Consider the following 55,614-nt stretch of genomic DNA (forward strand, 5'->3'; position numbering starts at 1 on the left):
ACCAGCGCCAAGGCCGCTCCGAAGAAGCCCGCCGCCAAGCGCACCACCAGCGCCAAGGCTGCCCCGAAGAAGCCCGCCGCCAAGCGCACCACCAGCGCCAAGGCTGCCCCGAAGAAGCCCGCCGCCAAGCGCACCACCAGCGCCAAGGCTGCCCCGAAGGCGAAGCAGTCGACCACTGCTGCCGAGAACGGTGGCAGCGCGAAGAGCATCGCCGCCGTCGAGGGCGGCGTTCGCGTGTGGTTTGAGCGGCTGTCTGATTTCCAGGTGCCGAGCTGGGAACTGCCTTCATTCGAGCTACCGAGCCTTGATCTGCCCACTATTGAGTTGCCCGAGGTGGAACTACCCAGCCGGGATGATGTCCGGGTAAAGGTTGTGCAGGTGCTAGACGATATCCAGGACGCAGTCATGGCCGCGCCGAACCGGGCGCAAGAGATTGTGGTTGATCTGCGCGAATCGGTGACCAAGTCGGTCGTATTGATTCGTGAGGCCGCGGGTATCTGATCCGTTCGGTTGCGGCGCTTCGCAGCAGTGCTGCGCTGCTGCCGGTGACCAGGGAGTCGATGCTGACAACCGGTGCGCCGACGCTGTCGTTGAGTTCGATTAGTGACGTCGAGGATTGATGTCAGTGGCAATGTCGGCTGTCCCGCGGCGTTGCCATCAGGTAGGTTCGCATCGGAGGTAGGTCGTCGTGCTGTTGTCAGGTCTGCAAAATCTCGTTGACTGGGTGCTCTTTGGGCTGTTTGCGATTATCAAGATCTGGGCCTTCGTTGACTGCCTACGGCAGTCCGAGCGTGCATTCCCAGCAGTGGGACGCCAGTCGAAGCTGTTGTGGCTCATTTTGACCGGGATCGCAGCGTTGACGGGCCTGGCAGTCGGCCCGCTTAACCTCATTGGGATCGCCGGCCTCGTTGTCGCGCTGGTCTATCTCTTCGACGTGAAGGTGAAAGTCGGCGAGATCAGTCGCTAATACGGTGCGACTTCCCCACTGACCATCCCGGTCGGCGAGCCGGTATGGCTCTGTTAGCCCAAAGTGCTCGGCTAACCCAGCAGCACGTCGTCAGCGTCCACGATTGCGTAGGCATATCCCTGTTCTGCTAGGAATCGCTGTCGCTTGGCGGCGAACTCGGCGTCAACGGTTTCCCGGGTCACGATCGAGTAGAAGTGAGCGGTACGGCCGTCTGATTTGGGTCGCAGCACTCGACCTAGCCGTTGCGCCTCCTCCTGGCGGGAGCCGAAAGTTCCGGAAATCTGAATGGCGACGGTGGCTTCCGGTAGGTCCACCGAAAAGTTTGCGACCTTCGACACCACCAGTACTTGGATTTCACCTTCGCGGAACTCGCCAAACATTCGCTCGCGCTCCTTGACTGGAGTCTTGCCGGTGACCAACGGAACCTCGAGATCGCTGGAAATCTGTTCTAGTTGATCCAAGTACTGTCCGATGATTAAGACCTGCTCGCCTGCGTGGCGGTCTAATAGCGCTCGGACTACCCGAATCTTTTCCGGGGCATGAGCGGCTAGTCGGTAGCGATCCTCGAACTCAGCAGTGGCATAAAGAGTTCGATCGTGCTCTGACAGCGAGACGCGCACCTCGGTGCAATCTGCGGGCGCAATCCAGCCCTGGGCCTCGATTTCCCGCCAGGGCGCGTCGTATCGCTTGGGTCCGATCAGGCTGAAGACGTCCTTTTCGCGGCCGTCCTCCCTAATCAGCGTGGCAGTGAGGCCGAGTCGACGTCGAGCCTGAATGTCTGCGGTGAATCGGAACACCGGCGCCGGCAGTAGGTGGACTTCGTCGTAGACGATCAGACCCCAGTCGCGAGCATCAAAGAGATCCAAGTGCTGGTATTCGCCGCCGCGGCGGGTAGTCAGTACCTGGTAGGTGGCGATCGTGACTGGGCGAATTTCCTTGCGGGCGCCGGAGTATTCGCCGATCTCCTCATCAGTCAGCGAGGTGCGGCGAAGCAACTCGGCCTTCCATTGCCGTGCGGCCACGGTGTTGGTCACCAGAATCAAGGTGGTGGCGCTGAGCTCCGCCATAGCGGCCGCACCGACGATGGTCTTACCGGAGCCACAGGGCAGCACTACAACGCCGGAGCCACCGGCAAGGAAGCCGGCTACCGCTTGGCTCTGGTAGTCCCGCAAATCCCATTCTTGGTCGTCCAAAGCGATCTCGTGACGTTCGCCGTCGACGTATCCCGCCAAATCCTCCGCTGGCCAGCCCAATGTGATCAGGACCTGCTTTAGGCGACCCCGCTCGCTGGGATGAATACGAACGGTTTCGTCGTCCAGTCGGTCACGGACCAGCGGCTGCATCTTCTTGCTGCGCAACACCTCGGTCAAGATCGCGGGTTCAGTTGTGGAGAGTACGAGACCGTGAGTTGGATGATTTTGCAGCGTCATCCGGCCGTAGCGGGCCATAGTCTCCGCGACGTCCACAAGCAAGCCGTTGGCAACTGGGAATCGGCTGTAGCGAATCAGTACGTCGACAACCTGCTCCGCGTCGTAGCTGGCGGCACCGGCGTTCCAGAGCCCGAGATCAGTGATCCGATAGGTGTGGATGTGCTCTGGGGATCGCTCTAGTTCCGCGAACGGGGCGATGTCGTTGCGGCACTGCTCAAACTGCTCGTGGTCAACCTCGAGGAGCAGAGTCTTGTCGCTTTGGACTATCAGCGGGCCATCGGTCATCGAACCATTGTCCCTCATTGGCGCGCGAGCGACCTTTCGGTACCGATTTGGTCGAGGTGCTAGCCACCGTGCGTGCTGGCGGCCGTGACACGGGCGAAGGGCACCACGCGGATCTCACTGCTAGTGAGATCGAACGCGCACACTTCACCGTCGGAGACTGCCAGCGGCTCAACTAGGTGTGTCTGCGGTGTGCCGTCGTCGTCGCTAAACCGGAGCCACAGCTGCTCGTGGGACAACGAAGCGCGGTTGAACAACGCGCGCAGATCGGCGGCGGGTAATGGCTGCAGATCGTTGGGCGGGTGAAGTTCCGGATGATGTCGCTGCTCGACCCGACGCAGTGAACTCACGATCCGGTGGGGATCTGGCATTGACCCGCTGCTCCCTGAGGCTGCCCGGGCGGGGGCCGCCAACGGAGCGCTGCTGCCAGTGTCCTCGAGTACTTCGTGACCAAGTTGTTTGATCAAGCGGACTAACTCGGCTGCCGGCACCTGAGATCCCAGTACTCCGGGCGCGAGGAGTTGCAGACCACATTCCGCCAAGGCTGGATCTTGGACCAATGAGGCCGCGACTTTCTCATCACAACGCACGACCGCGGCCAGTGAAACAACCGAGATGGCGGCACGTTGCCGATCGGTATCCGTGAGGAGGACTTCCAGTGCCTGCGGAATCGGGGTCTTGGATAATCCAGCGAGCCACTCCAAAACCTCCTGGGCAGTTTCTCCTTCGCCGATGGCTCGCCGCACCGATTCGGGAGTAAAGCGGACCACCGCGCCCGCCCCGCTAGATTCGGTTTCTGCTAATCCCGCCAGTCGGCGCTCTACCGCTCGTGGCAGCGGACCTAGGGCAGTAGCCGTGAGATCCGCCTGCAAAATCAAGTCGGGAGATAGTGCAGGGAGGGCGGATCCGATCAGTGGCGCTAGCGCAACCGGATCGGCAGCAACCAGTAGTTGCTGAGTCGCTGCACTAGCTCCGGCAACGGTCACTAGGCCAAGCATGCGGGCTTCGCTGAGGACAGCTGCTAGCTCGGTGGCCGCGATCGGATGACGAGGCCGGGACCACGCTAGCCATTCCAGAGTGTGTTGCGGGGCTACCGCTACAGCCGCGCGCAGTACCTGCCGGCGTTGCGTCTCCGCTGCTGGATCCGGTCGCAGACTCAAAACAGCGGCTGGGTCAGAACTCGGAGTCTGCGGCAACGACAGCCAAGCCACCACTAGCGCCGCCCAGCGCTGCTCGCGGGGGAGTGTGCCAGCATCCTGGAAAGAGGTTGTCGGCAGTAGCTGACGTGAGCCGTCGTCATCTAGCCAGCCCAGTTCCCAACATAACGAGACGACGAGCGCGAGGTCGCCCGCTGCGAGATCAGTGGCGATAAGTGCCTCCTGCCAATCACGACTGCGCAAGGCGCCGTTGGCCTGTCGGGTGAGGGGTTGTCGAGTCGTGAGATCTACGAGACGGTCCACGGCTCGAAGGAGCTGGTCAGCCACATGGCCGGTATCACGTTCGGCATCCGCAACCGCGTCTCCGGAATCCTCCTCGGCGAAGGTGGGTGGATGCAAGGGTGGCTCTTGGATCAGCAATCCGTTCCGAACTGCCAGCGCCACGGTACGGGACAGCACGAGTTCTCCGGTGTCGTCGGCGGCAAGTAGCTTTCTTTCAGTTAGCCAGTCGATCACCGCTTGGTCGAGTGGTCTGTCTGGATGCAGCGGTCGCACCTGCCAAGCCAGCTGTTGGATCTTCTCCGCCACCTCGGCTGGCGCCGCGGCTAGTTCGTTCAGTAACCATTGCGGCTCTGCTGCAATCCGGGAAATGCCGCTAGCGTGGCCTCGATCCCGTGGCTCGAGGCCGCAGGGTGTTCTGCCGACAATCTCGCGCACGGCTGAGGGCACGCGCAGGTCTGCGGTACTGCCCCAGAGCAGCGCCCGCTGTATGAGGGCCGTCACGATGATGTCCAGTTGGGAATCAGCTGCTACTTGATCGAGACCCGCGCTGAGGTCGGTGATATCAAAGCGGCCGGCTCCTGCTAGCGCACAGGCTGCTTCGAGAACTGCCAATTCGCCGGCAGTAGTGTCGGCCATTGCCTGCAGCGCGCTTGCTGCGGTATTAGCTCGCATCGCGAGGTCGGCGAAGGACTTCGGAATGGGTTGAAGCAGATCAGGCCGCGACTGCAGCAGGGTGGCGATGCTTGCGTCACTGCGCCGACGTAGGTCGTCGGCCAAACTGCGCGGTACGGACATGCCTTGACGATATTCCCCTCGCCGCGACGACGCAGCAAGGTGTCCGGCCCTGAACGTTCAGGGAACGACGAAGGGCCCACTCCCCAGCGGGAGCGGGCCCTTCGTTCGTAGGGTGTCGGGACTAAAAGTCCATGCCACCCATGCCGCCCATGCCACCGGGATCGCCGGCAGGCATAGCAGGAGCGGGCTCAGGCTTGTCCGCAACTACCGCTTCGGTAGTCAGGAACAGGCCGGCAATAGATGCTGCATTCTGCAGTGCGGAACGCGTGACCTTCGCCGGATCGATGATCCCAGCGTCGATCAAGTCCACGTACTCGCCGTTCGCGGCGTTGAGACCGTAGCCGGGCTCAAGGTTGCGGACTCGTTCGACGACCACGCCGCCCTCAAGACCGGCGTTGGTGGCGATCTGCTTCAACGGTGATTCGGAAGCGGTGTTGACGAGCGCGGCGCCAGTGGCCTCATCGCCATCTAGCTCCAGCTTCTCGAACACAGCGGCCGCGGCCTGCAGCAGCGCGACGCCACCACCCGGCACAATGCCTTCTTCGACGGCAGCTTTCGCGTTGCGGACTGCGTCCTCAATGCGGTGCTTGCGCTCCTTGAGTTCAACCTCAGTTGCAGCGCCGGCCTTGATGACGGCAACGCCACCGGCCAGCTTGGCCAGCCGCTCTTGCAGCTTCTCGCGGTCATAGTCGGAGTCGCTGTTGTCGATCTCGGCCCGAATCTGATTGACCCGACCGGCGATCTGCTCAGCGTCACCGGAGCCCTCGACGATGGTGGTTTCATCCTTGGTGACGACCACCTTGCGAGCACGACCCAGCATGCTGATGTCCGCGCTCTCTAACTTCAGGCCGATCTCCTCGGAGATCACCTGACCACCGGTGAGGATCGCAATGTCCTGCAGCATGGCCTTGCGGCGATCGCCGAAGCCCGGTGCCTTCACCGCGACCGACTTAAAGGTGCCGCGCACCTTGTTGACGATCAGCGTGGCGAGGGCTTCACCTTCGACATCTTCGGCGATGATGGCCAGCGACTTGCCGGTCTGCATGACCTTCTCCAGCAGTGGGAGTAGGTCCTTCACCGAAGAGATCTTGGAGTTGGCGATGAGGATGTACGGATCCTCAAGCTCGGTCTCCATGCGCTCTGGATCGGTGACGAAGTACATCGACGTGAAGCCCTTGTCGAAGCGCATACCTTCGGTGAGCTCCAGTTCGAGCCCGAAGGTGTTGCTCTCCTCGACGGTGATGACGCCTTCCTTGCCGACCTTGTCCATCGCCTCGGCGATGATCTGGCCAACCTCGTTGTCGCCAGCTGAGATGCTGGCGGTCGCGGCGATCTGCTCCTTGGTTTCAACCTCTTTAGCCATGTCCAACAGCTGGGCGGAGACGGCTTCAACAGCCTTCTCGATGCCACGCTTCAGGCCCATCGGGTTAGCTCCGGCGGCCACGTTGCGCAAGCCCTCGCGGACTAGCGACTGTGCGAGCACCGTTGCGGTAGTGGTTCCGTCGCCAGCGACATCATCAGTCTTCTTGGCGACCTCTTTGACGAGCTCAGCGCCGATCTTCTCGTACGGCTCCTCGAGCTCAATTTCCTTGGCGATTGACACGCCATCATTGGTGATCGTGGGAGCGCCCCACTTCTTCTCCAGGACAACGTTGCGACCCTTAGGTCCCAAAGTGACCCGGACGGCATCGGCAAGGGTGTTCATTCCCCGCTCGAGTGACCGGCGCGCTTCCTCGTCGAACGCGATCATTTTCGACATCTGGTGCGTTCCTCCGAAAGAACTATATGAACGGATCCGGCTTGCCGCCCGCGACAGGCGACCCGCTAGACGCCCTTCCTTCCAGGCGCCTCACGAATCTACGACAATCCGGTTAGGTGGCACTCGCGGTGTGCGAGTGCTAACACCATGATTAGCACTGTACCCCAGTGAGTGCAAGCCCCTATCAACGGCACAAGCCAACGGTCGGTCATCCTTCGCTCGCCGCTGAATTCGCGCCATGAACGACCGCGGCTCGGACAGTCAACAGATCGATCGGAAAAGAGCGATTCCGGTGCGCCGAAGGTCGGACACGCGTCCGCTGCACTGAGCAGGGTGGTTGATGGCCCAATTATGGCGCTCAGCAGTACAGCTCCGGTTGCGGTCTTCCCCGAGTCGCCCCCCCAAGGACGGTCGCTACCGGCTCGCGTCAATCGCGTGGGCGTCCTTCGCGCACTCGCCCCACCAACTGCGTTCTGGCGTGACAGAATCAAAGTAGGTGATGTAACCGGGCGCTGCGTCGTCGGAGCGGAGGACATGATGAGTAGGCACCAAGGGAAGCGTGAAGATCCCGCCGATGACGTCGTGCAGGAGCTCTACAACGAAATCTCGGCCGACCTGGGCACTGATGGCCCAGTGGAGACCTTCGGGCACCCAGAAGAAAACGTCGTCGGGCGACTAGTGGAGGAAGGCGAGGGTGCTCACCCCGACGTCACCGCCGAGGCGTTGGCGACCGATAGTCACGACACCAGTGACCTATCCGCCGAAGAAGCGGCGATTCACCTAATACAGGAAGACTAGAAACTTCCGCCAGGCAGATCTGCCACCAGTGGGCTGGACTCAGCGGGCCGGTTCAGCAACCACCAGCGACGGCTGGGATTACCGCGATGGCCGCGGTCTCAGTCAGTGGCGTGGCTAGACCGCCGGCGAAGCGCACGTCCTCGTCATCCACGTAGACGTTGACGAAGCGGCGCAGTTCACCGGAATCATCCAGGATGCGGGCGGTGATGCCTGGGGCTGCTGCTTCCAGCGAATCAAGAGCGCTGGAAAGCGTTGCACCGGCATCAGCGAGGGTCAACTCTCCCGCTCCGTCGGTGTAGGTACGCAGGATGGTCGGTATGCGAACGGTTACGGCCATAGTTTTCTCCAATGGTTGTCCGGGCCAAGAGTCGGCCCGGGTGTTGGTTGGTTGTGTTTGTTGCTTGCTGGTCTAGTTCAGGGCTTCTCGTACTTCGGTGACGCGGGGTTCGATCACGGCGGTGGGACCGACGGAGTCAGCCACCGCGTCTAAGGTCTTGAGGCCGTCACCGGTGTTGAGAAGTACCGTCTCAGCGTCGGATGACGCGGCGCCGGACGCTAGCAGGCTCTGGAAGGTAGCCAGCGTGACCCCGCCAGCGGTCTCGGCAAAGATTCCTTCGGTTTCGGCTAACAACTTGATAGCGGAAACAATCGCTGGATCGCTCACGCTTCCAATCGCCCCACCAGTACGGCGTACGGCGTCGAGCGCATACGGGCCATCGGCAGGGTTGCCAATTGCCAGACTCTTGGCAATCGTGTTGGGTTTCACCGGTCGCACGACCTGTTCGCCTTCGCTAAAGGCCGTGGCCACGGGGTTGCAGCCATTCGCTTGGGCTCCGAAGACGCAATAGCGAGATTGTTCGATGAGACCCAATTTCGTGAGTTCCCGCCACGACTTGTCGACCTTGGTCAGTAGCGATCCGGAAGCCACCGGAATGACGACCTGGTCCGGGGTCCGCCAGCCCAGTTGCTCGGCGATCTCGTATCCCAGTGTCTTGGAGCCTTCGGCGTAGTAGGGCCGCAAGTTGACGTTCACGAACCCCCAGTTAGCGGTCACCGGATCGCCGATGAGTTCGCTACAGAGCCGGTTGACGTCGTCGTAGTTACCCTCAACCGCCAGTAGCTTGCCGCCGTAGGTGGCGGTAGTGACCGTCTTCCCCGCCTCCAGGTTGGCGGGAATCAGTACTACCGAGTCCTGTCCGGCACGAGCCGCAGCGGCTGCCACCGCATTGGCCAGGTTGCCGGTTGAAGCGCACGCCAACGTAGTAAAGCCCAGCCGGCGTGCGGCGGACTGCGCCACCGCAACCACACGGTCCTTGAATGAGTGCGTCGGGTTACCGCTGTCGTCCTTGACCCACAGCGGGGCGGTCATGCCTAGTCGATCAGCCAGATTGTCGGCTCTCACTAGCTTTGTCATGCCTGGAGCCAGGTTTGCTTCGTCCTTGGCGTTGGGCGCTACCGGCAGCAATTGCGAATATCGCCACAGCGACTGCGGACCGGCCGCAATCGATTCTCGCGTGATTCCAGCGAAGTCGTACGAGACTTCTAGCGGGCCGAAACACTCGATGCAGGCGTAAGCCGCTCCCAATGGGTATTGCGCCGCACATTCGCGACAGGTAAGCGAGGTGGCCTGCCCGAAACTGGGGGCAGCGGATACCTCGGTAGTAGGTGCAGTGGAGATAGTTGTCATGAAGACCCCTCATCTTTCCCGGGTGGGACGGATTTGGCACCAATCGCTAGGACGGTTGCCGGGGCTTCATCGGGCCGTTTCCCTCTGCCCCTCTGGATGAGACTGTTTAGTTGTGGTGGGGCGGTGCGCATCAGCGCTACGCCTGCCTGACACTGTACTAGTAGTGCAGTTAATTATGAAGGGCTGCCATCGCTGGAAGGGTTGTCACATGCAGGCTGAAGCGCGTGAGTGGTTTGCCGCTCGCACGTCGGCTGCTGCTGATTGGCCGCTAACTGATCTCCTTGCTGCCAAGGGAGATCAAAAGGTCGATGTCATTCTTCCCGCGCAAGATGAGGCCGCGACAGTTGGCAAGATCGTCGCGGAGGTGCGAGCGCAGTTGATGCAACCTACCTGCGGGCTGGTCGACACCCTCGTCGTTGTGGACTCGGGAAGTGTCGACGAGACGGCCGAGGTGGCAGCCGCAGCTGGGGCGCGAGTAGCCAGTATTCACGAGGTACTCCCCGACATCCCTGCACGGGACGGCAAGGGTGAGGCCATGTGGCGGGGGCTAGCAGCAACCTCGGGAGACCTAGTGGTCTTTGTCGATGCTGATCTGCGGTCCTTCACTGCGGAATACGTGATGGGATTACTTGGGCCGCTGCTGCTGGTCGATGACGTGCAACTAGTCAAGGCGGTCTACGATCGGCCGCTGATCACTGAGCAGACTCGAATAGCAGCGGGTGGTGGTCGAGTGACCGAGATCATGGCTCGGCCGTTGATCAATGCATTGTGGCCGGAATTGGCCGGAGTTGCTCAGCCGCTGTCTGGTGAGTACGCAGCTCGGCGCACATTACTGGAATCGCTGACTTTCCCGTGTGGCTACGGCGTGGAGATAGGGGTGCTGGTCGATACCTACGAGCGGTACGGGTTGGCGGGAATTGCTCAGGTAGACCTTGGCCAGCGGCAGCACGAGCATCAAGATGCCAGCCAACTATCGCGCATGTCTGCGCAGGTACTGCACGCGGCACTCACCAGAATCGATGCTGCGGGCAAGGTCTACGCCGCACCCGAGCAGGTCACGCTGCCGTCATTTAGCCATGACGAAGCCGGATTCGGTCTCTCTGTGAACAACGTTCAGACTAGTGAGCGGCCACCATTGCGCTCGTTGGGTGCCTACCGAGATCGAACTCGGTAGTTGGGTCGATACTACCCGACGAGCAAGAGCGCTTGCGACTAGCTGCGATGACCCGCAGACCGAGCTTCTTGCCGCGCCTGCCGGAGCCGCCGGAGCCGCCGCACCAGTACTGGATCAGCGTTCAACGCCGCTTCGGTGTCGATGAGTCGGTTGAGTGTTTGGTAGTACCGAGTGGCACTGAAATCGAACTGTTCGCGGATGGCATCTTCTTTCGCGCCCCCGAAACGCCACCAGCCTCGCTCGAAGTCCAGAATCCGGAGTTCCAGTTCGCTGAGTTCGGCTCCACTACCAGCCCCGACGATTTCGGAACCCATGACTGCCGTAGTGGTGCTCATCAGTCTTCCCCATCTCTCCAGAGATTCGTCTGGCGTCTTCGCGGTTGCCTTAATGGCGGTTGCGAGTTTCGCTCGATCTCGAGGCGTACCCCGCCACCAGCGAGATATCTACATACTAAGGGGCGGCTCCGACATCGTCGTTAGCGCGACACCCGCCGATAGAAAATCAGGCAGTCGGTGATTATCGCCTTGCCTGTTCGGGGAACGGGGAACGGGGAACGGGGAACGGGGAACGGGGAACGGGGAACGGGGAACGGGGAACGGGGAACGGGGAACGGGGATATCCGAAGATTAGGATTTCGGGTCGCGTCCAGAGACCCGCCGAGCGAAGAGGTAACCCCAGCCGTTGGTAGACCAGTGCAGCCCCATGGGGGGCAGCAGTGAGCCGGTTCCGATCCGTAGCAGCGAGAAGATGAACCCGCCGATGGCGGTGGTGATGACTGATCCCACGATGGCGATGATGCGGGCCCGGTTGCCACCCACTTCACCGATGCGCTGGTTCCGCAGATGGAGGTCCAGCGAGGGCAGGATGTGCCACAAACCAAAGAGCAGCGCTGACAACACCGTGGCCCAGCCGACGCCATAGCGGCGGGCCAGCATCGCCCAGAGCACCGCCCGAAAGGCAATCTCCTCAAACAACACAGTTCCGAATGGCAGTTCGACGAGTGCCTGCCAGAACAAGCGTGGCAACGACAGTCCCGCAATGTTGTTGTCCCGGAAAGCCTCGCGAGTGCGCCGCCAGATTGATCCGATCGCGTAGACCGCGAAAACGATCGCCATCAGGCCAGCGCCCCAAATGGCACCGGAGATCCATGTATTGGGCGCGAGACCAAGATCTCCCCAGGTGCAACCGTCCAACAGTCCCAGCGCGAGTACGACTACGGACCCGCCCAGCGTCCAGAACAGGTAATAGCTCTGAATGGCTTTGTTTGCAGCGACGTTGATCATCAACATCAGCACGACGACCGCAATGACCGGCCAGATGGGCAGCCCGGTTTCGATCTGGGGCAGTTGAACACCCCAAGAGGTCAGCCACTCGTCGAGCACAGAACCTCCTAAGGACAGGGGGCGGATGTCACCGCCCGTAGACGTGGTGAGTTGTGGGTTCCCGATCTTGAGCTGTGGCTACTCGCCGCCGACGCGAGCGTTGACCAGTTCCTCAGTGCAGGTGTCGATCTGATCTCGTTCCGCCTCGGAGAGGTTGGGGTTACCAGCAATCTCGAGAGCGACCTCACTGAGTTCTTGACTGCGTTGGACGAGTTCCTCCGCCTTACCGGCGTCGTTTGGATTGTCGAGAAAATCCCGGTATTCCTGTACGGATTCACTAACCTGCTGGCAATACTCATCAGCAGATGTACTCGCACCACTGGTGCCGTCACCAGTGTCGATCTCGCCCTCGGCCTCCGGGGCGAAGGTTGGCGTTGAGTCAGCCGAATCGGTTGACTCCGCGGAGTCGCTGCTGGAACAGCCAGAAAGCGCCATGATGATTACCAGGCCAGCGGCCGAGGCAAGTTGAAAGCGATTCTTCAGCGTCATTGCGCACTCCAAATGAGTGGTTTGTCGTGGACAGTTGTCCTGAGCATAGTTGCCAATAGCTTCGATGGGTTCGCCGACCGGAAAACCTGCTCTGAGAAGGTGTGGACATGGCAGTGGATTGGCAGCGATATCTAACGCGGTATCACCACGATCACCCCGGAATTACTGAGCGAGTGCTAGCGCGGAGTAGCAATGGGGCCAATCGCAATCCGTATCAATGGTTGATCGAGGCACTGCCAGTCGCGCCCACCACCGTGGTGGATTTGGGGGCCGGAAGCATGCCGCTGCGCCCAACGCTGCCTGTGACAACTCGCTACCTCGGCATTGATCGCAGTCCGGCCGAGTTGCAACGTGGTCGCAGCATCGGGCGACGGGTGGCTGTTGCGGCAGACATGAGTCACTTGCCGGTCGGGTCGGGAGCGGTAGACGTGGTGGTGTCCTCCATGGCGCTGATGTTGGCAGAACGGCTGGACCTGGTGATGGCCGAGATCGCGCGGGTGCTGCGCCCAAGTGGAGTACTGGCAATGATGCTGCCCACGCCCTGGCCACTACGAATCTCAGATATCGAACCTCTAGTGCGGCTCAGTATTCCGTTACGCGGACCTGGCGCGATGCCGCAGGTAGTGTCGGTCAGCCGGATTCGCCGTGAGTTGGCGGAAGCGGGACTAGTGGTGACGGATGTTGCCCGGGAAAGGTTTGGTTTCCGATTGCTGCAGCCCGCCGATGCGGCCTTGGCGGTGTCAGCGCTGTATACCCCTGGCCGCAGCCAGGCCGCCAAGGATCGAGCGGTAGCTAGTCTGTGCAGACTGCGGATAGGGACCGAACTACCGGTTCCGCTACTACGGGTCGTCGCGCAACGCCGGTGATGCCGACTTGGTCGCGGTGGCGTGCTGCTAGGTAGTTGCCGAAAGTTCTGCGGCGCCGAAGGAGACGCTGAACCGATCGCACCAGATGGACACGCTGCTGAGTTGATCGAGGTCCACTTTTGTCGGGATCTTGTAGTTCTGATTGCCGATGTTGCCCTTGAGTGGTCCGAGGTCGACATGTTCATCGTCATCGAATACGAACCAGCCGTCGGTGCCAGGGACGACTGGGGCAGCCGCTAGCCACACCTTTAGATCCGGGCCATTGCTCGTTTCAAAATTCTCCAACCGCAGGACCCGATCACCGTCGGGGAGTTCCACAACCTTGGCCGTGCCGGTGGTCTGGTGTTCGTGGCTAATGAACTTGCCCTTCGCAACAACTTTTGGTGCTGGCTCGGGTTCGGGGGCTGCGCTACTCGTAGGATTCGGAGAAGTGGTTTGCGACGTGGGTGCAGCCTCATCAACTACGTCATCTACGAAGAGTTTCCAGGGCTGAAACAGCCACGCACCCGCCGCGAGACCAGCGATAAGGAAGATGACGATTGGTGCGATGACTATCGGCCGGAGCCAAGTGTCGCGCCAACTGTAGTTCTGGTTGGCAGTTTCAGTGGTTCCGATATCGCCAGGATCCTGCTCGTCCACGATTTCCTCCATCACCACTTCCACGGTACCCGTCGAAGTAGTTGCGGTGAAGACAACGTCAGGCGACGTGTAGGGAAACTGCGTGCGAGGATTTGGTGGCGTTGGGTTCGGTCACTACCTGAGCACTGTTTCTTCGTTGATCGTTCGTCCGCAGTTCACCTTTTCAGATGTTGGTGTTGGGTTGGCTTCTCCTACGCTCTCGGTATCGATCAAGAGATCTGATTTACACATTTGGAGGTAAGGGTGAAGATCACCCCATTTGCTCGGGCGACTGTCCTAGCAGCAGCCGGAATCCTGGCACTCTCAGCATGTTCAGAGAGCGGCTCAACGGACGCTGATGGCGGCTCGACACTAGATATTGATTGTGCCAGCGGCACGCTAAGCTCCGAGGGCTCGTCGGCCCAGGGCAACGCAATGACCGAGTGGATTAAGCAGTACCAACTGGCTTGCCCCGACGCCACGGTCAACTACAACCCCACTGGCTCGGGTGCTGGCATTCAGCAGTTCCTTGCTGGTCAGGTGGCGTTTGCTGGCTCTGACTCGGCTTTGGACGCTGAAGACAGCGAAGTTGCTGATGCGAAAGAGCGCTGCGAAGGTAACGACGCATGGAACCTACCGATGGTGGTTGGACCAGTTGCCGTTGCATACAACGTCGAGGGTCTCGACAAGTTGGTGCTGAATTCCGAGGTAACCGCGGATATCTTCTCCGGAAAGATCAAGAAGTGGAACGATCCAGCTATTGCCGATCTCAACGCGGGAGCCTCGCTACCTGACGCCCCGATCACGGTGTTCTACCGTTCCGATGAGTCAGGTACCACGCAAAACTTTGCTCAGTACCTGAATGCGGCGGCACCGAAGGCTTGGCCGGATGAACCCAGCAAGAGCTGGACCGGGACCGGCGAGGGCAAGGAAAAGTCCGCTGGTGTGCAAACCGCCACGGTTCAGAACAACAACTCCATTACCTACGTGGAGTGGTCCTACGCTCGCGACGGCGGTCTGGGTATCGCCGAAATCGATAACGGCTCTGGTCCGGTCGTGCTCTCCGGCGAGAGCGCTGGCAAGACACTCGACGCTAGCGAGGTCGTAGGTTCTGGCAACGATATCGAGATGGAGATTGACTACAGCACCTCCGAACCGGGCGCATACCCGATCGTGCTGGTGACCTACGAGATCGCCTGCTCTGCCGGATTGAGCGAAGAGGATTCCAAGCGGGTTAAGGCCTTCTTGACCTACACCGCATCCGACGATGGTCAGAGTGTGTTGGACGCACTGGGCTACGCTGCCCTGCCGCCCACGGTCGCCGATAAGGTGCGCACCGCAGTGGCTGCCTTGCAGTAGGTTCGTTGTCCCGGACGGGATCGCCCCACCGCGATCCCGTCCGGGACATCACTGTTGTGAGCGGCAAAGTAACAACAGTCACAAAATATTGTTCGGCTTGCTGAACCACCAGCCCTATCGGGTTTAGGCTCGCTCTAGCAGCGCCTAGCCCCCTTTTACAAACAACCACGAGGACCAATGAGCACGACGACTGACCAAGACCCGGACGACGTTCTGCTCAGGCAGACCGGTCGTACTGGAGACCGAGTCATTGGGTTCTTGGCGAGCGGCTCGGGAATCCTGGTCATCGCTACCGTCGTTGCGGTAGGTGTCTTCCTGTTATGGCAGGCAATTCCCTCGATTCTGGCGGATCAGGTTCCCTTCTTGACCTCGCGGGAATGGAATGTCCAAAATCCAGATGATCTTCGTTTTGGCATCCTGGACCTAGCCTGGACCACGATCCTCAGTTCGGTTATGGCCATGGTGATCGCGGTACCTATCGCCATTGGCATTGCCATCTTCATTACGCAGTACGCACCGCGACAAATCGCCAAGCCGATAGCTTCCCTGGTCGATCTGCTTGCTGCGGTTCCCTCCATCGTCTATGGCCTGTGGGGCATTCAAGTCTTCGCGCCGGCGATGAAGCCGTTCGGCGACTGGCTGAGTGAAACCGTTGGCTGGTTCCCGCTGTTCGCTCCTGGGCTGACCTCACCGGGGACGGTGTACTCCATCGGTTTGGTACTTGCGATCATGATCCTGCCGATCATCACGGCGATCAGTCGCGAGGTCTATGACCAGACGCCCTTGCTGCACAAGGAAGCGGCACTCGCGCTCGGTGCCACCAAATGGGAAATGGTGCGTACCACGGTGTTGCCCTTCGGCCGCCCGGGCGTGATCTCCGCATCCATGTTGGGCCTCGGTCGAGCACTGGGTGAAACTATGGCGGTTGTCATCATCCTCTCCAAGCCGGCACCGGGGAGTGAGTTCAATCCATCGATCTTTGCTGGTGGTGAAACCTTCGCGTCCAAAATCGCCAACAACGCGGCTGAGTTCGACTCACCAGAAAAGACTGGCGCCTACATCGCAGCTGGTCTGGTGCTGTTCGTGATGACCTTCATCGTGAACGCCATCGCGCGATCCATCATCGCCAAGCGCAAGGACTTCACCGAATGAGCACCACTGCGCAGCAACGGAACAGTCCGGAGTCTCCCTCCTCGTTGACCCCGGTTACCGGCCGTCGACGATTGGTCGACCGCATGATGCGCGTCGTGGTCTTCTGCGCTTTCTTGCTTGCGATCATCCCGCTGGTCTGGGTGCTGTGGATCACCATAAGCCGAGGTATCTCGTTGGTGATTACCCCCGAGTGGTGGACCACCTCCATGCGCAATGTGGGTCCCAACGACTACGGCGGCGGTGCCGCGGCGGCGATCCAGGGCACCTTGATGCAAGCGGGAATCGCCACGCTCATTGCGGTGCCAGTAGGGGTGCTGGCGGGAATCTACTTGGTGGAGTATCACGACAAGCCGTTCGTGAAGCCGGCATCTTTCATGACTGATGTGTTGACCGGTATTCCCTCGATCGTTTCCGGACTTTTCATCTACGCGCTTTTCATCACCACCCTCGGTTTCAACCGGATGGGCTTACTGGTGTCACTGGCGCTGGCGCTATTGATGGTCCCGGTGGTAGTGCGTGGCACTGAGGAGATGCTGCGGATCGTTCCCAACGAATTGCGCGAAGCTTCCTACGCGCTCGGAGTGTCGCGGTACAAGACCATCACCAAAGTGGTGCTTCCCACCGCCATGAGCGGAATCATTACGACGATCATGTTGGGTATCGCCCGAATTATGGGAGAGACCGCTCCGTTGCTGATTCTGGTCGGCTACACCGCTTCACTCAACCCTAATCCTTTCCAAGGCGAGCAGGCGGCACTGCCGCTGATGATCAATGTTGAACGCGGCAATCCGCTGCCCCCCGGCCAAGAGCGGGCTTGGGCAGCCGCGCTCACCCTTATCCTGATAGTGATGCTGCTCAATATCGGAGCCAGATTCATCAGCCGCTTCAGTGGAATCAAGAGGTAGCGAAAACAATGTCGAAAACCATCGAGGCAACAAACGTCAACGTCTACTACGGCAAATTCCTCGCTGTCGAAGGCGTATCGATGCACATCGCCAAGAACGCAGTCACCGCCTTCATCGGACCCTCCGGTTGCGGCAAAACCACCTTCATCCGCTCGCTCAACCGGATGATTGAAACTATCCCCGGTGGCCGGGTTGAGGGTCGCATCGAGATGAATGGGGTCAACATTCTCGATGAAGAGGTAGATCCAGTAGCGGTACGTCGTGATGTGGGGATGGTATTCCAACGTCCCAATCCCTTCCCCACTATGAGCATTTTCGAGAATGTCGTGGCGGGTCTGAAACTGAATGGCATCAAGAGTAAACAGGTGCTGCGCGATACCGCGGAGGAGGCGTTGCGCAGCGCGAATCTGTGGGATGAGGTGAAGGATCGCCTCGATCGTCCCGGGGCTGGCCTGTCTGGCGGTCAGCAGCAACGACTCTGTATTGCCCGAGCGATTGCGGTGAAGCCGGACGTTTTGCTGATGGATGAGCCGTGCTCAGCCCTAGATCCGATTTCTACGCTAGCCATTGAGGATTTGATCATGAATCTCAAGCGGGAATACACCGTGGTGATCGTGACCCACAACATGCAGCAGGCTAGTCGGGTTAGTGACACCACAGCGTTCTTCACGCTGTCAGCGGTGGGAGAACCGGGTCATCTCATTGAGATGGGGACGACTGAAAAGATATTCAGTACTCCGACTGAAAAGGCCACCGAGGATTACATTACTGGCAGATTCGGCTAGTTCGCCGGAAGGTGTGGCGGCTCGCGAGGCAGTCGTCGTCAGTGAAAAGTATGGATGTGTAGTCGGGCCATTTGCGTGCCGTTGAGTGGCTGTGCGGTGGCGTATGAGGTGGGAAGAATCCGGCGGAAAAGCCGTGGTCGACGATCATTCTCGTCACCACTGAACTGCCGATGCAGGTAGGTCAGAATGGAACTCATGGTTCACCTCGAAGAATAGGTAACTCTAGGGTACTTCAAGGTTAACAAAAAGTGAATAGCAGATCGATGAATCGTCACAATCAGGCATCTCGGACATATTGAAAGAGTTCGATCTGCGTCGCTAAATCTGTGGTGGCGGTCCGCCTGGATTAGTTCTTGTCGGTTCGCAGTGAAAGCTTGACCTTGGGGCCGTAACCGAAAGTGTTCCTCGCCCGCACTTCTACTGGGTATTTCTTGCCGGATTTGAGTTTTGACCAGGTCCACTTGTAATGGTTCTTCTTGCTGGACTTGAGTTTCTTGGCCTTCTTCGCTTGCCAGCCCTGCCACTTGCCGCCTAGCTTGATTCTGGTTTGGTACTTGGTGATTTTCGTGCCGCCATCGCTCTTGGGAACTTTCCACGTTGCGGTCGCGCTGTTGGAAGTGGTTTTGCCTGACTTCAGTTTCCGAACTTTCCCCGGTGTCTGATACGGCAATACCGGCACCTGTCGCTCGATATATGCCAGCCGGTTCGGGCTGCCCGGTTTACTCAAAGACAGCGTTCCGGTGGTCGCGGACTTGGCTACGAGATTGGTGATATCCGCAGCGTCTGCGGTGGGATAGAGGCTCCACAACACAGCGGCCACTCCGCTGACTGCTGGCGCTGCCATGGAGGTTCCGGAGAGGACGTTCTCCTGCCCCAGCAACCCCACCGAAGAAATCCCAACACCCGGAGCCCAAGTGTCCAGACATGAACCGTAGTTGGAAAATCCGGCTTGCCGATCTCTGGGATCGGTGGCGCCGACCGTGATCACTGCTGGCTCGCTCGCGGGTGATTGGGTGCAGGCATTGGCAGTGTCGTTTCCGGCGGCCGCTACCGTCAGGATCCCGCGGGAAACCGTTTCTGCGATGGCCGCATCCATTAGGTCACTTGTCGGGCCACCAAAACTCGCGTTGATGATCGCCGGACGTTCCACGTTCTCCGCGATCCAGTTCAGCGCCAGGAGCAGTCCGGAGCTTTGGCCTTGACCAGCACAGTTCAAGACTCTCACCGAATGAACGATGGCCTGTTTCGCAACCCCATACGTTGTGGAGAGTGCGGTGCCTGCCACATGGGTACCGTGCCCCTGACAGTCATAGGCGGAGTTCGCGACAGTGGGTAGGTAGACACCCTGGCCGACGCGGCCAGCAAACTCCGGCAGGTTGACGTTGACCCCGGAATCAACCACATAGACATGCACACCCGCGCCCGTGCCGACCGGATCAAAGATCCCATCCAGCGGCAGTGAACGTTGGTTGATCCGGCTGAGATTCCAATATGGGGTGGCTGTTGTTGCTGTGGTCGCGGATGGCGTGGAGGCGGTAATGGTGTGGTTGCGCTCAACCTTTCGAATCAGCGGAGACTTGCGAAGCCGCTGGAGTTGTTTGCTGTTGAGGTCGACGGCTGCGCCGTTGAAGATCGGACCCCGCACGCCAGCAATATCTTCCTTAGCCAGCCGGGCGCCAGCTCGGCGCAGTATGCTGCGCGTTGATCCGTTGGCGAATCCGGCGAACTTCACGAGGAAACTTCCTTGGCTATCACCAAGAACCCGGCCGCTTCCATTCTTTTCGCCCGTGCCAATGTCCCCGCTGAAGGTGGCTGATTCGGTCGGAGGAACGGGAGCGGCCACCGCATGTGGCGCCAACAATCCAAGACCGATGAGAGCGGTCGGAAACAGGATTTTCCAGCTGAGCGACTCTGACAACATCCACCCCGATCCAGCCAGTGGCTACCGCGACGAGTACTACCTGCCTGGCGGTCCTCGAGCCAGAACAAATGCGACTACCGGTGCCGTGGGCACAACGGGTGCCGTGGACATAACGGGTGCCTTGGGTACATCGCTCAGGCTATACCACCAGTCGGTTGAGCGTCTCCCGCTTGAGGGCGGCCACCTCTCAAGTTCTCTCCGCAGCCTCACCCTCGGTGCCGAGATAGTGATGGCTGAGCTGCCCCGTGATTCAGTCTTGCTTGCTAGCCCAATAGATCTAGTTGGGCGGGTACGTGTCGATTAGGTCAATGGTCACCGAACGCGCTGGATGTGATGCAGCAGACAGCAAGGGGTTTGCCTACGGGATGCACCCAGAGCCACACTGGAGAAGGAGATAGTTATAGGACCGAGGGGGTGGATGATGGCGGCTTGGCCAAGGACTAAGGATACGGTCCGACCCTGCCCTTTCTGTAAGTCAGCGCTGGGGGTCGGTGCAACTTCCTGCCATCGGTGTGGGTTCCCATTGGCAGACTTGAGCGCGTCACTACTGCTGGAAGAGCCCGTGCTCCACGCTCGTCGGCAGCCATCACGTCCAAATGCAGTATTGGGTCGGCTGACGCAGGAGCGAAAAGCTATTGCAGTCGCTATTGCGGTAGTTCTGGTCTCGTTGCTCGGACTTAGTCTCACGGCTGATTATCGAGGCCCGGATTATTCCGGTCAGGACCTCGTTGGTATGTCCTTGTCATCACCGCAACGTGATTTGGTTGGGGCCGACTTCACGCAGGCGAACCTGGAGTACGCAGACCTTTCTAGCCAGGATCTGTTCGCTGCCGACTTTGCTAGTGCAAATCTGGGTTCGGCAAACTTGCGTGGCGCAGAAGCCGTCGCAACGAGTTTTCGAGACGCCAACTTGGCCTACGCCCGACTCGCAGCTGCGCAGTTGACCGGTGCGGACTTTGCCGGAGCTGATCTCACGGGAGCTGATCTCACGGGAGCAGATCTCGCGGAAGCCAATATCACCAGCGCCTATCGGTGTCGGACTGTCATGCCGGACGAATCGATCGACAGCACCGACTGCGGCACCGTAACTAGTCGATAGCAGCGATGTACGTGAACCGGTGCCTTGGAAACCTAGTCAGGAAAGCTTGATGACGGCACGAACCATGTTGTGATCCGACCCGTGGTACTTCTTATCGAATTTCCCGTTCTTCTTCAGGTTGAGAACGATCTCGTATTTCTTTGGCTTGGGTATGCCTTTGGAGTAGATGACGTCAATCTTGGGTGAGCCGTTGTTGTAATAGCGCGGCTTCGGCGGAAAGCCGTCCCACTTGGAGTCCTGACCGGTCTTGTTGATCGTTCCGTAGTTCGTGTTGATGGCCTTCTTTGCCTTCTCCGCGTTCGTGTACCCCTGCTTGTTCCAGATCTTTTGCGGCGTGGGGTTTTCCTTGCCCAGAGTTGCGTTCACATCCCCCATGAAGAGTTGAATCGGCGCCGGGCCACCGATCTGTGCCAAGTGCTGGTCGACCCACTTGGGCAGGCCTTTGGCCATGTCATTGCGCGCGGCTCTGGCCTGCTCTGCCAGCTTTGGCTCTTGCTTGTGCTGAGGCGGAAGATGCAGCGAAACCGCGAAGATTCGCTTGCCGGTCTTGAGGTGCTCAAGTAGGGCGTAGCCGAGCGGACGGTCCTTCACATCATCGTCGTAGTGATCCGGCGATGTGAACGCCGACGGTTCGACCGATCCGATACCTCCTTCAGGAAGGAGCCTGAAGGTTGCTGTCCGGTAGAAGATTCGGTTGGCGCAGGAGACTGGCCGACAGCGATCGCTTCCTACCGGGGCAATCTGGTAGCCCTGGTCGGCAAGCTCGGCTTCGAATTCTTTAGCGGTGCCGTCGTAGTCGTCTACTTCCTGAAGCGCGAGCAACTGGGGTTTGGCCTTTTCAATGGTTCGAAGAATCTTCTTTTTGCGCTCCGGCCAGGTTCCGCCAACATCGCCACACGTCTTTGGGCGACAGATGTTGTAGGTCGCGATCTCGACTTTTTCGGCTGAGCCAGCCTGTGCTGGAGCCACGGCGGTGATGAGGCTGCCCACCAAGAAGACAGCCGAGAGTGACGCAATCGTGACGCGCAGTGATTTCATGACTGCAAGTTAGCATGCCCCGTGGCCTATCTCTTTTCTCTTTCTGACAGCAAAGGAGGGGGATGGCTCGCGACATCTCTGTCGAGACTGGAGCCGGCGAGGGGACTCGAACCCCTAACCACCTGTTTACAAGACAGGTGCGCTGCCAATTGCGCCACGCCGGCGATGCCCCGATTGTAGGGGAGGTAAGCGACGTAGTGGGCTTCGGCTTCCGGAGGGCAATGCCAGCCCTGCTCGCGGTCTGATCCGGTGGGCTAGCCGTTGCGCAACCGGTCCAGTGCGATGGCGGTAGCCGTGGACGCATTAAGTGACTCAGTAGTTGCCAGGATCGGGATGGTGACAAGCAGGTCACACTTTGATGCCACCAGACGGGAAAGGCCATCGGCTTCACTTCCAACAACCAGTGCTACCGGACGATCCAGGATGTCTGCGTCCACGCTGTGCAGCGGTGTTCCGCCAGCAGCTGCTAGCCCCACGACCAAATAGTCCGCCTTTTGCAAGGAGGAGATGGACTGAGACAAGTTAGTTACCCGAGCGACAGGTAAACGGGCGAGTGCGCCTGCAGAGGCTCGCCAGGCTGCTGCCGTGACCCCGGCTGCTCGGCGGTTGGGTATCACGAGGCCAGCCGCACCAAAGGCGGCCGCGCTGCGTGCGATTGCGCCTAGGTTGCGGCCATCTTGTAAATGATCCAGCACTACGATGATGGGTTGGCTGTCATCCTTAGGGGCGTTGCCGATTGCGTCGTGCAACTGCGCGTAGTCGAACGGGGCCACCTGCAAGGCGATGCCTTGATGGGGCAAGCCATCGGCCAGGCGATCCAAATCTTTCTTGTTCTTCACCACCACGGGGATGCCGGCGCCGGTTGCTGTGGCGCGAGCCCGCGTGATCCGGGAGTCATCTCCGATCGACTCGGCAATCACCAACTCGATTCCTGGTATGCCAGCAGCCAGTGCATCGTCTACTGCGTTGCGGCCGAGGATCACCTCTCGACGAGTCGCTGCCTCCCGGTCCTTGCTGGACCGTCGCTGTGCTTTTCGGGCAGCAGGATGACCTGTCCGATCCTCGGCTTTCGGGGTTGGGCCTTTTCCTTCTAGGCCACGACGCCGTTGTCCGCCCGAGCCGGTACTCGGTTGATTCTTCTTCTTGCGAGTCGCACCCGGTCGCGACGAGTTGCCTGCCATATCAGTTCCCAGTCTCGTCGAACGACCAAGTGGAACCATCGGCGCCGTCTTCAATGACCAGTCCGGCATCGGTAAGTCGCGCACGAATCTGATCAGCCGTGGCGAAGTCCTTTTCGCTTCGGGCCATTGCCCGCTGTTCCAATAGGTAGTTGACGACGTTGTCTAGTGCTGCCTCACCGCGGTTGTCGCCGGCTGCCGCCCACATGGGGTCGAGCGGATCTACTCCCAGAATACCGGCCATGGCGCGGACCTGTCCCACGGCTTTGGTAGCGTCTTGGCCTTGTGCTAGCGCCTCATTCCCTCGGGTGACCTGTTCGTGCAGTACTGCAAGGGCCGCTGGCACTCCCAAGTCGTCATCCAGCGCCACTGCGAACTCGTCCGGTACTGGGAAAGCAGTGGGATCCACGCCACCAGTAGCTGACGTCGCCCGGCGCACAAAGGACTCGATCCGGCGGAATCCAGCGGCTGCTTCGTCGAGAGCCTGAGGTGAAAACTCCAGCATCGAGCGGTAGTGAGCAGAGCCCATGTAGTAGCGCAGTTCGACCGGGCGGACACGCTTGACTAACTCGCTGACCAGCAGCGAGTTACCCAACGACTTGCTCATTTTCTCGCCGGCCGTGGTTACCCAGCCGTTGTGCATCCAGTAGCGGGCGAATCCATCTCCCGCCGCACGTGATTGGGCGACTTCGTTCTCGTGATGAGGGAAGACCAGATCTAGGCCACCACCGTGGATATCGAATTCGGCACCACAGTACTTGACTGCCATGGCGGAGCACTCCAAGTGCCAACCCGGGCGGCCCGGCCCCCATGGGGTCGGCCACGACGGTCCGCCTTCTCGTGCCCCTTTCCACAGTGCGAAATCCTGGGGATCGCGTTTGGCGGTCGACTTGGAATCGGACGCGGTCTGCATATCGTCCAGTCGCTGACCGCTGAGTTTGCCGTAGTCGGCGAAGGAGCCCACATCGAAATACACGTCGCCGTCGTCGGTTGCGTAGGCGTGACCTGCATCAATGAGGCGCTGCATCAGCACGACCATCTCCGGAATATGACCGGTTGCTCGTGGCTCGTAGCTGGGTGGGAGTACCCCCAACAGTCGGTAGGCGTCGGAGAAGCGCTGTTCGTGTAGGTAGGCCCACGCCCACCATTCCTCATTTGCTGCAGCTGATTTGGTCAGGATCTTGTCATCGATGTCGGTGACGTTTCGGACCAGTGTTACCTCGTAGCCGTTGTGGCTGAGCCATCGTCGCAGGATGTCGAAGGCGATGGCTGAACGCATATGTCCGATGTGTGGGTCTGACTGCACGGTGGCACCGCAGACATAGATCGAAGCCTGACCCGGTGTAACCGGTACAAACTCGCGCAGGCTTCGCGAGGCGGTGTCATGGATGTGCAACGTCACTCGTTAAGGCTAGCGAGACTGATCCGCCGCCGATGCGTTAGGCGGCACGAATTGCCACGAGTGCGGTGGCAATGGCTGCTAGACCCTCCCCGCGACCAGTCAATCCCAGGCCGTCAGAGGTGGTGGCGCTGACATGGACGTGGCAGCCGACCGCTAGTGACATGGACTCGCAGGCTTCTGTTCGTCGTGGCGCGAAGCGCGGATGGTTACCGATGATCTGGATGGAGATGTTTTGTGGCGAATGACCGGCTGCGCGCAGTCGAGTCGCAGTTTCTGCCAGCAGCCTGGATCCGCTGGCACCGGCCAGTTCGGGTTCATCCACACCGAAGTTGGATCCGAGATCGCCCATGCCAGCAGCGGCAAAGAGGGCATCGCAGGCGGCATGAGCAGCGACATCACCATCGCTATGGCCTACCAACCCGGGTTCATCGGGCCAAGACAACGTCGCAAGCATCAGCGGCGTGGCGCTGTCGTAGCGATGGACATCTACGCCAATGCCTACCCGCAGATCAGTGAACACGCCCCGACCTCCGCCGCACGATCGCTTCGGCGACAAGGAGATCAATAGGTCGGGTGACCTTCATCGCCTCCTCATCGCCTGGCACTACCAACACCGGTTCTCCTAGCAGTTCGACCAGTCCAGCATCGTCAGTCGCCTCCACCCGATCCACTGATAGCGCTGCGCGCAGTAAATCGGCCGTGAAACCTTGTGGTGTCTGTGCCGCACGCAGTTCATTTCTGTCAACGGTGCGAATAACTTGCCCTGCCGCATCGACTTCTTTGATGGTGTCCACCACGGGGACGACCGGGACTACCGCACCCGCTCCGCCAGAGACTGCATTAATCACCCGGTCGATGACATCCACTGGAACTAGCGGTCGAGCTGCGTCGTGGACCAGAACGATACTGCAGTGCAGAGGCAAAGCTGCCAGCCCACGGCGGACCGATCCGGTGCGAGATTCGCCACCGGCAACGATGTCCACGTTGGCTGCTACTCCCAGCCCGGTCAGTAGAGATGTGGTTGCCGCCAGTTGGTCCGGTGGAGCTGAAACAACAATGTGTTCGACTGCCCGGCTCGCTGCCATCGCTCGAACCGCGTGTTCCAGCAGGGTGGATCCGGCAAGCATCCGCAGCGCCTTCGGTTGTCCACCGCCCATTCGTTCGCCGCGCCCGGCAGCGGGGATGATGCAGCCAACACTCATCAGGAGCTCCTCAGTTGTGCAAATGCCATACGTCCGTTCGAGGTCATCAGCACGCTAGTGACCTCGACGTCAACGTCACCACCGATCTTCGCGTGACTGTCTTCCACCACAACCATGGTGCCATCATCGAGATAACCGACTCCTTGACCAGCCTCTTTGCCTTCCCGAATCAGGCGGACGGACACAGTTTCGCCAACTGTCACCGGCGGACGCAGTGCGATCGAAAGCGCGTGGAGATTTTGAACCTGCACGCCGGACACCTGGGCGACTCGCGCGAGACCGGTATCGGTGGTCAGCAGGGCGTAGTCATTGCGAAGTGCCAACTGGACGAGTTTTGCGTCGGTATCAACTACCTCGGGAACTTCATCCGGAATCACCTGCAGTTCAATACCAGAGGTGCGTCGCAGTACCTCAAGGGTGTCTAGCCCGCGCCGGCCCTTCGCCCGCCGAGTTTCTTCGGAGGTATCAGCAAGTTGCTGTAACTCGTCCAACACTGGTTGGCAGACCACGATCCGGCCAAGCCCAAAACCGGCCTTGGCGACATCCACAATTCGGCCATCGATTGCCACTGAGGTGTCGAGTAGTCGGACCGGATGAGATTGGCGACCCCCGGCCTTGGCTCCGGCAACGCTGAGCACTGCTTCTCGTCGGCGCTGCGCCACGGTGAAGCCGAAGGCGCCCGCCAAGACCACGATGAAAGCGAAAATGGTCAGCCCAACTAGAGGCTCGGCCACTAGAAAGATTGGCCACACCACAATGGAGGCGAGAACGCTACCGACGACTGCACCGATCGTGCCGGATACAAGTTCTTCAGGAGTTATGCCGTCCAGCGCTCGATCTCCTCGGTCGAGCACCTTGACGAGATAGCGAGCCAGCGCGCCCCCCAACGAGTAACCGAGCCCGCCCCCAATGATCAGCCCCAACATTGGAGCGGTGAAAATCCCCAAGACTTCAGCATTGGGGTCGTCCACGATGCTGCTGGCGATCTGCACACCGACCGCGCCGCCGAAGACCACGACTAGGAGACGCAATATCTCGACGATAAAGCCGTTCTTTTTGACTGCAGGACTCACAAGGTCAGTGTGTAGCCCATGAGGCTAGGAAGCCAGTACCTCGTCGAGAAGGGCCTCGGCTTTGTCCTCATTGGTGTCTTCAGCTAGTGCTAATTCGCTGACCAGAACCGCACGTGCCTTGGTTAACATGCGTTTTTCGCCGGCGGATAGGCCACGATCTTGGTCCCGTCGCCAGAGGTCTCGGATGACCTCCGCCACGCGAACTACGTCGCCGGAGGCCAATTTCTCCAGGTTCGCCTTATAGCGCCGAGACCAGTTGGTGGGCTCCTCGACGTAGGGCTTCCGGAGGACCTCAAACACCTCATCGAGGCCTTCGGAGTTGACGACATCTCGCACCCCGACCAAGTCAACATTTTGTGCTGGGACCCGGACGATGAGATTGCCCTGATGGACTTGCAGCACCAAGATTTCTAGATCTTTTCCGTTGACGTTTTTGTGCTCGATCGCATTGATCTCAGCAGCTCCGTGATGCGGATAGACGACGGTGTCGCCGACTTTGAACGTCATGCGCAGAAACCCCTTCCCGGGTTACCAGAGTAACACGCGCACCTGTTGCATCCGAAGGCGAAGACTGGCGCTAGGCAGCGACGTTGATCTTGGTCCGAGACGAGATGGCCGACAAACACCGGCAACTTGTCCTCCTCCTTGAGTGGTCGTGTAGTGGCGGCGAGCTAGGTTGGCTAGTCTGGCGACGAGTTACTACGAGGAGGCGTCTGTGAATCGCTCCGCCATCATGCTTGCCGCAGTCGCGCTGGTGCTGGCCCCCATTGCTACGGGTTGTGCCACCGGTGATGATGCGGCAACGAAGGTGCAAGGCCGGTCCGGTGATGGGATCGCAATTGAAGTTGAAGGCATGCTGATCGACAACGCCACCATTGTGGCCGGCAATCCTGGCTCGGGCAAAGCGGCGTTCCTCGGCACGCTGTACAACCCCACGAGTAATGAAGATGCGCTGATCAGCATCAAGGCGGGAGACAGCCAGGCGGAACTATTGCCGGAGCCGATCCCGGTAGCCGGGATGTCGGCAGCGAAGGTGATGGCTGGTACGGACCAGCAGGCGCTGTTCTCGGACTTTGAGGTACCGCCCGGTGCATATACCGACCTGACGCTAGTTTTTGAGTCCGCAGCGAGTGCCCAGTTCGAAGCGCTGGTGGTGGCTCCTTACGGGGCCTACGTCACGGCTGCACCGGAGGGCACCGACGAGGTCGTCAAGAAGGTCGAGGAGCACTCCGGCGGTCACGGCGGCGAGTAGCAGTTACCGCGTTGGGTTGGCTGCGCTGGTGGCGGGAAGAGCCACCGTTAGGCAGAACTAGGCCCGGGCTCGAACTTGTAGCCCAAACCGCGGATGGTCACGAGTAACTGCGGCGCGCTGGGGTCTTGTTCCATTTTGGAGCGCAGCCGCTTTACGTGGACGTCCAGCGTCTTGGTGTCGCCGACATAATCGGCGCCCCACACCCGTTCAATCAACTGGGCACGAGTGAGTACGCGACCGGCGTTGCGGGCGAAGAGCGCGAGAAGGTCGAACTCCTTTAGTGGCAGGTTCACCGGTTCCCCGTGAATAGTGACTTCATGTCGTTCCACATCGATGTGAACCGGGCCAGCGGCGATGACCAACTCATTCTCTTCCGCGTCGATTTCTTGCTGTCCGCGACGTAGCACTGCCTTGATTCTGGCAGTCAGTTCGCGGCTAGAAAATGGCTTGGTGACGTAGTCGTCGGCACCCAGCTCTAATCCGACGACCTTGTCAACCTCGCTGTCCTTTGCGGTCAGCATGATGATCGGAACCCGTGATGTCTTGCGGATCATCTGGCATAACTCGGTGCCCGACATCCCGGGGAGCATGAGATCGAGCAGAATCAGATCGGTACCTTCGCTCAGGAACGCAGCCATTGCTGCGTTGCCATCCGCTACTGCCTGAACCTCGAAGCCTTCACGACGCAACATGAAAGAAACGGCATCGCGGATGGAATCCTCATCCTCCACGATCAGAACTCGGGTCATGACACTCCTTTTGCGTTATCCGGTGGTAGACAAACCTAGGCAGGTTCGGATTCTTTCTGGTACTCGGGCAGTCGCAGGGTGAAGGTGGCTCCCTCGCCGGTCGCCGACCAGACCTGCACGTCGCCACCGTGGTTACTACAGACGTTGCGCACGATGGACAGACCCAGTCCGGTGCCACCAGTTACTCGGGATCGAGCCGCATCGACGCGATAGAACCGTTCGAAGATTCGGTCTTGCTCGGCTTCGGGAATACCGATTCCCTGGTCGGTAACGGAGATTTCGATCATGGCCCCGCGCTTTCGGCTCGCGACGACGACTTGCGTATGGGGTGGGCTGTAGGCGATCGCGTTGGACAAGACGTTGCCCACTGCGGCGACCAATTGTCCCAGATCGCCGTAGATCCAGAGTTCCGGTTCGGTGGTGAGGGTCAACTCGATGGAGTTGGCTTTTGCTGTTTCCCGGACAAAGTCCAACGCGTCTTCAATGATTGACGTCGCGGAGACAACCTGTGCCTCCAACAGTGGGTCCTCACCTTGTAGCCGTGACAAGTGAATGACATCGTTGATGAGGTTGGAAAGTCGAGTCGCTTCGATCTGCATTTTTTCAGCAAAATGGCTGACGGCTTCTGGATCGTCGCGGGCGGCGACTAGGGCCTCTGCGAGCAGCGTAACCGCGCCAACGGGTGTCTTGAGTTCGTGGCTGATGTTCGCAATGAAGTCACGTCGTACGGCTAGTACTCGATTCTCTTCCGTGAGGTCATCAATGACGAGGAGCACCCAGTCGCCCCCGAGCGGAACTGCGCGAACACTCAGCTGCCAAATCCCTACATTCATGGGTGGGCGAGGAATCGAGACTTCTCGAACTGCCAATTTGCCGGTCGCGCGAACAAGAGCGGCGCAGTCGGATATGGGTCGGTAGGCAACTCGCTTGCGTCGGACGAGTCGCGATTCTGCCGCTTCCTCGGAGGCGTAGTGCAACCGGTCATTTTCGTCTACGAGGAGCAAAGTCCCAGGGAGCTGCCGAATGATGCTGAGCAGTTGTTCGCTGGGTTGGGAGTTTTGCACTCCACCAACCGCCGGTTCAGTGGAACTACCGTCACCGTCGCCGGTGGCGGACCTCCCAAAGATGCGACGGGATCGCTTGCGCGGGTCTGCGATGGCAGCAGCCTTTCCTAGTGGATGTTGGTCTAGCAGGAGTTTGCGCGACAGGCTGCCAACAGCGCAAGTGACAGCGGAGTCTGCGGGCCAGGTTTTTTCGAGGTCATGCCAAACGTTAGTTTTGCCGTAACGCGTCATTCACCCAAACGGCGCAGAAACCCCGCTCACTGGCGATTGACAGGCTCTAGACTGATACTGAACTTAGATGCGGGGGTTTCTAGGACGCTTAAGTCCTAGACCGATGCCTGAGCATGATGGGAGGCGCTCCATGCGGGATCGCTTCCGGCGCGATTTATCTGACGTCGACCGAGACTTGGTCGAGATGACCCATGCGGTTGGAACCGCTATCCGGCAGGCCACGAAGGCGCTGTTAGAGGCCGATTTGGAACTGGCCGAATCGGTGATTGCGGCTGACGCCAACGTTGACTTGCTGGCCTCTGAAATCGATGCGCGCTGCAGTGATCTCGCTGCCAGACAGCAACCTGTTGCTGCTGATCTGCGAGTGGTCATGAGCGGTATTCGTATCTCGATGTCGGTTGAACGCATGGGCGATCTCGCCAAGCACGTGGCTAAGCAAGTGCGTCTTCGCTACCCGAAGTCGAGCATCCCCGACGAGTTGGGCTCAGTCTTCGCGGAGATGGGTGACTTGGCAGAAGGGGTCGCCTTTGCCGCTGGTGATCTCATCCTGTCTCGTGACTTGGTCGCGTTGGCCACCATCGGTCGCTATGACGATCAGATGGATGCCTTGCATCGGCAACTGTTCCGCATCGTTTTGTCGCCGGATTGGTCGCACGGAGTGGAGGAGGCCATTGACGTGACGCTGCTGTCCCGGTACTACGAGCGCTTTGCCGACCATGCCGTGACGGTGGCGCGACGGGTGGCTCACATTGCGACGGGTGACCCGTACGAATCAATCACAGTTCCCAGCGAAGTGGACGTCTCGCAGCCCTAGCGGTTTCTGAACTCCCCGGTGCAGTGGGAATGATTCTGCTGCCGCAACGGTTGTTGTCGGTGGTGGAAGGAGGCGGTATGCCCCACACTCGGCCGCACCGAATCGCGATGATTTCAATGCACACTTCACCGCTTGCCTCCCCCGGAGTTGGCGATGCCGGTGGAATGAATGTTTATCTGGCCGAGGTCTCGCGTCAACTTGCCGCTGCGGGTAATGAAGTCGACATCTTCACCAGGAGAACTTCAGCCGAGTTGGCTGATCGGCAACGGTTGGCAACGGGGGTGCAGGTTCACAACATCGGTGGCAGCGAAATCGCCTCGAAAGAGAAAAACGACCTTCCCGAGGTTCTGCAAAACTTCACTGCCGGCGTGCTTGAACGAGCCGCAGAAATCCCGGAACTTCGGTACGACGCTGTCCATGCGCACTACTGGCTCTCGGGGCCAGTGGCCCAAGCCGTCGCTCCGATCTGGAACGTCCCGATCATCGCCAGTATGCATACGCTGGGGGCGGCCAAAAACTTGGCTCGACAACAGCCGCCTGAGCCGGCGCACCGACTGCGGGTAGAGCAGCAACTTGTCGAGGCCGCTGATGTGTTGGTCGCCAATACCCCTGCTGAGCGGCAGGACCTGATGCTGTTGACTGGCGCCGATCCGGAACGAGTTTTGGTAGTGCCGCCCGGTGTGAATCACGAGTCCTTTCACCCTGGTGACCAGTGGGCCGCGAGGATGCAGTTAGGCCTTCCGGTAGATCGACGCATTTTGTTGTTCGTTGGCCGATTGCAACCGCTGAAGGGGCCAGATATCGTCATCCGCTCGGTCGCTGAACTCGTTCGAGAGCGGCCATCGTTGCGGAATGAGGTACATCTCGTGGTGTGTGGCGGGCCATCGGGAGTTGGGCCGGGCTATTTGCAAGAACTGCATGAGCTAGCGATGGCAACCGGTATTGCCGACCTCGTGGAGTTTCGCCCACCAGCCACGGCGAGCCGGTTGGTCGACCTTTATCGCAGTGCAGACGTACTGCTAATGCCCTCCCGATCGGAATCATTCGGACTGGTCGCGTTGGAATCGCAAGCCGCTGGGACGCCGGTGGTGGCCGCCCGAGTTGGTGGCCTCACAAGTTCAGTAGCCCCCGGCAGCAGTGGTCTACTCGTTGACGGCCACGATCCCGTTGATTGGGCGGCGGCTATTGATCGGCTGCTCGCCCAGCCAGAGTTACTGGCCGCCCTCACTGCTGGTGGACTGGCCCATGCCTCCCAGTTTGACTGGAGCCTTACTGCGGCTGGTTTAGCGGCTGGATATCGGCGGGCGATCGCTGGGAATGGCGTCGACGTCGTGGAGTCGGCAAACTACGAATGATGAAAGATCATGCCACCGATGCCGCGGAGCAAATCCGACAGTTTCTGTCAGATGCGGGACTAGAGCCAGAGACGACTGATGAGAGCACGCTGGTGGTGCAGTTGCCAGGTGAACGCAAATTGCAGACCACCGTCTCGATCCGCATCGGCGCACACGGGGTTAGCCTGAATGCTTTTGTGGCGCGCCATCCCGACGAAAATATGGCTGGGGTCTACCGCTGGCTGTTGGAGCAGAACCGGCGAATGGGGGCGGCCCATTACTGTGTGGATCATCTCGGCGACGTCTATCTGACGGCCAAGATTCCGATGGCGGCCCTGTCTGCTGAGGCTTTCGATCAGGCACTAGGAACAATTTTGAAACATGCCGATGGTGACTTCAACGCGATTCTGGAGCGTGGGTTCCGCTCTTCGATTGAGCGGGAATGGCGCTGGCGGCTCTCTCGGGGTGAGCCCACCGAGAATCTGGCAGCTTTTCGGCATCTAGCGCCGGCAGATGTCCCCGGAAGTCCTACTGCTGGGTCGGCAGATAAGGATTCGTCGGGAGAGGTGCCCGGCTAACCGCGGGTGACTGCGGCACCATAGGAACATGAGCACTGCTGATATGACGCTGGTCCTTCTCCGACACGGTCAAAGCGATTGGAATGCCAAGAATCAGTTCACGGGTTGGGTGGATGTAGATCTGACTGAGACAGGTCGGGCGGAAGCGGAGCGGGGTGGCCAGTTACTAGCTGAGCAGGAACTACATCCTGATGTGCTGCATACCTCGTTGCTACGCCGAGCTATCCGAACTGCTGAAATCGCGCTCCACGCGGCAGATCGGCCGTGGATTCCGGTGCGGCGGCACTGGCGACTAAACGAGCGACACTATGGCGCGTTGCAGGGCAAGAACAAGGCGGAAACGCTTGAGCAGTTTGGGGAAGATCAGTTCATGGAGTGGCGCCGCTCCTACGACACACCGCCGCCGCCGATTGAGCCGGACGATCCCTGGGCGCAGACTGGTGATCCCCGCTATGCGCGACTTGCTCCGGAGGAACTGCCAGCGACCGAGTGCTTGGCCGATGTTGTGGATCGCATGTTGCCGTACTGGTACGACGCCATCATCCCTGACCTGCGCGATGGGCGAACTGTGCTGGTGACCGCCCACGGGAACTCGCTGCGAGCCATGGTGAAACACCTAGACAACATTTCCGATGCTGACATTGTGGGGCTGAACATCCCCACCGGCATTCCGCTGGTGTACCGGTTGGATGCCAACCTGCGCCCGACGGTCCCTGGCGGTGAGTACCTAGACCCGGCAGCTGCCGCGGAAGCGGCCGCAGCGGTTGCAGCGCAAGGAAGAAAATGACAGCTGCCGCTGACGGAGCCGTACTGGAGCAGCGGCTGGCAAATCTCCAACGAGAGTTGACTGGCTACTCCGGGCTGCTAGTTGCCTTTAGTGGCGGAGCTGACTCCGCTTTCCTGCTCGCAGCTGCCGTTCGAGCTAGCGGTGAAGTCCTAGCAGCTACCTCTACCAGTGAATCGCTTGCTTCCGGAGAGTGGGCGGCCGCGGCAAGGTTTGCGGCGGAGTTGGGTGTAGAACACGTCCAAGTGTCAACGCAGGAACTGGATCGTCCCGGCTACACCGCCAACGGTCCTGATCGGTGTTATCACTGCAAGTCGGAACTGCTGGATACGTTGCAAGAAATAGCCGCAGTGCGAGGTCTTGGAGCGGTCGCGACCGGCACCAACGCCGATGATCTCCAACAGCCGCACCGCCCGGGACTGTTGGCCGCTAGTCAGCGAGGTGTGGTGACCCCACTGGCGAACGCTTCCTTGACCAAAGCAAACATCCGGGCGGCTTCGCGAAAGTGGCAGCTCCCCACTTGGGACAAACCGCAGGCCGCCTGTCTGGCGAGTCGACTGGCCTATGGTGTGCCGGTCGATGCGAAACGCCTCGCGCGGGTAGACCAAGCCGAGATTGGCGTCCGTGCCGCGCTAGCTGCCGCTGATATTTTCTCGGAAAACGTACGGGTCCGAGATTTGGGTGACTCCGCCAGTATCGAACTGGATGCCGGAGCAGTTGCTGCCGCGACAGCGACTCCAGAGATCACGGCAGCGGCGCTGGCGGCGGGTTTCACCGCCGTCGTTGTCGATGCGCGCGGATTCCGCAGTGGTTCCCTTAATGAATCGTTGCTTCCCGGACAACGAGTGGCTTGGCAACCGGGAGGCTCGTCATGGGACCTTCCGGTGGTGGACTAGATTGTGACAGTGGCGCAGCAAGCGTCGCAGTAGTCAGGAGGTCCTCGTGCCCACCGGAAGCGTCAGGTTCTTCAATGCCGAAAAAGGTTTCGGCTTCATCAGCACCGACGATGACGAGGATGTTTTCGTCCACATCACCGCGATGCCAACGGGTACCACTGATGTGCGTCCTGGAACGAAGGTCGACTTCAGTGTGGCGGAAGGCCGCAAAGGCCGGCAGGCGCTCTCGGTGAAGATTCTGGACGCGCCAGCATCGGTCAGCAAGGCCAAGCGTCGTGCGCCGCAGGAGTTTGCTGGCATCGTGCAGGACGTCGCCAAGCAACTCGATGATGTGGCCGTGCAACTGGGCGGAAACGATTCCGATGCTGCTGGTCGATACCCGGATGACGCCACTGCCAAGCGATTGGCCACCATCCTGCGCCGAATCGCGGACGAACTAGACGTCTAGCCGACCCAGAAGCGCAGCGGGCGCTTTGGGGGCGCAGCCGCTGTAAGCGTTTACGAGCCGGTACTGGGCTCCAGGGTGACTAACCAGGCCCCTTTGGTGCCACTCGTACCGCCGGCAACTATCTGCAGATTGATGGTCTGCGGTGGTGTCGCGTAAGGGAGTCGGTAGTAATTCTCGTAAATCGGGGTAGTAGTGACCGGCTGGCCACTCACCCGGATTTGCCAGCCTGCCTCGGCAACGACTGGGTCAACGCTAATTCCAAAGGTGCTGCCTGGTTGGGTGGGCAAAGTCGGCAACCCGTCGCTTCGGGTACCGGCCAAGATGTCCTCTGCGCAAGTACGCGAATCCAATGGCTCGTCGTCAAAGGACCAGCACTGCGCGGGAACATATTTGCTGTCCGAGCCAGACCATACGGTGACCGCAGGTGGCGGCTTTTCGCAACTGGTGATCATTGCGCTGGCTACGGTAACTGCCGCGATGGCTCCGGTTGCCCTGGCCCAACCCATGCTGTCCTCCTGAGGTCCTAGTCAGGCTACCGGGCGGGCGCTAGTAGCCTGCGCACTGCCCGTGTTCAGGAGTGACCCAAATCCAACTCATCAATGGCGACTTCGTCTAACGCCGCTTGTGGCCGACCCGAGTGCACCACTCGGGGCACTGCCTCGGAGTGAGCACCGCAACCATGCTCAAAGGAGACTACTTGGCCGTCGGCGTTGGCGATCCGATTCGAGCAGACCCCGAAGGCCTGGCCGAGCGGACCGCCGATAGTAAGCAACCAACCGCAACTGCCACACTGGGCCGGCGCGGATCGGGACTCTGCGTTAGCGGGTCCCGCGCTGCTCTTGTACCAGCGTGTTGCTGCGCTCTCTCGACCGAAAGCCGAAAGCACCCGACGGCGTTGCAGAAATGGTTCCCAGTTCACCGGATGCAGTGGTCCGGGATCGAGTTCCGCGGCCAGGTCATCTTCGCCCGACCAGCCTGCTGCCAACCGGGGTTCGTCAGGATCGGTTGGCGCGACACTGCCTGGCGATAGATCTCCGGCTTGCAGCCGCTGAGACCACGGCACCCACTTCGGTGCCAGCAGTGCTTCATCGCCAGGGGACATGAACACTTCGTCGACAGTTACCTTCTTGGATCGGGGTGCGCGAGTTACCGTGACCCGCCACTCCCAACCGTGATAGCCCGACAGAGTACAACTGAACCGGTGGGCAACAAGTCGATCTTCTTGGGCTTCGATACCGAGGTGCACGGCAACGGCTTCCGGGCCGCCATCCTCAATCACCGCCGCCAGCGCCAAGTCAACTGCTGCAGCACAAATAGGGTCCGGGATGCCGACGTCGACCGCCGGCAGTTTTGTGGTCATGGCTCAGATTGTCTCAGGTCACGACAGACTGAGGAAAAGCTTCTCTAGGCGTTCCTGATCCATGGGGGGCTCGTCACCGACTGCCTCGGCAGCGGCACATTGCCGCATACCTTCGGTGACTATGCGAATGCCGGCACTGTCAATCGCCTTAGAGACTGCAGCGACTTGCACCAGAACGTCGCTGCAGTCGCGACCTTCCTCGATCATGTTGAGGATGCCGCGAATCTGACCCTGCGCCCGGTTCAACCGATTAGTGATTTCGGTGCGGCACTCGTCTTCGATGTTCATGATTATCGTTCTCGCTTCCGGCTAGCTGTTAGTTTTACCTATTTTTTTGGCAAAACCAAGACATGGCGGGCAATTTCGTCGTCCAGTTCGGCGCGACCGCTAGCTGTTGACAGCGTAATCCGGTCCTGCTGCCGTTGACACTCGACGAGAGCGCCAGCCTGCACGCCTGCTTGTTGAAAAGCCCCCATCGTCGCAGCAGTAGATTGCGCGGTCTCATCAATGCGTTGCACGACAGCGGGGCGGACTTCGTCGTCCGCCCACGAGGCCAAATCAGTGGTGCCTTCGGGAAGTTCCGCTGAACTGTCGGGAAGGTCCAACTCAGAAAGAGCAGGAATAGGATTTCCGAACGGAGATTTGGTGGGATTACCGAGAAGTTCCAGCATCCGGCGCTCGACTTCATCACTCATGACATGCTCCCAACGGCATGCTTCCTCGTGAACATGCTCTGGATCTAGCTTGAGTAGATCCATCAGCATGCATTCCGCGAGTCGATGCTTACGCATGACGCGAGCTGCTCGCTCGTGGCCGGCGTCGCTGAGTTCGATTCGGCGGTCGGCTGCGACCCGAAGCAAGCCGTCGCGCTCCATCCGGGCGACTGTCTGCGACACGGTAGGGCCGCTTTGGGAGAGTCGTTCCGCGATGCGGGCACGCAGCGGCGGCGTGCCTTCCTCCTCGAGTTCGTAGATGGTCCGCAGATACATCTCTGTGGTGTCGATCAGGTGGCTCATCGCGGGCGTGCCCGTGCCTTTCTGGCTGGTTCCGCTCTTATTGTGACGGTATTCGGCGGCCATGGGTAGTCCCGTCGCGCTCATCGTGCCCTCGGCGGCCCCCCGGCGTACGGTAGGCGCGTGAATAAAGTGGTGTGGTTTCGGCGGGATCTGCGGCTGGTAGACCATGGCGCCCTCGCGGCGGCTGCCGCCACGGCGGAACCAACAGTTCCGCTCTTCGTCATAGATCCGGCAATCTGGTCAACCGCCGGCCCCCGGCGCCGCAGCAGGTTGGCAGTGTCGCTCAAGTCCCTGGACGAAGGAATCCGCGATCTCGGTGGGTCAGGTCTAGTAGTGCGAACGGGCAACCCCCGGGTCGAAGTCCCTGCCGTGGCAACGGCAGCCGGGGCGACGACGGTATTTCACACCGCAGAAAGCACGCCCTATGGGACGGCCCGAGATGCAGCAGTGGGCGAAGAACTGACCGCGGCCGGTATTGGATTCGAACCAGCGGATACCCCCTTTTTGCACGCGCCCGGTGAGATTCGGACCGGGAGCGGTTCGGGCTACTCCGTATTTACTCCCTATTACCGATCGTGGTCGGCGAGGCCCACACCCTCCCCGATTGAGGTTCACCAGATGTCATTCGTGACTGATATGAGCGGCGATGCGTTGCCTGAGCCGGAAGTCGCCGTCGTCGGGGGAGAAGGCCTAGCGCTAGCCGAGTTGCGCGCTTTCATCGCCGATAGAATTACCTCCTACGGATCGCAGCGGAATCGTCCCGACTTGGCCGCAACTAGTCGGCTGGGTGCAGCGCTACATTTTGGCGAATTGCACCCACGGACTATCGTCGCGGCAGCGGGCGGTTCGGGGGAAGCTTTCGTCCGGCAACTATGTTGGCGGGACTTTTACGCGGATGTTTTGCACCGGTTGCCTCATGCGCGAGAAGAAAATATCGACCAGCGTTTCGATGTGGTGCCCTGGCAGCAGGGTCCAGCAGCCGATCAGATGTTCGAACTTTGGTCGGCCGGCAAGACAGGCTATCCCTTCGTAGATGCTGGTATGCGACAACTGGTGCAGACCGGCTGGATGCACAATCGAGTCCGGATGGTGGTGGCTTCTTTCCTCACTAAGGATCTGATCATCGATTGGCGACGAGGCGCCCGATTCTTTCTGCAGCATCTCGAGGACGGCGACGTTGCTAACAACGCGCTCGGCTGGCAATGGACCGCCGGCACTGGCACTGACGCTGCTCCTTACTTCCGGGTATTTAACCCAGTGCTACAGGGGTTGAAGTTCGATCCTGATGGCGACTATGTGCGGACTTTCGTTCCGGAACTAGCCCATCTTTCGGGCTCCGCCGCGCACGAGCCGTGGCGGTATCCGGATGGGTACTCCCACGGCTACTGCGAGCGCATGGTGGATCACGCACAGGCCCGAGAAGAGGCCTTGCACATTTACGAAGCCGTGAAAGGTGGTTCGGCTGCGAAGTAGCCACGGCTCGCCCCGTCGAGCTCCCGGCTACTGCAGGCGCCCGGTGGCACACTATGGCAATGGACACGCCGGCTCTGGAGTCGACAGCAACCGTTGCGGTGCTGTCCCAGAAGGGCGGGGTCGGCAAGACCACGGTGACGTTGGGACTCGTGGGTGCTGCCCAGCGCGCAGGCATGAAGACACTTGTTGTTGATTTGGACCCTCAAGCCAACGCAACCATGTGGCTCGGTCCAGGTGACATTCCACTATCCGCAAGCGATGTACTGGCAGATGGCCGCCGCGGGATCGCGGCAGAGGCGGTCTTGGCGACCTCATGGGGCTCAGATGTTGCGCTGATCGCAGCGGATCGCGCGCTCACCCATCGCAACGTTGTGGGTACTGCCCACAACGTACGCAGACTGCGCCGCAGTTTGAACGGTGCAGTGGGTGCATTCGATCTGGTGCTGGTGGATTGTCCACCTTCTATTGGTGAACTGACTCGCAATGGGCTCGTGGCGGCCGATGGTGCACTCATCGTTACCGAGGCAGGATTCTTCGCCCTCAACGGGGCGCAGGAAGCTTACGATTCCATCCGGGTAGTCGCTACGGCTCTCAATCCGGATCTGTCCCCGCTCGGCATCGTTGTCAATCGGGTTCGACCACTCAACCGGGAACAGTCTTTCCGGTTGAACGAACTGCGCGAGGTCTACCCGGACTTGGTTCTCGACCCAACCGTTCCGGAACGTTCGGCAGTTCAGCGCGCACAGGGCGCTGGCGTGCCGATTCAGCAGGGAGGTCGCGGAAGTAGAGAACTGACCAAGATCTTCGACCGCTTGCTGGCGCAAACCCTTAACCGTGTGGAAGAAAGTCGGCAAGGCGGCGCCGACTCGACCCCGGCCGCGACCGTCGGCCTAGGAGGAAAGTAGCCATGACCCAGCCCCGGCCAGCCTTACGACGCGCCCCGGATGCAGAAGTCCATCCCGCTTTGGTGATCCTGCCCGACGCTGGATCGGCCACAGTCGTACTGCCCGAACAGCAGTCGGCGCAGGGCGACCTAGCAGTGGAAAAGAAGAGCAAGACCAAATCGGACAAGCGCAAGAAGAGCAAAGCCAAGAAGGCCAAGTTGGACAAGGGCAAGTCCAATAAGAGCAAGAAAAGCAAAGCGGCGAAGGGCAACAAGCCCGACCGTTCCTCGAGTATCTCCGACCCTGCGACTAGTTCTAGCCCAGCCGGAACCGTGGGGAAGTTTCGTGGTGCTGGTCGCGCCACCTCAGACGTTTTAATCGGAGCGCCAGTGAAACGCTCCACCTTGAAGGCCCGAATTCCTGCGGAAATTCACTCGGAACTGCGGAGCGCTGCTGCGGGTTCGGGAGCGGACGTCGACGAACTAGTGACCGAAATCCTAGCCGGCTGGCTGGCCGCACCAGAGCGATGGTAGCCGAAGATCGGGGCGCTAGTTCCTCGGCAACATTGCGGGCCAGAGTCCAATACGAAACCGAAGGGCTACGTGAATCGGAGATCGCTGACACCCCGTTGGCGCAACTATCTCGATGGTTACAGCAAGCCGCTAGTGCAGGAGTTGCGGAACCCAACGCCATGAGTTTTGCTACCTGTGGGCCAGACGGGCCCCAGGTGCGGATTGTGCTCGCCAAAGATCTGCTCGGCAGTGGTATCACCTTCTTCACGAATCTGGAGTCCGCGAAAGCCCGAGACCTGGATGAAAGTCCCCGAGCCGCAGCGGTGTTCGCCTGGCTGCCACTGCATCGACAAGTACGGTTTCGGGGTCCAGTGGTAGAGCTGTCCCGAGCGGAAAGTGGCGCCTACTTCGCCACCAGGCCGCGAGGTTCGCAGATTGGTGCTTGGGCTTCACCGCAATCCCATCCGATTGCAACCCGGGAAGAACTGCTGGCGCAGGTGGCGGAGATCGAGCGACGATTTCCGGAAGAGAGCGAAATTCCGCTACCCGACCATTGGGGTGGCTACCGCATCCTTCCGATCGCCATGGAGTTCTGGCAGGGCCAGCCGTCCCGGCTGCACGATCGACTGCGTTTCGATGCCTGTGTCGACGACGCCCAGTTGGATGATCCGAGTGGCTGGACGCTCACTCGGTTGGCGCCATAATTCAACCCGGTGAGGTGCCGGGAACTAAGAGAATCGAGTACCGGTGTTCCGCTGCGCCGAGTAATCGGGTTGAATCAGAGGCGGAGCGAAAACAGCGAGAGCTGGGAGGACCTGCTCATGTCGGAGTTTGTGCCGGGACTAGAAGGCGTGATCGCCTTCGAGACGGAGATTGCCGAACCGGACAAGGATGGCGGCTCCCTGCGGTATCGCGGGGTGGACATCGAGGATCTGGTGGGGCGGGTCTCCTTTGCCAATGTCTGGGGGCTGTTGGTCGATAATGAGTTCAACCCAGGGCTGCCGCCTGCTGAGCCGTACCCAATCCCGATTCACTCGGGTGACGTTCGTGTAGACGTGCAGTCGGCCATCGCCATGCTGGCACCAGCTTGGGGGTTGCGACCGCTGTTGGATGTTGATGACAACACTGCACGGGAAAACCTCGCCCATGTCTCAGTGATGGCGATGTCATTCGTTGCTCAGTCGGCACGAGGAATTGGCGTGCCGATGGTGCCACAGGCGCAGATTGACACCGCTAGTTCCATCGTGGAACGCATGATGATTCGGTGGCGCGGTGAACCGGATCCCGCCCATGTGAAAGCCGTGGATGCCTATTTTGTCTCGGCGGCTGAACATGGGATGAATGCCTCCACTTTCACCGGTCGGGTGATCGCCTCCACCGGGGCAGATGTCGCTGCTGCGATCTCGGGAGCGATAGGAGCCATGTCTGGGCCGCTACACGGTGGTGCGCCTTCCCGAGTTCTGGGAATGATTGAAGCAATTGAACAATCCGGCGACCCCGACGGCTATGTAAGTGGTGTGTTGGATCGGGGCGAGCGGCTGATGGGATTCGGCCACCGGGTGTACCGGGCCGAGGATCCGCGTGCTCGAGTGCTGCGGCGAACGGCGCGGGAACTGGACGCGCCGCGATTCGAGGTAGCGGAAGCACTGGAAAAGGCGGCTCTTGCCGAGCTACGGGATCGTCGTCCTGATCGCGTGCTGGAGACCAACGTCGAGTTCTGGGCGGCGATCGTGTTGGACTTCGCGCAGGTTCCGCCGCACCTCTTTACCTCGATGTTTACCTGTGCTCGGCTGGCCGGTTGGAGCGCCCACATTCTGGAGCAAAAGAAGACCGGCCGACTCATCCGACCGTCAGCCCGGTACGTGGGTCCCCGCCCGCGTCGACCAGAACAGGTTCCCGGCTGGGACCCGGCGCTGGTCAACGAAACAGTCAGCTAGTCGCTCAGGGTGCCTGGTCCGTCACACGGCCATGAGCCGGTTGTGTCGGCTGGGGTGGGTTCGCCTACCGTAGAGGTCTGGCCCGACTTTGGGTTGATTCACCTGAGCTGAAGGGGGCGCCACCATGGCTGCTGCTGATGTCAACGTCGATATTCCCCAGGAATTGCTGCCCGCGGACGGTCGCTTCGGTGCGGGACCGTCGAAAGTGCGCGCGGAGCAAGTTGAAGCGCTGCAAGCTGCCGCCCCCGACCTGTTGGGAACCAGTCACCGGCAGAAGGCCGTGAAATCACAGGTCGGGCGCACCCGCGAGGGCCTCAAAGAACTGTACGGATTGCCGGATGATTACGAAGTGGTGTTGGGTAACGGCGGTTCCACAGCCTTCTGGGAGATCGCGGTGTTTGGTCTGATCAAGGATCGCTCCCAGTTCTGCTCGTTCGGTGAGTTTGGTTCCAAGTTTGCGAAGTCCGCGGCGGCGGCACCCTTTCTCGGTGAGGTGGATTTGCGAACCTCCGAGCCGGGTACGGCTCCGGAGTTCGAGCCGCAGCCGGGGATCGACGTCTATGCCACCCCGCACAATGAGACCTCCACGGGTGTGGCGATCACGCCAACTCGAGTAGCGCAAGAAGGGGCACTGACCTTGTTCGACGCCACCTCTGCCGCAGCAGGGCTGGCCGTTAGTGCCACGGATTTCGATGTCTACTACTTCGCGCCGCAGAAGGGCTTCGCCTCTGAGGGTGGCATGTGGTTCGCGCTGATGTCTCCGGCAGCGTTGGAGCGAGCGCGGGAAATCAAAGCATCTGACCGATATATTCCACCGTTCCTCGACCTAGTAACCGCCATGGACAACTCCGCAAAGGATCAGACCTACAACACGCCTTCGGTGTCGACGCTGTTCCTGATGGCAGAGCAACTGGACTGGTTCAACTCCCAGGGTGGATTGGACTGGTGCGTTGCACGAACTGCCGATAGCGCCGGTCGGCTCTATGGCTGGGCCGAGGCCAATCCGTTGACCTCGCCCTACGTTTCCGATCCGGCCTTGCGCTCCAACGTCGTGGGTACGATTGATTTTGCTGAATCTGTGGATGCGGCAGCCTTGGCTGCGACATTGCGTGCCAATGGCATTTTGGACACCGAGCCCTACCGCAAGTTGGGTCGAAATCAGCTACGAATTTCCATGTATCCCGCGGTGGAACCGGAGGATGTGACTGCCTTGACACAGTCCATCGACTACGTACTACAGCAGTGGGGCGCATGATTCTGCGGCATAAATGGCAGAGCTCTTCGTATTCGCACCCAACACGGCTTAGCCTGTGATGGTGAGTGACGTGAAGTTTGAGCCTAGGCACACCGCTGCCGAGCGGGTGCCGCCGGAAGTCCCGCACCATCCCAAGATCCTGACGGTGGGGGCTGCAGTAGCCCTGGCATCGCTGGGACTGATGTTGTTGTGGTTCTGGTCGGTCAACACTGGCCAGGGCGTGATCCTGACCGCCGAGCAGCAGCGCGCCGCCGAGACTCAGGCGAACCGAGACGCTGAGGCAGATGCAGCAGCAGCGGCGGATAAGACCGAAGCTGACTTGGACCGTGAAGCGGAAACCGAGGCTGGCGGCAAGGATAAGAAGAAGGACAAGAGCAAGAAAGGTGCGCCACCACCAGCTCCGGCCGCAAGCGAGACGGCGACCAACGAAGTGGTCTTGAGCAACTACGCCATTCTTTCGCAGCAGGGCGTGCTGGCTATCAGCGGGGATCTGCAAAACGTTTCCGGTGAAGAGCTCTACGGCACGCTGAAAGCGTACGTTTACCTGGATGGCGAGGCGATCGCCACGGCTACTGGTGACGTGAACGCGCTCGCGCCGGGCGCTACGGAGAACATCACGCTGCAAAGCGGCTCCGACTATGTGCCGGGCGAGAAGGTTGTGCTGCTGAAGTACAAACCGAGCAAGTAGCGAACCGCTACCGCGCAACTACGACGTTATGGGACCCCGATCAAGGCGCATACTCACGCTAATAGTGCTGGGGTTGCTGGTGCTGTTGATCTTTGCCGGCGCAGTGCTTCGCTAGTGGCCGCGACTGCGAAGTTTGATCAAGAGCACGCTTCGCAGAACTACCTCCGATCCAATCCGGTAGCCTGCCAGCGAGGAGGAGCACCATGGCTGAAGATGGCAACTGGCCGCAAGAGGTCACACCGCTCGACGTAGATGGCGTAGGTGCCATCGCTGTTGGCACGGTGCTCTGGCTGGTTGCGCTAGTAGTGCTGCTGTTCTTCCGCGAGGATCTCGTGGCCAGCGACAGTGAGTGGTGGATCTGGGTGGCCGCTGCCGGTTTCGGGCTGGGTCTTCCCGGCTTGTGGTACACCCGTCGACGCCGATCGGTCTACCAGACCGCCGCTGATCGGGCGGAATCCAACCAGTGAGCGCTGCCAATGTCTTGGCAATTGGCTGCCTGGCAGATCGATCAGTCTGGGTATCTGGTGCTGGCTCCGGTATTGGTCGGGAAATCGCCATCGTGCTCGCTGGATTGGGCGCCCAAGTTGTGTGCGTAGGTCGGCGGTTGGACCCGCTGGCCGAGACGGTAGCTCGCATTGAACAGGCTGGTGGGGTAGCTCTGGCGCAATCCACCGACGTTCGCGATGAAGAATCAGTTGCCAGTGCAATCACGGCGGCAATAGCGGAATTTGGCACGATCGATTCGATCGTCAACAACGCTGGTGGTCAGTTTTTGTCGCCTGCGGAAAGCATCACCGAGAAGGGATTTCGAGCCGTCACCCGGCTGAATCTGGATGCGGTGTGGCGGGTGACCACTCAGATCGCCAGCCGCTGCATGATTCCGGCTGGCTACGGCAAGGTGGTGTCCATCACGATGACCCCCCGCCGTGGCCTGCCCGGTATGGCGCACTCCTCTGCTGCTCGGGCTGGCGTGGAAAGTCTCACGGCTACCTGGGCCCAGGAATGGGCAAGATACGGCATTCGTACTGCGGCTGTTGCACCAGGAATTGTGCTCACCGAGGCCTGGCAAGAGAACTATGGCCTCGATCCAGATCAGGTAGGTGCAGTGATCCCGCTCGGTCGAATGCAGCGCCCAGATGAGGTCGCCGCACTGGTGGCATTCCTGATTTCACCGGCTGGTGACTACATCACCGGGCAAACGCTGGTGGCCGATGGCGGTTGGGATTTGGCCGGACCAGCCAGTGCAATGACCGGAAAGTAGCGGACGAGTTGGGGCGCAATCGTCACCCCAATTTGGCGCTGCTGCCCGCGGTAGGCGACAGTGGAGTGATGGAAGGCCCCAATCCCGCCCAACCGGCTACTGACAGGTACGCCTATCCACCATCGCCGCAACCAGGTCAGTCCCCCGGCGTCGCAGAAACTGGGCAGCCTACTGTCGCGGCTAGCGGATCTCCATTGTGGGCGCAGTTGGTGTTCTGGCTCAGCGTTGGTCTCATTGCCTTGGCATCGCTGGCGTTGATGGCAGATTGGACCGCTCGAAATATTGAGATGGTTCGGATGCTCAATGCGATCGAAGCCTCCGAGAATCAGATGAAGGTAGCGCAAGATGCCATCCTGTCTCAGGTCCCAGATGATCCGCGGGATGCCGATTTGGCAGATGACAAGCAGCTGAAGGCAGCTGCGGCGGCCGGTCGCGATGAGGTTGCTGCCGCCGGTGAAGCAGCCAGGGGGTTGTCTTTTTTCCCTTGGCACAGCGAACTGATCGCTGCCCAAGGAGCCTACTTAGCCCACAACCAGGCTTGGGTGGACTACTTGGCAGCAGGAGCGGCGGACCCACGCACCATGTTCGATGATCAGGATGATATCGAGCCCACCTGGCGGGAGGCAGAAGTGCGGGTTGAGGCGGCTGTGCCGCTGTTGCCTTGGCCACGGATCAACTACCGGGTCAATGAAATCTTCGCCAATGAAACTCCGGGCGGATCAGTCACCGCTGCCCCGCTGCCGGGTTTTGCACTGATGCGCAGCTAACCGGGTCGATCAGCTACCTGTGGGAGTCACGCCCAGACTCATCCCCGCTAGACCTCGCTTCTTTGCCGCCAACTGGTCGGCAATACCGATGATCGCTGCGCCCGCAGGTGAATCCGATGCAGCGGAGACGAGCGGTTTGCCGCCGTCGCCGCCTTCCCGCAGACGGATGTCAAAGGGGACCCGGCCGAGAAGTGGCACCTCGGTGCCCAGCGCCTGGCTGAGCGAGGATGCGACGGTGTCGCCGCCGCCGGCGCCGAACAGATCGGTCGGCTCACCACAGTGCGGACATGGGAAAGCACTCATGTTTTCGATGACGCCAGCTAGCTTCTGATGAGTCTGCTGCGCCAGCATGCCCGCCCGTACCGCGACTTCGGCCGCGGCCTGCTGTGGGGTCGTAACCACGAGCAACTCGGCGGTGGGCAGTAGTTGTGCCGTGGAGATGGCAACATCGCCAGTCCCGGGGGGTAGATCAAGGAGCAGCACATCTAAATCACCCCACCACACGTCAGTCAGGAACTGCTCAAGGGCTCGATGCAACATCGGACCGCGGAAAGCGACCGGTTCGGCCGTACCCCCGGGCTTGAACGGGAGCATGGAGATGGAGCGGACCCCATTGGCTTCGGGGGGAAGCAGCATGCCGTCTACGACAGTCGGGGGGCGATCGACGCCCAGCATCCCCGGGATGGAATGACCATAGATGTCGGCATCGAGTAGACCCACGGTCTGCCCTTTTGCAGCGAGTGCCACGGCGAGATTCACCGTGATCGAGGACTTGCCGACACCGCCCTTTCCAGAGGCCACCGCGAAAATCTTGGTGAGTGAGCCTGGTCGGTTGAAGGGGATTTCCTTCGTTGGGCCTCGAAGTTGCTCCCGCAGCGCAGTGCGTTGTTCATCGGACATGACGTCCAACTGCACGGCAACGTCGGCGACGCCGGGCACGGTCGAGACTGCTGCAGTGACTCTTTGAATTATTTCGGTCTTGAGTGGGCAGCCACTGACGGTTAGCAGCACGGTTACCTCGACTCGCCCACCGTCTATGTCAACGGAACCGACCATGCCCAAATCGGTGATCGGTCGGCGAATTTCGGGGTCATCTACGGTCGCCAAGGCGGACATGATCGCTTCGCGGTCAACAGCTGTCATAGGCCAAGGCTAAGCGGGGCCGGGTTAATGCGCTTGCGCCGGTCCCGGAAGAGCGATGGCGAGGTTCGCTATTCCGCAGTCTCGTCAGTGTTGGTTTCCTCGGCGACAAGTTCCCGAATCTCGTCTAGCACGCTGCGTAGTTCGCCACGAACATAGTCTCGAGTGGCGCTTTCACCCAACGCCATTCGTAGTGCGGCGACTTCGCGGACGAGGTACTCAGTGTCGGCTAGCAATCGCTCGCTGCGATCGCGATCCTCACTCCACTGGACTCGGTCACGATCATCCTGGCGGTTCTGTGCCAACAAAATCAGCGGTGCCGCGTAGGACGCCTGCAACGACAAGAGCAAGGTGAGAAAGATGAAGGGATAGGGGTCTGGGGCGGAGCCGGGAGATCGGGTGAGCACGATCACGACATTCAAGGCGATCCATACTGCGATGAATAGGGTCATCCAGATGATGAAGCGCCAGGTTCCTAGGAAGCGGGCGACTCGTTCGCTGAAACGACCTACTCGTTCGGGGTCATATTGCAGCCGTAGGCCCGGGCCGCGGTCCATGGGCTCATCAAGACGCCGCTCTGACTGTTTCTTTCGTAGTGGACGATCAACCATCTGTACTCACCCCCCGAGCGAATTCGGAATCCTCGTCGCGCCAGTCTTCGGGCAGCATGTGATCGACGAGGTCGTCGACCGTGACCGCCCCGAGCAGATGGTCACTGTCATCGACAACCGCCACGGCTACCAAGTTGTAGGTGGCGAAGTAGCGAGCCACTTGGCCTAGCGGAGTCTGCGGTCGAATGGGCTCCAGTTCGGAGTCGATGACACTTACGACTAGTTGTGACGGCGGTTCCCGCAGCAGCGCCTGAATATGCGCCGATCCGAGGAACTGTCCGGTGGGCGATTCCAACGGTGGGCGCACGACGTAGACCTGAGCCGCCAAGGACGGTGGCAGGGCGAAGTCGCGAACTCGAGCCAATGCATCGGCGATAGTGGCGTCGGGTCCCACGATCACCGGTTCCGTGGTCATGAGTCCGCCAGCGGAGTCCTCGTCATAGCGCAGCAACAGCCGGATGTCGTCCGCTTCCTCGTCTTCCATGCGCTGCAGCAGACTGGTGCGTTGGCTTAACGGCAGCTCCAAGACGAGGTCGGTGGCATCGTCTGGATCCATCTCCTCCAAGACGTCCGCGGCCCGCTCTAAGTCAAGACCGGACAAGATGCTGGCGGCGTTCTCCTCGTTGAGTTCCCCTAATACTTGCGCCAATCGGGTGTCCTCCAGTGAAGCTGCGACCTCTTGTCGGCGGTTGTCGGGCAGGTCTTGCAGCATGCTCGCCACATCAGGCGGTCGCAGTGCGTCCACGCTGGCCAATAGGGCCTCGGTTCCCTGCCCTTTGACGCCCCGATGTAGACCGGTGACCTCATCCCACCCGACGATGAACGACTGCCCTTTACGGCGGAAGCCACCGCCTTGTTTTACGTAGAACTTGGTGATGTCCCAGTCACGGGTAGGGCTCTTTTCGATAGCGACGTCCACAATGCTGGCTTTGCCGCCATCCTCGTGCAGTTTGACCGTGCGATCCAAGAGCTCACCGATCACCAGAGTCTCGGAGCGGCGTTTCTCGAATCGACGTAGGTTGACGAGGCCGGAGACTACGACCTGGTTCGCGGCGAAAGAACGCACCCGACCGATCGGTAGGAAGATGCGTCGACGAGGAGGTACTTCTACGAGCACCCCCAAGACTCGGGGCGGTCGCTGTTCGCTGAACAACGACACGACAAAGTCTCGCACCCGCCCCACCTGGTCTCCGTTGGGATCGAAAACTGGCACTCCGGACAGGCGCGCGACAAAGATTCGAGTCGTTGGGCCGCTCACGTTTGCAGGCTAGTGGGAAATCAGCCGAAAGTGGGCGTTCCGGGCAAGCCGACCGCTAGATCCCGTTCGCTCGGTCACTTCCGCGTAGAAAGCGATTACATAGGGGAGTGGACGCAGGTAGATCAGGGCAGCGGCAGGAATCGGCGCAGTTCGTCATGTTGGCGGTTGCCGTTATCGCGGTTTCGATGGCCGCCCCGATCGTGGTTGCCTGCGGCGCGCCAGCGCTCGCCATCGCGTTTTGGCGGTGCGCCCTCGGTTCAGCTGCCACATTTTCCTGGCTATTGCTGCGCCGGCGTTGGGATATGCGGCGAGTCCGGAGTCGTTGGCTACTGCTCGCCGGACTCGCGCTGGCGATTCACTTTGCCGCCTGGATTCCGTCACTGCGGTTAACTTCGGTGGCGGCGGCCACCGCCTTGGTTGCCACCGTGCCGATCTGGACGGCGCTCATCGCCCGAGTAGTGGGTCAACAGATTCGCTGGCAAGTCTGGCTCGGCATCGGTTGCGCGATGCTGGGTGTGCTGTTGCTGACCGGGGTAGATGCGTCTCGCGGTTCCGCGGCACTAGTCGGTGATGGTCTGGCCCTGCTGGGTGGGGTGGCAGCCGCCGGATACCTCTCGGCAGGTGCTCGAGTTCGGCGGCTGCTGCCAGCTGCGGAGTACAACGCCGCCGTCTATGGTTTGGCCGCGGGGGCGTTGTTGCTAATCTGCCTCGCGGTGGATGTGCCGCTGTTCGGCTATTCCATGCGTGATTGGCTGCTGATCGGGCTCATGACGTTATTGGCACAACTACTCGGGCATTCGCTGGTGAACGTTGTGCTGCGGCATTTGTCCGCAACGGTCGTGGGCCTTGCCCTATTGCTTGAGGTCCCCGGTGCGATCTTGGTGGCAGCGGTTTGGCTGGGTCAGTTGCCGCAGGCAACTATTATCCCTGCGATTGCCTGCATTTTGGTGGGATTGGCCGTAGTCATGCTGGGCGACGGGCGACGGCAACTGTCCGGTCGGCCAACGCCTAGCGCATGATCCGGGTTGGCCTAGTCGCGGACGACAACCTCCCACGCAGCCACGTGGCGGTTGGCGAGGAAGCCGCTTAGGCGTCCCATGATTTTGCTCAGGTAGTCACTCTCTTCGGAGGTGGCTTTCTCGGCAGCCTCAGACTCCCAAACGGTGACTGTTTGAGCTCGATTTCGATCTCGATCAATAAGCAAACTGGTGCTGATGTGCCCAGCCTGGCCCTCGATCATGGGCTGAATTTCGTCCTGAAAGATTTTCAAGGCTTCGTCTAGCCTTCCGGGAACAACATTCGCCGTGATGGTGCGTGCGTACATCGCGAGGTACCTCCTAGTGACGAGGCTAGAGGTTTCGCCACCTCGGTCGCTTCGCAACGCGCGATTTTCATGAAGTTGTCCGTTCTGTCCGAAAGCCAAGCCGCAATGACCGTTGCGGAATGGCACCAAGCCGCCAAAGCCGGTAGTTGACCGGGGCAACCGGGGGTGGTGCTCGGTGGCAACAGGTGCGACGGATACCGTGGAGTGCTGGCTGCGCCACTGCGAGCGCGCCGTTTCCCAGTAGGAATCCTCATCAAGGAGCATCCATGAGCGAAGAAACCACCGCCCAGTCGCTGCGTCCCCGCAGGTCGAACCTTGCTGTCCCGGGCTCTAGCCCGAAGATGCTCGAGAAGGCCAAGGGCCTGCCGGCAGATCAGATCTTCATGGATTTGGAGGACTCGGTCGCACCTATCGCTAAGGCTGACGCCCGCAAGAATGTGGTTGCCGCGCTCAACGAAGGTGGCTACGAAGACAAGGTGCGCGTGGTGCGAGTCAATGACCTCACAACGCAATGGACCTACCAAGACGTGACCGAGATTGTCGAGAATGCTGGCAACAATCTGGATTGCATCATGTTGCCCAAGGTTCAGACAGCTGCCCAGGTGCAGTGGCTAGACATGACTCTGACCCAAATCGAGAAGACCATGGGCTTTGAGTTGGGGCGTATCGGGGTTGAAGCTCAGATCGAGAATGCCTTGGGCTTGGTGAACGTGGATGACATCGCCCAGGCATCCCCCCGGGTCGAGACCATCATCTTTGGGCCCGCTGACTTCATGGCCAGTATCAACATGAAGTCTCTGGTGGTGGGCGAGCAGCCGCCTGGTTACACCGAGGGCGATGCTTACCACTACATCCTGTCGCGCATCCTCATGGCCGCTCGTGCCTATGACAAGCAGGCGATCGACGGCCCCTACCTGCAAATCAAAGATGTTGATGGCTATCGCCGGGTGGCGGAGCGCAGTGCTGCGCTGGGCTTTGATGGCAAGTGGGTGCTCCACCCCGGCCAGGTCGAAGCAGCCAACGAGGTCTACAGCCCGCGCCAGGAAGATTACGATCACGCTGAACTGATCTTGGATGCCTACTCCTACTACACCTCAGCGGAGGGTGGTGCCCGCGGCGCAGTGATGCTTGGCGACGAGATGATCGATGAAGCAAGCCGCAAGATGGCGCTGGTGATTGCTGGCAAAGGTCGGGCCGCTGGGATGCAGCGCACCAAGACCTTCACCCCACCGGAGAGCTGAGCAAGTCGCTGGGGCAGATCGTGTGCGGACGTTACGCGGCGAGCCGAGATAAGGCTGCTCTGATTGAGGAATTCGAGGTCGAACGTTCGACGGAGCGGGAGCTACCAACGGATTACAACGTGGCCCCGACCAAGGATGTCTACATCGTTGCTGACCGAACTCCGGCTGACGAGGACAAACCGACACGAGAACTAGCGATCGCTCGCTGGGGACTGGTGCCCAGTTGGGCCAAGGATGTCGCCATCGGATCGCGGATGATCAATGCTCGGGCTGAGACGCTCACGGAGAAGCCGTCATATCGACGGGCGGTGAGTCGCCGACGGTGTCTGGTTCCTGCTGATGGCTACTACGAGTGGTACTCACCGACCGAGCCGGATGCTCCGGTGGGCAAGAGCGGCAAACCCCGCAAGCAGCCTTATTACATCCACCCAGCCGATGGCGGGGTCTTGGCCATGGCAGGGTTGTACGAGTTCTGGCGGAACCCAGAGTTGCCCGACGACGATCCAACGGCCTGGCTGCGCACCACCACCATCATCACCACCGCCGCCACTGATGAACTGGGCCGGATTCATGATCGAATGCCACTGATGGTTCCCGCGGCGGCTTGGAACGATTGGTTGAACCCCGACATGACCGATGGCGGTGAGGCGGTAGCTTCGCTGGGAGAAGTGCCGCTGGGTCGGTTGCGCAGTGATGCGGTGAGCACCGCGGTAAACAGCGTGCGCAATACCGGACCGGAACTGACCGAACCCATCCCGGCAGAGTGATCCGTCGCCAGCGGTGAGTGGTGCGATGGTGATGGCCTGAAGGAGCAGAGTATGAATCGAGTAGTCATCATCACTGGCGGAGCGTCTGGAATCGGTGCCGGTCTAGTTCGTTCGCATGCCGCGGACGGCGATATTGTGCTCGCCGCAGACATAGACGTTGCTGGCCTAGCCACAGTGGGCCAGTTACCCGGGGTTGAAGCTGTCGAACTCGACGTACGCGACGCTAGGGCAGTGCAAGTTGTCGTGGACGAGGCTGTACGAAAGCATGGCCGGTTGGACGTGATCTATAACAATGCTGGTATCGGCATAGGCGGTCGCACCGAGGATTTCGCGTTAGCTCACTGGGATCGCGCAATCGATGTCAACCTGCGTGGGGTGGTGCATGGGGTGCATGCGGCGCTGCCGCATCTACTTCGGCAAGGGCACGGCCAGGTAGTGAATACTGCCTCGCTGGCCGGACTACTGCCAGCTCCGGGGCTAGCGCCCTACGCGGCCACGAAGCACGCAGTGGTGGGTCTGACACTCGCGCTCAATGTGGAGTACGCCGAGCGCGGGGTGGTCTTTACTGCGGTATGTCCAGGATTTACTGATACCCCCATTCTCGATAAGTACAGCCCGGCTGACCTGCCATCCGTACCGCGGCCGGTAAATCCTCGCCGGATTGCTGAGGCAACTCCGGGCGGGATCTATCCACTGGAGAAGTTGATCGTCGACATCCGAACCGGGGTGGCGGCCAAAGAAGCCATCATCGTGTCGCCGGCTACGGCGAGGCGAGCTTGGCGACTATATCGGTGGGCACCGGGTCGTATCCTGCGCATATTCCAGCGGCAGGCGGGTCGAGCGCAACAGAAGTTGCGGGGTCGGTAGCGAACTGGCTCGCTTAGCGGGAGGATGGCGGGGTGCCCACTCCTGACGACCAAGAAGAGATTGAAACAACGGTTGGCATTGCTCGAGTGAGTTTCTTCCGGGTTCCCACTGGTGTGCCCCGTGCGCTGGTCGTGCTCGGTCACGGTGCCGGCTCGGGGATCGGCAGCTGGGACTTACAGGACCTGGCAGGTAAGCTGCCGGCGAGTGGGATTGAAGTCGCCCTGTTCGAACAACCCTGGGTGGTGGCCGGGAAGAAAGTTGCCCCCGCACAGTCTCGGGTTGACGCCGCATTCCGCGAAGGTGTGACGTCGCTACGGCGCTCGGGGGAAGCGCTACGGCGACTCATCGTGGGTGGTCGTAGTTCTGGCGGTCGTATTGCCTGCCGCACCGCAGCAGACATCGAGGCTGATGGGGTGCTCTGTTTGGCCTTTCCACTACATCCACCTGGCAAACCAACACCTGATCGATCGGACGAGTTGGCTAAGGTTGCCCAGCAACTCCCGGTGACCGTGGTGCAAGGGGCTCGGGATCCGTTTGGGTCGGCCACCGAGTTGGCTCAGTCGCTCCAGACGGCCGATTCCCCGGCGCTGACTGTCGCTATCCCGTGGGCTGACCACAGCCTCAAGGTGAAGAAAAAGGCCCCCGTCACTCAGGAAGAAGTTGGATTGGTGCTGGCGCGGGCTGCAAGGCATGCCGCTGTCGGGCGGCAACAGCGACGAGGCCTCTTTTCGGCCTAGTGCGGTCGATCAAGACCTCACGCTGGTGTTGGGTCCGGAATATCTGCGCTTGCGGCACTGTTACGAGAGGTGTGAAGACGTCCACGATTCTCGGGAATGCGTCAGCCACCCATGCTGCCGTGCGGTTGGGGCCTTGCCCAGCGCCCGCGATGCAAAGAGGCACCGGACCGAAAGGGTCCGTAGTGTGGGGGTCGAGTACTGGGAATGGAGATCCTTTGCCAGCAGATAGTGAGACTCAGAGCGATTCGGCGTCGGAGCCGGAGCGGCGCGGACCTGCCGGCGAGACGGCTGAGGAGCGCAAAGCGCGGTTTGAGCGAGATGCTTTGCCATTTCTCGACCCGCTCTACGGAGCAGCGCTGCGAATGACGCGCAACCCGGCTGATGCGGAAGATCTCGTGCAGGAAACCTTTGTGAAGGCCTACCGAGCTTTCGGCAGTTATCGGGACGGCACCAACCTCAAAGCCTGGTTGTTCCGGATCCTGACGAATCAGTACATCAACATCTATCGACAGAAACAGCGTCGTCCGCAGTCGGTGGGGGGCGGCGACGTCGAAGACTGGCAAGTGCCCTCCAATCACACCCCGACGGAAGGGCTGCGGGGTGCGGAGGAAGAGGCAATGGCACGCCTTACCGATTCCGACATCATCGACGCGATGCTCGCGCTGCCGGAGGATTTCCGATTGGCGGTATATCTGGCCGACGTCGAGGGCTTTGCCTACAAGGAAATCGCAGAGATCATGGACACTCCCGTCGGCACTGTAATGTCTCGCCTACATCGCGGCCGCAGGCAGTTGCGAGAACTGTTGGGTGAGTACGCGGCTGATCGGGGTTTGGTGGCTACGTCAACGGAGGTGGACACATGAGTTGCGCTGACGATGCCGACTGCGCCGAAGTGCTTGATGCTGTTTACGAGTACCTGCACGCTGAGATAGATGCCGGCCGGGCCGAGCAGATCCGATCGCATCTCGACGATTGCTCGTCCTGCCTGCGACAGTTTGGCCTCGAAAAGTCAGTACAAGAACTGATTGCGCGTTCTTGCGGCTGCACGGATGCGCCAGAGTCGTTGCGCCGTCGCATCTTGCAGCAAATCACGGAAATCCGGGTCACCGGAACCTCGATGACGGCACCAGGGCAGTATTACGCCGAAACAACCGTGGAAGTGAATCGGCGGATTGTCGACCCGGAACGCTAGTCGGGGAGTGGGCTGACCTCACCCGGCCAGCCCACGATTTCGATGGATCAGGCGTTGGGACGCTTGCCGCCGTTGGCCTTGTTCTTCTTGCGGGAACGGCGCTTACGGGCTCGTTTGCTCATGTTTCTCCCAAAAATATCTGCGGTAGGACTCAGGTATACCCCCCAAGTATGCGATACATAGTGAGGGAGGACTTCCTGCGGTCGCGAATTGCCGCGGGAAGCCCGGCGGTGAGATCGTATCAGCGAGCCCACCCAGCAGACACGAGAAGAGAAAGGGTTCGACGTGACGCAGCCCGCGGCTGACCTGCCGCCAGTAGCAGGAGACCCGCCTCCGGCGCCGTCACCGGCGCCGGCAGCACCGGCGGCACCGGC

62 protein-coding genes, 1 tRNA gene and 1 riboswitch are annotated in these 55,614 nt (G+C 60.3%); of the genes, 34 read left to right on the plus strand and 29 right to left on the minus strand.

Annotated features, from left to right (window positions below; all coding sequences use genetic code 11):
* Nucleotides 1-501: hypothetical protein (locus K0U62_07045; protein ID MCH9801269.1), on the plus strand; the 501-nt coding region annotated here is incomplete at its 5' end.
* Nucleotides 502-688: 187 nt separating this feature from the next.
* Nucleotides 689-967, plus strand: a complete 279-nt coding sequence (locus tag K0U62_07050) for a DUF2516 family protein (GenBank protein MCH9801270.1) — start codon at nt 689-691, stop codon at nt 965-967.
* Between the two features lie 71 nt (nt 968-1,038).
* Here the strand turns inward: K0U62_07050 and K0U62_07055 are convergent, their stop codons facing one another.
* The 3 genes from K0U62_07055 to groL form a co-directional block, all read right to left on the minus strand.
* Nucleotides 1,039-2,682 carry a DEAD/DEAH box helicase gene (locus K0U62_07055; GenBank protein ID MCH9801271.1) on the minus strand — a complete coding sequence of 548 codons (1,644 nt, stop codon included), beginning with the start codon at nt 2,680-2,682 and terminating at the stop codon, nt 1,039-1,041.
* A 59-nt stretch (nt 2,683-2,741) separates the two neighbouring features.
* Nucleotides 2,742-4,913, minus strand: coding sequence for a helicase-associated domain-containing protein (locus tag K0U62_07060; protein ID MCH9801272.1), 2,172 nt, complete (start codon nt 4,911-4,913; stop codon nt 2,742-2,744).
* A gap of 121 nt (nt 4,914-5,034) precedes the next feature.
* Nucleotides 5,035-6,672 carry a chaperonin GroEL gene (gene groL / locus K0U62_07065; protein ID MCH9801273.1) on the minus strand — a complete coding sequence of 546 codons (1,638 nt, stop codon included), beginning with the start codon at nt 6,670-6,672 and terminating at the stop codon, nt 5,035-5,037.
* 537 nt (nt 6,673-7,209) lie between these two features.
* Here groL and K0U62_07070 point away from each other — a divergent pair.
* A complete protein-coding gene (locus K0U62_07070) occupies nt 7,210-7,470 on the plus strand; it encodes a hypothetical protein (GenBank protein ID MCH9801274.1) in 261 nt (86 codons plus the stop codon).
* 52 nt (nt 7,471-7,522) lie between these two features.
* Here K0U62_07070 and K0U62_07075 read toward each other — a convergent pair whose 3' ends face one another.
* Nucleotides 7,523-7,807 (minus strand): MoaD/ThiS family protein, encoded by a 285-nt coding sequence (locus tag K0U62_07075; protein ID MCH9801275.1) that lies wholly within the window; start codon nt 7,805-7,807, stop codon nt 7,523-7,525.
* 72 nt (nt 7,808-7,879) lie between these two features.
* The gene (gene thrC, locus K0U62_07080; protein MCH9801276.1) at nt 7,880-9,157 is read right to left on the minus strand and encodes a threonine synthase; all 1,278 of its coding nucleotides are present in this window, start codon (nt 9,155-9,157) and stop codon (nt 7,880-7,882) included.
* Nucleotides 9,158-9,163: 6 nt separating this feature from the next.
* A riboswitch (SAM riboswitch) is annotated at nt 9,164-9,260 on the minus strand.
* Nucleotides 9,261-9,365: 105 nt separating this feature from the next.
* Between thrC and K0U62_07085 the strand changes: the two genes are divergently transcribed.
* Entirely contained in the window at nt 9,366-10,331 is a 966-nt protein-coding gene (locus K0U62_07085) for a glucosyl-3-phosphoglycerate synthase (protein ID MCH9801277.1), read from the plus strand.
* Between the two features lie 38 nt (nt 10,332-10,369).
* On the opposite strand, the gene K0U62_07090 is transcribed toward K0U62_07085, so the two are convergent.
* The 3 genes from K0U62_07090 to K0U62_07100 form a co-directional block, all read right to left on the minus strand.
* Nucleotides 10,370-10,645 (minus strand): DUF3263 domain-containing protein, encoded by a 276-nt coding sequence (locus tag K0U62_07090; GenBank protein MCH9801278.1) that lies wholly within the window; start codon nt 10,643-10,645, stop codon nt 10,370-10,372.
* 312 nt (nt 10,646-10,957) lie between these two features.
* The gene (locus K0U62_07095; GenBank protein ID MCH9801279.1) at nt 10,958-11,713 is read right to left on the minus strand and encodes a CPBP family intramembrane metalloprotease; all 756 of its coding nucleotides are present in this window, start codon (nt 11,711-11,713) and stop codon (nt 10,958-10,960) included.
* A gap of 78 nt (nt 11,714-11,791) precedes the next feature.
* Nucleotides 11,792-12,202: a hypothetical protein gene (locus K0U62_07100; protein MCH9801280.1), complete on the minus strand. Its 411-nt coding sequence runs from the start codon at nt 12,200-12,202 to the stop codon at nt 11,792-11,794.
* 107 nt (nt 12,203-12,309) lie between these two features.
* Between K0U62_07100 and K0U62_07105 the strand changes: the two genes are divergently transcribed.
* On the plus strand, nt 12,310-13,068 hold the full coding sequence (locus K0U62_07105) for a class I SAM-dependent methyltransferase (protein MCH9801281.1): 759 nt from the start codon (nt 12,310-12,312) through the stop codon (nt 13,066-13,068).
* Between the two features lie 27 nt (nt 13,069-13,095).
* On the opposite strand, the gene K0U62_07110 is transcribed toward K0U62_07105, so the two are convergent.
* The gene (locus K0U62_07110) at nt 13,096-13,719 is read right to left on the minus strand and encodes a DM13 domain-containing protein (GenBank protein MCH9801282.1); all 624 of its coding nucleotides are present in this window, start codon (nt 13,717-13,719) and stop codon (nt 13,096-13,098) included.
* Between the two features lie 231 nt (nt 13,720-13,950).
* Here K0U62_07110 and pstS point away from each other — a divergent pair, with 231 nt between their 5' ends.
* From pstS to pstB, 4 genes are all read left to right on the plus strand, one after another.
* A complete protein-coding gene (gene pstS / locus K0U62_07115; protein ID MCH9801283.1) occupies nt 13,951-15,045 on the plus strand; it encodes a phosphate ABC transporter substrate-binding protein PstS in 1,095 nt (364 codons plus the stop codon).
* 177 nt (nt 15,046-15,222) lie between these two features.
* Nucleotides 15,223-16,197, plus strand: coding sequence for a phosphate ABC transporter permease subunit PstC (pstC, locus tag K0U62_07120; protein ID MCH9801284.1), 975 nt, complete (start codon nt 15,223-15,225; stop codon nt 16,195-16,197).
* Nucleotides 16,194-17,102 carry a phosphate ABC transporter permease PstA gene (gene pstA / locus K0U62_07125; protein MCH9801285.1) on the plus strand — a complete coding sequence of 303 codons (909 nt, stop codon included), beginning with the start codon at nt 16,194-16,196 and terminating at the stop codon, nt 17,100-17,102. The genes pstC and pstA overlap by 4 nt, the downstream gene beginning before the upstream one ends.
* Before the next feature lie 8 nt (nt 17,103-17,110).
* Nucleotides 17,111-17,887 (plus strand): phosphate ABC transporter ATP-binding protein PstB, encoded by a 777-nt coding sequence (gene pstB, locus K0U62_07130; GenBank protein MCH9801286.1) that lies wholly within the window; start codon nt 17,111-17,113, stop codon nt 17,885-17,887.
* A 38-nt stretch (nt 17,888-17,925) separates the two neighbouring features.
* Here the strand turns inward: pstB and K0U62_07135 are convergent, their stop codons facing one another.
* Together K0U62_07135 and K0U62_07140 are read right to left on the minus strand one after the other, a co-directional pair.
* Entirely contained in the window at nt 17,926-18,084 is a 159-nt protein-coding gene (locus K0U62_07135; GenBank protein MCH9801287.1) for a hypothetical protein, read from the minus strand.
* A 149-nt stretch (nt 18,085-18,233) separates the two neighbouring features.
* Nucleotides 18,234-19,808 carry a S8 family serine peptidase gene (locus K0U62_07140; GenBank protein MCH9801288.1) on the minus strand — a complete coding sequence of 525 codons (1,575 nt, stop codon included), beginning with the start codon at nt 19,806-19,808 and terminating at the stop codon, nt 18,234-18,236.
* 562 nt (nt 19,809-20,370) lie between these two features.
* Between K0U62_07140 and K0U62_07145 the strand changes: the two genes are divergently transcribed.
* Nucleotides 20,371-20,907: a pentapeptide repeat-containing protein gene (locus K0U62_07145; GenBank protein ID MCH9801289.1), complete on the plus strand. Its 537-nt coding sequence runs from the start codon at nt 20,371-20,373 to the stop codon at nt 20,905-20,907.
* Between the two features lie 36 nt (nt 20,908-20,943).
* Here K0U62_07145 and K0U62_07150 read toward each other — a convergent pair whose 3' ends face one another.
* The 8 genes from K0U62_07150 to K0U62_07185 form a co-directional block, all read right to left on the minus strand.
* Nucleotides 20,944-21,945, minus strand: coding sequence for a hypothetical protein (locus K0U62_07150; protein ID MCH9801290.1), 1,002 nt, complete (start codon nt 21,943-21,945; stop codon nt 20,944-20,946).
* Between the two features lie 88 nt (nt 21,946-22,033).
* A tRNA-Thr gene (locus K0U62_07155) sits at nt 22,034-22,109 on the minus strand.
* A 90-nt stretch (nt 22,110-22,199) separates the two neighbouring features.
* Nucleotides 22,200-23,126, minus strand: a complete 927-nt coding sequence (rlmB, locus tag K0U62_07160; GenBank protein ID MCH9801291.1) for a 23S rRNA (guanosine(2251)-2'-O)-methyltransferase RlmB — start codon at nt 23,124-23,126, stop codon at nt 22,200-22,202.
* A gap of 1 nt (nt 23,127) precedes the next feature.
* Nucleotides 23,128-24,525 carry a cysteine--tRNA ligase gene (gene cysS / locus K0U62_07165; GenBank protein ID MCH9801292.1) on the minus strand — a complete coding sequence of 466 codons (1,398 nt, stop codon included), beginning with the start codon at nt 24,523-24,525 and terminating at the stop codon, nt 23,128-23,130.
* A gap of 37 nt (nt 24,526-24,562) precedes the next feature.
* Nucleotides 24,563-25,033 carry a 2-C-methyl-D-erythritol 2,4-cyclodiphosphate synthase gene (ispF, locus tag K0U62_07170; protein MCH9801293.1) on the minus strand — a complete coding sequence of 157 codons (471 nt, stop codon included), beginning with the start codon at nt 25,031-25,033 and terminating at the stop codon, nt 24,563-24,565.
* Nucleotide 25,034: 1 nt separating this feature from the next.
* Nucleotides 25,035-25,727 (minus strand): 2-C-methyl-D-erythritol 4-phosphate cytidylyltransferase, encoded by a 693-nt coding sequence (ispD, locus tag K0U62_07175; GenBank protein MCH9801294.1) that lies wholly within the window; start codon nt 25,725-25,727, stop codon nt 25,035-25,037.
* Entirely contained in the window at nt 25,727-26,800 is a 1,074-nt protein-coding gene (locus K0U62_07180) for a TRAM domain-containing protein (protein MCH9801295.1), read from the minus strand. The genes ispD and K0U62_07180 overlap by 1 nt, the downstream gene beginning before the upstream one ends.
* A gap of 24 nt (nt 26,801-26,824) precedes the next feature.
* Nucleotides 26,825-27,307: a CarD family transcriptional regulator gene (locus K0U62_07185; GenBank protein MCH9801296.1), complete on the minus strand. Its 483-nt coding sequence runs from the start codon at nt 27,305-27,307 to the stop codon at nt 26,825-26,827.
* Nucleotides 27,308-27,515: 208 nt separating this feature from the next.
* On the opposite strand from K0U62_07185, the gene K0U62_07190 reads away from it, so the two are divergent.
* Entirely contained in the window at nt 27,516-28,052 is a 537-nt protein-coding gene (locus K0U62_07190) for a hypothetical protein (GenBank protein MCH9801297.1), read from the plus strand.
* A gap of 47 nt (nt 28,053-28,099) precedes the next feature.
* On the opposite strand, the gene K0U62_07195 is transcribed toward K0U62_07190, so the two are convergent.
* The gene (locus tag K0U62_07195) at nt 28,100-28,801 is read right to left on the minus strand and encodes a response regulator transcription factor (GenBank protein MCH9801298.1); all 702 of its coding nucleotides are present in this window, start codon (nt 28,799-28,801) and stop codon (nt 28,100-28,102) included.
* A gap of 35 nt (nt 28,802-28,836) precedes the next feature.
* Nucleotides 28,837-30,096: a two-component sensor histidine kinase gene (locus tag K0U62_07200; GenBank protein ID MCH9801299.1), complete on the minus strand. Its 1,260-nt coding sequence runs from the start codon at nt 30,094-30,096 to the stop codon at nt 28,837-28,839.
* A 130-nt stretch (nt 30,097-30,226) separates the two neighbouring features.
* Between K0U62_07200 and phoU the strand changes: the two genes are divergently transcribed.
* Genes phoU through K0U62_07230 form a run of 6 tightly spaced genes read left to right on the plus strand, consistent with a single transcriptional unit; the run spans nt 30,227 to nt 34,950 of the window.
* A complete protein-coding gene (gene phoU / locus K0U62_07205) occupies nt 30,227-30,910 on the plus strand; it encodes a phosphate signaling complex protein PhoU (GenBank protein ID MCH9801300.1) in 684 nt (227 codons plus the stop codon).
* Nucleotides 30,911-30,939: 29 nt separating this feature from the next.
* Nucleotides 30,940-32,265: a D-inositol-3-phosphate glycosyltransferase gene (gene mshA / locus K0U62_07210; protein ID MCH9801301.1), complete on the plus strand. Its 1,326-nt coding sequence runs from the start codon at nt 30,940-30,942 to the stop codon at nt 32,263-32,265.
* The gene (locus K0U62_07215; GenBank protein MCH9801302.1) at nt 32,265-32,822 is read left to right on the plus strand and encodes a YbjN domain-containing protein; all 558 of its coding nucleotides are present in this window, start codon (nt 32,265-32,267) and stop codon (nt 32,820-32,822) included. Before mshA ends, K0U62_07215 begins: the two co-directional genes overlap by 1 nt.
* A 28-nt stretch (nt 32,823-32,850) precedes the next feature.
* Nucleotides 32,851-33,609 (plus strand): phosphoglyceromutase, encoded by a 759-nt coding sequence (locus tag K0U62_07220; GenBank protein ID MCH9801303.1) that lies wholly within the window; start codon nt 32,851-32,853, stop codon nt 33,607-33,609.
* Nucleotides 33,606-34,502 (plus strand): ATP-dependent sacrificial sulfur transferase LarE, encoded by an 897-nt coding sequence (gene larE, locus K0U62_07225; protein MCH9801304.1) that lies wholly within the window; start codon nt 33,606-33,608, stop codon nt 34,500-34,502. The genes K0U62_07220 and larE overlap by 4 nt, the downstream gene beginning before the upstream one ends.
* 46 nt (nt 34,503-34,548) lie before the next feature.
* Nucleotides 34,549-34,950, plus strand: a complete 402-nt coding sequence (locus tag K0U62_07230) for a cold-shock protein (protein MCH9801305.1) — start codon at nt 34,549-34,551, stop codon at nt 34,948-34,950.
* A gap of 50 nt (nt 34,951-35,000) precedes the next feature.
* Here the strand turns inward: K0U62_07230 and K0U62_07235 are convergent, their stop codons facing one another.
* The 4 genes from K0U62_07235 to K0U62_07250 form a co-directional block, all read right to left on the minus strand.
* Nucleotides 35,001-35,456, minus strand: coding sequence for a hypothetical protein (locus K0U62_07235; GenBank protein MCH9801306.1), 456 nt, complete (start codon nt 35,454-35,456; stop codon nt 35,001-35,003).
* A 65-nt stretch (nt 35,457-35,521) separates the two neighbouring features.
* Nucleotides 35,522-36,310, minus strand: a complete 789-nt coding sequence (locus K0U62_07240) for a DUF3027 domain-containing protein (GenBank protein MCH9801307.1) — start codon at nt 36,308-36,310, stop codon at nt 35,522-35,524.
* 18 nt (nt 36,311-36,328) lie between these two features.
* Nucleotides 36,329-36,598: a metal-sensitive transcriptional regulator gene (locus tag K0U62_07245; GenBank protein MCH9801308.1), complete on the minus strand. Its 270-nt coding sequence runs from the start codon at nt 36,596-36,598 to the stop codon at nt 36,329-36,331.
* 38 nt (nt 36,599-36,636) lie between these two features.
* Nucleotides 36,637-37,326, minus strand: a complete 690-nt coding sequence (locus K0U62_07250; GenBank protein ID MCH9801309.1) for a MarR family transcriptional regulator — start codon at nt 37,324-37,326, stop codon at nt 36,637-36,639.
* A 120-nt stretch (nt 37,327-37,446) separates the two neighbouring features.
* On the opposite strand from K0U62_07250, the gene K0U62_07255 reads away from it, so the two are divergent.
* The 10 genes from K0U62_07255 (at nt 37,447) to K0U62_07300 (ending at nt 46,103) form a co-directional block, all read left to right on the plus strand.
* Nucleotides 37,447-38,799 (plus strand): DNA photolyase family protein, encoded by a 1,353-nt coding sequence (locus tag K0U62_07255; protein MCH9801310.1) that lies wholly within the window; start codon nt 37,447-37,449, stop codon nt 38,797-38,799.
* A gap of 59 nt (nt 38,800-38,858) precedes the next feature.
* Nucleotides 38,859-39,704: a ParA family protein gene (locus tag K0U62_07260; protein ID MCH9801311.1), complete on the plus strand. Its 846-nt coding sequence runs from the start codon at nt 38,859-38,861 to the stop codon at nt 39,702-39,704.
* A 2-nt stretch (nt 39,705-39,706) separates the two neighbouring features.
* Nucleotides 39,707-40,216 (plus strand): hypothetical protein, encoded by a 510-nt coding sequence (locus tag K0U62_07265; GenBank protein ID MCH9801312.1) that lies wholly within the window; start codon nt 39,707-39,709, stop codon nt 40,214-40,216.
* Nucleotides 40,210-40,899 (plus strand): pyridoxamine 5'-phosphate oxidase, encoded by a 690-nt coding sequence (pdxH, locus tag K0U62_07270; GenBank protein ID MCH9801313.1) that lies wholly within the window; start codon nt 40,210-40,212, stop codon nt 40,897-40,899. The genes K0U62_07265 and pdxH overlap by 7 nt, the downstream gene beginning before the upstream one ends.
* Before the next feature lie 117 nt (nt 40,900-41,016).
* Complete coding sequence (locus K0U62_07275) at nt 41,017-42,132, plus strand: citrate synthase 2 (protein MCH9801314.1); 1,116 nt, start codon at nt 41,017-41,019, stop codon at nt 42,130-42,132.
* Between the two features lie 124 nt (nt 42,133-42,256).
* Nucleotides 42,257-43,387, plus strand: a complete 1,131-nt coding sequence (gene serC / locus K0U62_07280) for a phosphoserine transaminase (GenBank protein MCH9801315.1) — start codon at nt 42,257-42,259, stop codon at nt 43,385-43,387.
* A gap of 61 nt (nt 43,388-43,448) precedes the next feature.
* Nucleotides 43,449-44,075, plus strand: a complete 627-nt coding sequence (locus K0U62_07285; GenBank protein MCH9801316.1) for a hypothetical protein — start codon at nt 43,449-43,451, stop codon at nt 44,073-44,075.
* A gap of 203 nt (nt 44,076-44,278) precedes the next feature.
* Entirely contained in the window at nt 44,279-44,542 is a 264-nt protein-coding gene (locus K0U62_07290; protein MCH9801317.1) for a DUF2530 domain-containing protein, read from the plus strand.
* A gap of 14 nt (nt 44,543-44,556) precedes the next feature.
* Nucleotides 44,557-45,336 (plus strand): SDR family oxidoreductase, encoded by a 780-nt coding sequence (locus K0U62_07295; GenBank protein MCH9801318.1) that lies wholly within the window; start codon nt 44,557-44,559, stop codon nt 45,334-45,336.
* Between the two features lie 68 nt (nt 45,337-45,404).
* On the plus strand, nt 45,405-46,103 hold the full coding sequence (locus tag K0U62_07300) for a hypothetical protein (GenBank protein MCH9801319.1): 699 nt from the start codon (nt 45,405-45,407) through the stop codon (nt 46,101-46,103).
* Nucleotides 46,104-46,112: 9 nt separating this feature from the next.
* Here the strand turns inward: K0U62_07300 and K0U62_07305 are convergent, their stop codons facing one another.
* From K0U62_07305 to K0U62_07315, 3 genes are all read right to left on the minus strand, one after another.
* Nucleotides 46,113-47,246, minus strand: coding sequence for an Mrp/NBP35 family ATP-binding protein (locus K0U62_07305; GenBank protein ID MCH9801320.1), 1,134 nt, complete (start codon nt 47,244-47,246; stop codon nt 46,113-46,115).
* Nucleotides 47,247-47,314: 68 nt separating this feature from the next.
* Nucleotides 47,315-47,854 (minus strand): DUF1003 domain-containing protein, encoded by a 540-nt coding sequence (locus tag K0U62_07310; GenBank protein ID MCH9801321.1) that lies wholly within the window; start codon nt 47,852-47,854, stop codon nt 47,315-47,317.
* Complete coding sequence (locus tag K0U62_07315) at nt 47,847-49,112, minus strand: CBS domain-containing protein (GenBank protein ID MCH9801322.1); 1,266 nt, start codon at nt 49,110-49,112, stop codon at nt 47,847-47,849. The genes K0U62_07310 and K0U62_07315 overlap by 8 nt, the downstream gene beginning before the upstream one ends.
* A gap of 107 nt (nt 49,113-49,219) precedes the next feature.
* On the opposite strand from K0U62_07315, the gene K0U62_07320 reads away from it, so the two are divergent.
* A complete protein-coding gene (locus K0U62_07320; GenBank protein ID MCH9801323.1) occupies nt 49,220-50,131 on the plus strand; it encodes a DMT family transporter in 912 nt (303 codons plus the stop codon).
* Nucleotides 50,132-50,142: 11 nt separating this feature from the next.
* On the opposite strand, the gene K0U62_07325 is transcribed toward K0U62_07320, so the two are convergent.
* A complete protein-coding gene (locus tag K0U62_07325; protein MCH9801324.1) occupies nt 50,143-50,700 on the minus strand; it encodes an antibiotic biosynthesis monooxygenase in 558 nt (185 codons plus the stop codon).
* A gap of 2 nt (nt 50,701-50,702) precedes the next feature.
* Here K0U62_07325 and K0U62_07330 point away from each other — a divergent pair, with 2 nt between their 5' ends.
* From K0U62_07330 to rsrA, 6 genes are all read left to right on the plus strand, one after another.
* Nucleotides 50,703-51,677: a CoA ester lyase gene (locus K0U62_07330; GenBank protein MCH9801325.1), complete on the plus strand. Its 975-nt coding sequence runs from the start codon at nt 50,703-50,705 to the stop codon at nt 51,675-51,677.
* Between the two features lie 20 nt (nt 51,678-51,697).
* On the plus strand, nt 51,698-52,444 hold the full coding sequence (locus K0U62_07335; GenBank protein MCH9801326.1) for an SOS response-associated peptidase: 747 nt from the start codon (nt 51,698-51,700) through the stop codon (nt 52,442-52,444).
* 51 nt (nt 52,445-52,495) lie between these two features.
* A complete protein-coding gene (locus K0U62_07340) occupies nt 52,496-53,311 on the plus strand; it encodes an SDR family oxidoreductase (GenBank protein ID MCH9801327.1) in 816 nt (271 codons plus the stop codon).
* 32 nt (nt 53,312-53,343) lie between these two features.
* Complete coding sequence (locus tag K0U62_07345; GenBank protein MCH9801328.1) at nt 53,344-54,048, plus strand: hydrolase; 705 nt, start codon at nt 53,344-53,346, stop codon at nt 54,046-54,048.
* 149 nt (nt 54,049-54,197) lie between these two features.
* Nucleotides 54,198-54,911 (plus strand): sigma-70 family RNA polymerase sigma factor, encoded by a 714-nt coding sequence (locus K0U62_07350; GenBank protein MCH9801329.1) that lies wholly within the window; start codon nt 54,198-54,200, stop codon nt 54,909-54,911.
* On the plus strand, nt 54,908-55,240 hold the full coding sequence (rsrA, locus tag K0U62_07355; protein ID MCH9801330.1) for a mycothiol system anti-sigma-R factor: 333 nt from the start codon (nt 54,908-54,910) through the stop codon (nt 55,238-55,240). Before K0U62_07350 ends, rsrA begins: the two co-directional genes overlap by 4 nt.
* Nucleotides 55,241-55,614: the final 374 nt, after the last annotated feature.

The organism is Actinomycetes bacterium (assembly GCA_022599915.1).
Classification (GTDB): Bacteria; Actinomycetota; Actinomycetes; order S36-B12.

Bases quoted from the DNA above. Each gene is read 5' to 3' on its own strand.
- K0U62_07055 (MCH9801271.1), bottom strand. From the start codon at position 2,682: ATGACCGATGGCCCGCTGATAGTCCAAAGCGACAAGACTCTGCTCCTC.
- K0U62_07060 (MCH9801272.1), bottom strand. From the start codon at position 4,913: ATGTCCGTACCGCGCAGTTTGGCCGACGACCTACGTCGGCGCAGTGAC.
- groL (MCH9801273.1), bottom strand. From the start codon at position 6,672: ATGTCGAAAATGATCGCGTTCGACGAGGAAGCGCGCCGGTCACTCGAG.
- K0U62_07070 (MCH9801274.1), top strand. From the start codon at position 7,210: ATGAGTAGGCACCAAGGGAAGCGTGAAGATCCCGCCGATGACGTCGTG.
- K0U62_07075 (MCH9801275.1), bottom strand. From the start codon at position 7,807: ATGGCCGTAACCGTTCGCATACCGACCATCCTGCGTACCTACACCGAC.
- thrC (MCH9801276.1), bottom strand. From the start codon at position 9,157: ATGACAACTATCTCCACTGCACCTACTACCGAGGTATCCGCTGCCCCC.
- K0U62_07085 (MCH9801277.1), top strand. From the start codon at position 9,366: ATGCAGGCTGAAGCGCGTGAGTGGTTTGCCGCTCGCACGTCGGCTGCT.
- K0U62_07090 (MCH9801278.1), bottom strand. From the start codon at position 10,645: ATGGGTTCCGAAATCGTCGGGGCTGGTAGTGGAGCCGAACTCAGCGAA.
- K0U62_07100 (MCH9801280.1), bottom strand. From the start codon at position 12,202: ATGACGCTGAAGAATCGCTTTCAACTTGCCTCGGCCGCTGGCCTGGTA.
- K0U62_07105 (MCH9801281.1), top strand. From the start codon at position 12,310: ATGGCAGTGGATTGGCAGCGATATCTAACGCGGTATCACCACGATCAC.
- K0U62_07110 (MCH9801282.1), bottom strand. From the start codon at position 13,719: ATGGAGGAAATCGTGGACGAGCAGGATCCTGGCGATATCGGAACCACT.
- pstC (MCH9801284.1), top strand. From the start codon at position 15,223: ATGAGCACGACGACTGACCAAGACCCGGACGACGTTCTGCTCAGGCAG.
- pstA (MCH9801285.1), top strand. From the start codon at position 16,194: ATGAGCACCACTGCGCAGCAACGGAACAGTCCGGAGTCTCCCTCCTCG.
- pstB (MCH9801286.1), top strand. From the start codon at position 17,111: ATGTCGAAAACCATCGAGGCAACAAACGTCAACGTCTACTACGGCAAA.
- K0U62_07135 (MCH9801287.1), bottom strand. From the start codon at position 18,084: ATGAGTTCCATTCTGACCTACCTGCATCGGCAGTTCAGTGGTGACGAG.
- K0U62_07140 (MCH9801288.1), bottom strand. From the start codon at position 19,808: ATGTTGTCAGAGTCGCTCAGCTGGAAAATCCTGTTTCCGACCGCTCTC.
- K0U62_07150 (MCH9801290.1), bottom strand. From the start codon at position 21,945: ATGAAATCACTGCGCGTCACGATTGCGTCACTCTCGGCTGTCTTCTTG.
- rlmB (MCH9801291.1), bottom strand. From the start codon at position 23,126: ATGGCAGGCAACTCGTCGCGACCGGGTGCGACTCGCAAGAAGAAGAAT.
- ispD (MCH9801294.1), bottom strand. From the start codon at position 25,727: ATGAGTGTTGGCTGCATCATCCCCGCTGCCGGGCGCGGCGAACGAATG.
- K0U62_07185 (MCH9801296.1), bottom strand. From the start codon at position 27,307: ATGACGTTCAAAGTCGGCGACACCGTCGTCTATCCGCATCACGGAGCT.
- K0U62_07195 (MCH9801298.1), bottom strand. From the start codon at position 28,801: ATGACCCGAGTTCTGATCGTGGAGGATGAGGATTCCATCCGCGATGCC.
- K0U62_07200 (MCH9801299.1), bottom strand. From the start codon at position 30,096: ATGACGCGTTACGGCAAAACTAACGTTTGGCATGACCTCGAAAAAACC.
- phoU (MCH9801300.1), top strand. From the start codon at position 30,227: ATGCGGGATCGCTTCCGGCGCGATTTATCTGACGTCGACCGAGACTTG.
- mshA (MCH9801301.1), top strand. From the start codon at position 30,940: ATGATTCTGCTGCCGCAACGGTTGTTGTCGGTGGTGGAAGGAGGCGGT.
- K0U62_07215 (MCH9801302.1), top strand. From the start codon at position 32,265: ATGAAAGATCATGCCACCGATGCCGCGGAGCAAATCCGACAGTTTCTG.
- K0U62_07220 (MCH9801303.1), top strand. From the start codon at position 32,851: ATGAGCACTGCTGATATGACGCTGGTCCTTCTCCGACACGGTCAAAGC.
- larE (MCH9801304.1), top strand. From the start codon at position 33,606: ATGACAGCTGCCGCTGACGGAGCCGTACTGGAGCAGCGGCTGGCAAAT.
- K0U62_07235 (MCH9801306.1), bottom strand. From the start codon at position 35,456: ATGGGTTGGGCCAGGGCAACCGGAGCCATCGCGGCAGTTACCGTAGCC.
- K0U62_07240 (MCH9801307.1), bottom strand. From the start codon at position 36,310: ATGACCACAAAACTGCCGGCGGTCGACGTCGGCATCCCGGACCCTATT.
- K0U62_07245 (MCH9801308.1), bottom strand. From the start codon at position 36,598: ATGAACATCGAAGACGAGTGCCGCACCGAAATCACTAATCGGTTGAAC.
- K0U62_07250 (MCH9801309.1), bottom strand. From the start codon at position 37,326: ATGAGCCACCTGATCGACACCACAGAGATGTATCTGCGGACCATCTAC.
- K0U62_07260 (MCH9801311.1), top strand. From the start codon at position 38,859: ATGGACACGCCGGCTCTGGAGTCGACAGCAACCGTTGCGGTGCTGTCC.
- K0U62_07265 (MCH9801312.1), top strand. From the start codon at position 39,707: ATGACCCAGCCCCGGCCAGCCTTACGACGCGCCCCGGATGCAGAAGTC.
- pdxH (MCH9801313.1), top strand. From the start codon at position 40,210: ATGGTAGCCGAAGATCGGGGCGCTAGTTCCTCGGCAACATTGCGGGCC.
- K0U62_07275 (MCH9801314.1), top strand. From the start codon at position 41,017: ATGTCGGAGTTTGTGCCGGGACTAGAAGGCGTGATCGCCTTCGAGACG.
- serC (MCH9801315.1), top strand. From the start codon at position 42,257: ATGGCTGCTGCTGATGTCAACGTCGATATTCCCCAGGAATTGCTGCCC.
- K0U62_07290 (MCH9801317.1), top strand. From the start codon at position 44,279: ATGGCTGAAGATGGCAACTGGCCGCAAGAGGTCACACCGCTCGACGTA.
- K0U62_07300 (MCH9801319.1), top strand. From the start codon at position 45,405: ATGGAAGGCCCCAATCCCGCCCAACCGGCTACTGACAGGTACGCCTAT.
- K0U62_07305 (MCH9801320.1), bottom strand. From the start codon at position 47,246: ATGACAGCTGTTGACCGCGAAGCGATCATGTCCGCCTTGGCGACCGTA.
- K0U62_07310 (MCH9801321.1), bottom strand. From the start codon at position 47,854: ATGGTTGATCGTCCACTACGAAAGAAACAGTCAGAGCGGCGTCTTGAT.
- K0U62_07325 (MCH9801324.1), bottom strand. From the start codon at position 50,700: ATGCTCCTTGATGAGGATTCCTACTGGGAAACGGCGCGCTCGCAGTGG.
- K0U62_07330 (MCH9801325.1), top strand. From the start codon at position 50,703: ATGAGCGAAGAAACCACCGCCCAGTCGCTGCGTCCCCGCAGGTCGAAC.
- K0U62_07340 (MCH9801327.1), top strand. From the start codon at position 52,496: ATGAATCGAGTAGTCATCATCACTGGCGGAGCGTCTGGAATCGGTGCC.
- K0U62_07350 (MCH9801329.1), top strand. From the start codon at position 54,198: ATGCAAAGAGGCACCGGACCGAAAGGGTCCGTAGTGTGGGGGTCGAGT.
- rsrA (MCH9801330.1), top strand. From the start codon at position 54,908: ATGAGTTGCGCTGACGATGCCGACTGCGCCGAAGTGCTTGATGCTGTT.